General features: G+C 34.5%; 56 protein-coding genes and 1 pseudogene (2 of these 57 cut by a window edge). 50 read left to right on the top strand and 7 right to left on the bottom strand.

What is annotated here, in order from left to right; genetic code table 11:
- The 9 genes from AC4BC7_RS05790 to AC4BC7_RS05750 all read left to right on the top strand — a co-directional run.
- Positions 1–1,182: the 3' portion of a CDP-glycerol glycerophosphotransferase family protein gene (locus tag AC4BC7_RS05790; RefSeq protein ID WP_490504108.1), read on the top strand. 1,119 nt of this gene lie to the left of the window's left edge; 1,182 of the gene's 2,301 nt are visible here — the last part of the coding sequence; its start codon lies beyond the left edge, outside the window; its stop codon occupies positions 1,180–1,182.
- Between the two features lie 103 nt (positions 1,183–1,285).
- A complete protein-coding gene (gene mltG, locus AC4BC7_RS05785) occupies positions 1,286–2,527 on the top strand; it encodes an endolytic transglycosylase MltG (RefSeq protein WP_207940930.1) in 1,242 nt (413 codons plus the stop codon).
- Positions 2,528–2,670: 143 nt separating this feature from the next.
- Positions 2,671–3,144, top strand: a complete 474-nt coding sequence (greA, locus tag AC4BC7_RS05780; protein WP_207940929.1) for a transcription elongation factor GreA — start codon at positions 2,671–2,673, stop codon at positions 3,142–3,144.
- Between the two features lie 134 nt (positions 3,145–3,278).
- On the top strand, positions 3,279–4,010 hold the full coding sequence (gene liaF, locus AC4BC7_RS05775; RefSeq protein WP_207940928.1) for a cell wall-active antibiotics response protein LiaF: 732 nt from the start codon (positions 3,279–3,281) through the stop codon (positions 4,008–4,010).
- A complete protein-coding gene (locus AC4BC7_RS05770; protein ID WP_490504107.1) occupies positions 4,007–5,089 on the top strand; it encodes a sensor histidine kinase in 1,083 nt (360 codons plus the stop codon). The genes liaF and AC4BC7_RS05770 overlap by 4 nt, the downstream gene beginning before the upstream one ends.
- Positions 5,086–5,715: a response regulator transcription factor gene (locus tag AC4BC7_RS05765; RefSeq protein ID WP_490504105.1), complete on the top strand. Its 630-nt coding sequence runs from the start codon at positions 5,086–5,088 to the stop codon at positions 5,713–5,715. Before AC4BC7_RS05770 ends, AC4BC7_RS05765 begins: the two co-directional genes overlap by 4 nt.
- Positions 5,716–5,783: 68 nt before the next feature.
- Positions 5,784–6,449 (top strand): potassium channel family protein, encoded by a 666-nt coding sequence (locus AC4BC7_RS05760; RefSeq protein WP_207940925.1) that lies wholly within the window; start codon positions 5,784–5,786, stop codon positions 6,447–6,449.
- A gap of 11 nt (positions 6,450–6,460) precedes the next feature.
- Positions 6,461–6,757 carry a HesB/YadR/YfhF family protein gene (locus AC4BC7_RS05755; protein ID WP_207940924.1) on the top strand — a complete coding sequence of 99 codons (297 nt, stop codon included), beginning with the start codon at positions 6,461–6,463 and terminating at the stop codon, positions 6,755–6,757.
- 103 nt (positions 6,758–6,860) lie between these two features.
- A complete protein-coding gene (locus AC4BC7_RS05750; RefSeq protein ID WP_490504104.1) occupies positions 6,861–7,787 on the top strand; it encodes a glycosyltransferase family 2 protein in 927 nt (308 codons plus the stop codon).
- Between the two features lie 25 nt (positions 7,788–7,812).
- Here the strand turns inward: AC4BC7_RS05750 and AC4BC7_RS05745 are convergent, their stop codons facing one another.
- Both AC4BC7_RS05745 and AC4BC7_RS05740 read right to left on the bottom strand, forming a co-directional pair.
- Positions 7,813–8,766: a phosphoglycerate dehydrogenase gene (locus AC4BC7_RS05745; RefSeq protein ID WP_490504103.1), complete on the bottom strand. Its 954-nt coding sequence runs from the start codon at positions 8,764–8,766 to the stop codon at positions 7,813–7,815.
- A gap of 67 nt (positions 8,767–8,833) precedes the next feature.
- Positions 8,834–9,637: a DUF1189 domain-containing protein gene (locus tag AC4BC7_RS05740; RefSeq protein ID WP_490504102.1), complete on the bottom strand. Its 804-nt coding sequence runs from the start codon at positions 9,635–9,637 to the stop codon at positions 8,834–8,836.
- Positions 9,638–9,753: 116 nt separating this feature from the next.
- Here AC4BC7_RS05740 and AC4BC7_RS05735 point away from each other — a divergent pair, with 116 nt between their 5' ends.
- The 13 genes from AC4BC7_RS05735 (at position 9,754) to AC4BC7_RS05675 (ending at position 23,618) form a co-directional block, all read left to right on the top strand.
- A complete protein-coding gene (locus AC4BC7_RS05735) occupies positions 9,754–10,182 on the top strand; it encodes a GtrA family protein (RefSeq protein ID WP_207940920.1) in 429 nt (142 codons plus the stop codon).
- 85 nt (positions 10,183–10,267) lie between these two features.
- Positions 10,268–10,876 (top strand): superoxide dismutase, encoded by a 609-nt coding sequence (locus AC4BC7_RS05730; RefSeq protein WP_207940919.1) that lies wholly within the window; start codon positions 10,268–10,270, stop codon positions 10,874–10,876.
- A gap of 75 nt (positions 10,877–10,951) precedes the next feature.
- Complete coding sequence (locus AC4BC7_RS05725) at positions 10,952–11,440, top strand: GNAT family N-acetyltransferase (protein ID WP_490504101.1); 489 nt, start codon at positions 10,952–10,954, stop codon at positions 11,438–11,440.
- 71 nt (positions 11,441–11,511) lie between these two features.
- On the top strand, positions 11,512–11,712 hold the full coding sequence (locus AC4BC7_RS05720) for a cold-shock protein (RefSeq protein ID WP_207940917.1): 201 nt from the start codon (positions 11,512–11,514) through the stop codon (positions 11,710–11,712).
- 103 nt (positions 11,713–11,815) lie between these two features.
- Positions 11,816–12,220 (top strand): glycerol-3-phosphate cytidylyltransferase, encoded by a 405-nt coding sequence (tagD, locus tag AC4BC7_RS05715; RefSeq protein ID WP_207940916.1) that lies wholly within the window; start codon positions 11,816–11,818, stop codon positions 12,218–12,220.
- Between the two features lie 120 nt (positions 12,221–12,340).
- Positions 12,341–13,402, top strand: coding sequence for an ABC transporter ATP-binding protein (locus AC4BC7_RS05710; protein WP_490504100.1), 1,062 nt, complete (start codon positions 12,341–12,343; stop codon positions 13,400–13,402).
- Positions 13,403–13,448: 46 nt separating this feature from the next.
- Positions 13,449–14,258, top strand: coding sequence for an ABC transporter permease (locus tag AC4BC7_RS05705; protein WP_207940914.1), 810 nt, complete (start codon positions 13,449–13,451; stop codon positions 14,256–14,258).
- A 134-nt stretch (positions 14,259–14,392) separates the two neighbouring features.
- The gene (locus AC4BC7_RS05700; protein ID WP_207940913.1) at positions 14,393–15,496 is read left to right on the top strand and encodes an LCP family glycopolymer transferase; all 1,104 of its coding nucleotides are present in this window, start codon (positions 14,393–14,395) and stop codon (positions 15,494–15,496) included.
- A gap of 241 nt (positions 15,497–15,737) precedes the next feature.
- Positions 15,738–17,828: a peptidoglycan D,D-transpeptidase FtsI family protein gene (locus AC4BC7_RS05695; protein WP_490504099.1), complete on the top strand. Its 2,091-nt coding sequence runs from the start codon at positions 15,738–15,740 to the stop codon at positions 17,826–17,828.
- A 250-nt stretch (positions 17,829–18,078) separates the two neighbouring features.
- On the top strand, positions 18,079–20,100 hold the full coding sequence (locus tag AC4BC7_RS05690; RefSeq protein WP_490504098.1) for a cation:proton antiporter: 2,022 nt from the start codon (positions 18,079–18,081) through the stop codon (positions 20,098–20,100).
- Positions 20,101–20,274: 174 nt separating this feature from the next.
- The gene (locus AC4BC7_RS05685; RefSeq protein ID WP_490504097.1) at positions 20,275–22,152 is read left to right on the top strand and encodes an ABC-F family ATP-binding cassette domain-containing protein; all 1,878 of its coding nucleotides are present in this window, start codon (positions 20,275–20,277) and stop codon (positions 22,150–22,152) included.
- Positions 22,153–22,163: 11 nt separating this feature from the next.
- Positions 22,164–23,111 carry a thymidylate synthase gene (locus AC4BC7_RS05680; RefSeq protein WP_207940909.1) on the top strand — a complete coding sequence of 316 codons (948 nt, stop codon included), beginning with the start codon at positions 22,164–22,166 and terminating at the stop codon, positions 23,109–23,111.
- 18 nt (positions 23,112–23,129) lie between these two features.
- Positions 23,130–23,618, top strand: a complete 489-nt coding sequence (locus AC4BC7_RS05675; protein WP_490504096.1) for a dihydrofolate reductase — start codon at positions 23,130–23,132, stop codon at positions 23,616–23,618.
- 34 nt (positions 23,619–23,652) lie between these two features.
- Here the strand turns inward: AC4BC7_RS05675 and trhA are convergent, their stop codons facing one another.
- Entirely contained in the window at positions 23,653–24,306 is a 654-nt protein-coding gene (gene trhA, locus AC4BC7_RS05670; protein ID WP_207940907.1) for a PAQR family membrane homeostasis protein TrhA, read from the bottom strand.
- 140 nt (positions 24,307–24,446) lie between these two features.
- On the opposite strand from trhA, the gene AC4BC7_RS05665 reads away from it, so the two are divergent.
- The 8 genes from AC4BC7_RS05665 (at position 24,447) to AC4BC7_RS05630 (ending at position 31,794) form a co-directional block, all read left to right on the top strand.
- Complete coding sequence (locus tag AC4BC7_RS05665) at positions 24,447–25,289, top strand: DegV family protein (protein ID WP_207940906.1); 843 nt, start codon at positions 24,447–24,449, stop codon at positions 25,287–25,289.
- Between the two features lie 177 nt (positions 25,290–25,466).
- Positions 25,467–26,351: a GDSL-type esterase/lipase family protein gene (locus tag AC4BC7_RS05660; RefSeq protein WP_207940905.1), complete on the top strand. Its 885-nt coding sequence runs from the start codon at positions 25,467–25,469 to the stop codon at positions 26,349–26,351.
- Positions 26,352–26,993, top strand: coding sequence for a YpmS family protein (locus tag AC4BC7_RS05655; protein WP_207940904.1), 642 nt, complete (start codon positions 26,352–26,354; stop codon positions 26,991–26,993).
- Between the two features lie 5 nt (positions 26,994–26,998).
- On the top strand, positions 26,999–27,505 hold the full coding sequence (gene msrA, locus AC4BC7_RS05650; protein WP_207940903.1) for a peptide-methionine (S)-S-oxide reductase MsrA: 507 nt from the start codon (positions 26,999–27,001) through the stop codon (positions 27,503–27,505).
- A gap of 4 nt (positions 27,506–27,509) precedes the next feature.
- Positions 27,510–27,731 carry a YozE family protein gene (locus AC4BC7_RS05645; RefSeq protein ID WP_207940902.1) on the top strand — a complete coding sequence of 74 codons (222 nt, stop codon included), beginning with the start codon at positions 27,510–27,512 and terminating at the stop codon, positions 27,729–27,731.
- A gap of 106 nt (positions 27,732–27,837) precedes the next feature.
- The gene (locus AC4BC7_RS05640) at positions 27,838–29,259 is read left to right on the top strand and encodes a S41 family peptidase (protein ID WP_207940901.1); all 1,422 of its coding nucleotides are present in this window, start codon (positions 27,838–27,840) and stop codon (positions 29,257–29,259) included.
- Positions 29,256–29,810, top strand: a complete 555-nt coding sequence (gene lepB, locus AC4BC7_RS05635; RefSeq protein WP_207940900.1) for a signal peptidase I — start codon at positions 29,256–29,258, stop codon at positions 29,808–29,810. Before AC4BC7_RS05640 ends, lepB begins: the two co-directional genes overlap by 4 nt.
- A 214-nt stretch (positions 29,811–30,024) precedes the next feature.
- On the top strand, positions 30,025–31,794 hold the full coding sequence (locus tag AC4BC7_RS05630; protein ID WP_490504093.1) for an oleate hydratase: 1,770 nt from the start codon (positions 30,025–30,027) through the stop codon (positions 31,792–31,794).
- A 42-nt stretch (positions 31,795–31,836) separates the two neighbouring features.
- Here the strand turns inward: AC4BC7_RS05630 and rnhB are convergent, their stop codons facing one another.
- Entirely contained in the window at positions 31,837–32,607 is a 771-nt protein-coding gene (gene rnhB, locus AC4BC7_RS05625; RefSeq protein ID WP_490504091.1) for a ribonuclease HII, read from the bottom strand.
- The gene (gene ylqF / locus AC4BC7_RS05620; protein ID WP_207940897.1) at positions 32,597–33,460 is read right to left on the bottom strand and encodes a ribosome biogenesis GTPase YlqF; all 864 of its coding nucleotides are present in this window, start codon (positions 33,458–33,460) and stop codon (positions 32,597–32,599) included. The genes rnhB and ylqF overlap by 11 nt, the downstream gene beginning before the upstream one ends.
- Before the next feature lie 290 nt (positions 33,461–33,750).
- Between ylqF and dprA the strand changes: the two genes are divergently transcribed.
- The 10 genes from dprA (at position 33,751) to AC4BC7_RS05570 (ending at position 44,860) form a co-directional block, all read left to right on the top strand.
- Entirely contained in the window at positions 33,751–34,500 is a 750-nt protein-coding gene (gene dprA, locus AC4BC7_RS05615) for a DNA-processing protein DprA (protein ID WP_339076389.1), read from the top strand.
- A 133-nt stretch (positions 34,501–34,633) separates the two neighbouring features.
- On the top strand, positions 34,634–36,712 hold the full coding sequence (topA, locus tag AC4BC7_RS05610) for a type I DNA topoisomerase (protein WP_207940895.1): 2,079 nt from the start codon (positions 34,634–34,636) through the stop codon (positions 36,710–36,712).
- Positions 36,713–36,751: 39 nt separating this feature from the next.
- Positions 36,752–38,059 carry an FADH(2)-oxidizing methylenetetrahydrofolate--tRNA-(uracil(54)-C(5))-methyltransferase TrmFO gene (gene trmFO, locus AC4BC7_RS05605; RefSeq protein ID WP_207940894.1) on the top strand — a complete coding sequence of 436 codons (1,308 nt, stop codon included), beginning with the start codon at positions 36,752–36,754 and terminating at the stop codon, positions 38,057–38,059.
- A 133-nt stretch (positions 38,060–38,192) separates the two neighbouring features.
- Positions 38,193–38,606, top strand: a complete 414-nt coding sequence (locus AC4BC7_RS05600) for a hypothetical protein (RefSeq protein WP_207940893.1) — start codon at positions 38,193–38,195, stop codon at positions 38,604–38,606.
- A 17-nt stretch (positions 38,607–38,623) separates the two neighbouring features.
- The gene (locus AC4BC7_RS05595) at positions 38,624–40,045 is read left to right on the top strand and encodes a flotillin family protein (RefSeq protein WP_207940892.1); all 1,422 of its coding nucleotides are present in this window, start codon (positions 38,624–38,626) and stop codon (positions 40,043–40,045) included.
- 234 nt (positions 40,046–40,279) lie between these two features.
- Entirely contained in the window at positions 40,280–41,182 is a 903-nt protein-coding gene (xerC, locus tag AC4BC7_RS05590; protein ID WP_207940891.1) for a tyrosine recombinase XerC, read from the top strand.
- Positions 41,183–41,208: 26 nt separating this feature from the next.
- Positions 41,209–41,754: an ATP-dependent protease subunit HslV gene (hslV, locus tag AC4BC7_RS05585; RefSeq protein ID WP_016174782.1), complete on the top strand. Its 546-nt coding sequence runs from the start codon at positions 41,209–41,211 to the stop codon at positions 41,752–41,754.
- A 4-nt stretch (positions 41,755–41,758) separates the two neighbouring features.
- Entirely contained in the window at positions 41,759–43,156 is a 1,398-nt protein-coding gene (gene hslU, locus AC4BC7_RS05580) for an ATP-dependent protease ATPase subunit HslU (RefSeq protein WP_279381649.1), read from the top strand.
- 15 nt (positions 43,157–43,171) lie between these two features.
- On the top strand, positions 43,172–43,957 hold the full coding sequence (gene codY, locus AC4BC7_RS05575; RefSeq protein WP_207940890.1) for a GTP-sensing pleiotropic transcriptional regulator CodY: 786 nt from the start codon (positions 43,172–43,174) through the stop codon (positions 43,955–43,957).
- Positions 43,958–43,984: 27 nt separating this feature from the next.
- On the top strand, positions 43,985–44,860 hold the full coding sequence (locus tag AC4BC7_RS05570) for an aldose 1-epimerase family protein (protein ID WP_207940889.1): 876 nt from the start codon (positions 43,985–43,987) through the stop codon (positions 44,858–44,860).
- A 104-nt stretch (positions 44,861–44,964) separates the two neighbouring features.
- Here AC4BC7_RS05570 and AC4BC7_RS05565 read toward each other — a convergent pair.
- Positions 44,965–45,177 (bottom strand): annotated as a pseudogene (locus AC4BC7_RS05565) (tyrosine-type recombinase/integrase); the annotation flags it as partial.
- 341 nt (positions 45,178–45,518) lie between these two features.
- On the opposite strand from AC4BC7_RS05565, the gene AC4BC7_RS05560 reads away from it, so the two are divergent.
- The 6 genes from AC4BC7_RS05560 to AC4BC7_RS05535 all read left to right on the top strand — a co-directional run bounded on the left by AC4BC7_RS05560 (position 45,519) and on the right by AC4BC7_RS05535 (position 50,850).
- Positions 45,519–45,959, top strand: a complete 441-nt coding sequence (locus tag AC4BC7_RS05560) for a DUF2712 domain-containing protein (protein WP_207940888.1) — start codon at positions 45,519–45,521, stop codon at positions 45,957–45,959.
- Between the two features lie 66 nt (positions 45,960–46,025).
- The gene (locus AC4BC7_RS05555; protein WP_207940887.1) at positions 46,026–46,817 is read left to right on the top strand and encodes a hypothetical protein; all 792 of its coding nucleotides are present in this window, start codon (positions 46,026–46,028) and stop codon (positions 46,815–46,817) included.
- Between the two features lie 12 nt (positions 46,818–46,829).
- On the top strand, positions 46,830–48,173 hold the full coding sequence (locus tag AC4BC7_RS05550) for a hypothetical protein (protein ID WP_207940886.1): 1,344 nt from the start codon (positions 46,830–46,832) through the stop codon (positions 48,171–48,173).
- Entirely contained in the window at positions 48,174–48,812 is a 639-nt protein-coding gene (locus AC4BC7_RS05545; RefSeq protein ID WP_207940885.1) for an ABC transporter ATP-binding protein, read from the top strand.
- The gene (locus tag AC4BC7_RS05540) at positions 48,799–49,359 is read left to right on the top strand and encodes a hypothetical protein (RefSeq protein WP_207940884.1); all 561 of its coding nucleotides are present in this window, start codon (positions 48,799–48,801) and stop codon (positions 49,357–49,359) included. The genes AC4BC7_RS05545 and AC4BC7_RS05540 overlap by 14 nt, the downstream gene beginning before the upstream one ends.
- A 171-nt stretch (positions 49,360–49,530) precedes the next feature.
- A complete protein-coding gene (locus tag AC4BC7_RS05535) occupies positions 49,531–50,850 on the top strand; it encodes an IS1380-like element ISSsu5 family transposase (protein WP_002338419.1) in 1,320 nt (439 codons plus the stop codon).
- A 524-nt stretch (positions 50,851–51,374) separates the two neighbouring features.
- On the opposite strand, the gene plsY is transcribed toward AC4BC7_RS05535, so the two are convergent.
- Positions 51,375–52,007: a glycerol-3-phosphate 1-O-acyltransferase PlsY gene (plsY, locus tag AC4BC7_RS05530; RefSeq protein WP_207940883.1), complete on the bottom strand. Its 633-nt coding sequence runs from the start codon at positions 52,005–52,007 to the stop codon at positions 51,375–51,377.
- A 95-nt stretch (positions 52,008–52,102) separates the two neighbouring features.
- On the opposite strand from plsY, the gene AC4BC7_RS05525 reads away from it, so the two are divergent.
- The 4 genes from AC4BC7_RS05525 to pflB form a co-directional block, all read left to right on the top strand.
- The gene (locus AC4BC7_RS05525) at positions 52,103–52,525 is read left to right on the top strand and encodes a CoA-binding protein (protein WP_490504086.1); all 423 of its coding nucleotides are present in this window, start codon (positions 52,103–52,105) and stop codon (positions 52,523–52,525) included.
- A gap of 135 nt (positions 52,526–52,660) precedes the next feature.
- Positions 52,661–54,679, top strand: coding sequence for a DNA topoisomerase IV subunit B (gene parE / locus AC4BC7_RS05520; protein ID WP_490504084.1), 2,019 nt, complete (start codon positions 52,661–52,663; stop codon positions 54,677–54,679).
- 11 nt (positions 54,680–54,690) lie between these two features.
- Positions 54,691–57,156 (top strand): DNA topoisomerase IV subunit A, encoded by a 2,466-nt coding sequence (parC, locus tag AC4BC7_RS05515; protein WP_490504083.1) that lies wholly within the window; start codon positions 54,691–54,693, stop codon positions 57,154–57,156.
- 264 nt (positions 57,157–57,420) lie between these two features.
- On the top strand, positions 57,421–57,671 hold the start of the coding sequence (gene pflB, locus AC4BC7_RS05510) for a formate C-acetyltransferase (protein WP_207940879.1). It continues 2,029 nt past the right edge of the window; only the first 251 of its 2,280 coding nucleotides appear in the window; it begins with the start codon at positions 57,421–57,423; the stop codon falls past the right edge of the window.

Below are 57,671 nucleotides of genomic sequence, written 5' to 3'. Positions count from 1 at the left end.
TGGAATGGACGAGAAAATGTTTTGATTTATGCATATCAATTAAATGATAATGGAATAACCTCTTCATTGTTAAATACTTTAGATAGAGTAGATTTATCCTTACGTAACTATATTTTAATTTGGCAAGAGGGAATGATTCCACCTGAATTAGAATATAAAATACGAAATTTACCAAAAGAGATGTACACTTTTATTCAAACAGGAAAAGTTCAGTGCACATTGACTGAAATGCTGAATACCTCGTTATATATGCAGCAATTACCAGCGAATAAAGAAAGTGTTGCTGGTATGTATCGAAGAGATTTTGAACGTACTTTCCCTAATTTACAAGTGACACATTTTATTCATTATCCGGGATATGATCGTTCGTATGCTGTATGGGTATGGGCGCTGAGAGAATTAGGTGTTAAGACCAATATTTTTGTTCATACGGATATGGAAAAAGAATTTAAAATTAATCCAAACTTAAAGCCGAAAATTATTTTTGAAGCATATAAACAGGCCGACCATGTTGTATGTGTCTCTCGACCGATTGAGAAAAAGATTTTGTCGTTAGTTCCAACTGCTCATACAATGGTAATGGAAGTATTGATTAATCCAGAGTCTGTACAGAAAATAGCGCAAAAACCATTGGATCAAACAATTCCTGACGAATTGTTGCAGGATTTCAATAATTCAGACATCACTGTTTTTGTAAGTGTCGGTCGATTTTCAAAACAAAAAGGCTATGATCGGTTGATTTCAGCTTTTGAACAGCTCAATAATCCTCACACACGTTTAGTATTAATTTGCTCATATGGTCCTGAAAAAGAGACAATAAATGAACAAATCAATAATAGCTCTGTAAAAACACAAATATATCTTTTAGAAAATCTGGTTCAACCATATAATTTAGTGAAAAAAGCGAATGTCTTTGTTTTCAGTAGTAGATATGAGGGACTAGGAATGGTAGTTTTTGAAGCTTTAGCTGTAAAAACTCCAGTTATTATGACTAATATTCCAGAAACGTTAGATGTTTTAGGTGATAGAGAAAAAGCGATTGTCGTAGAGAATTCAACTGAAGGTTTACTAAAAGGAATGCAGAAATATCTGACAGAAGGCAGTAAGTCTGTGGCTTTTGATTTTAAGGAAAAAGAGATGAAATCAGTGAAAGTTTGGGAAAGTTTATTTAGAAACAATTAAAAAATTACACTATAATGTAAATCATTTTTCAAAATCATTCCCCTTCTTTTCAATTTCGTGTATAATGATACAAGTTAGAAACAGAAAGTGAGGAGGCGTTGTTTTGAAGCGAGAACAACACTCGAATGAATCAAAATTCCTTGGAAAAGATGATAAAAACAATAGAGCGGAAGAATCATTTTATTCTTCAAATCCGGATGGAAAGAAGGTAGATGCAGTGGAGCAAAAAGAAGATAATTCAAGAAAATCTCAACATCGAAAAGAAGACAAGATAGTTACACGAATTGTAGCTATTGTCGTACTAGCATTATTAATTGTTGGTGGGGTGTTTGGTTTTTCTACTTATCGATATGTAGCATCTAGTATCAAACCTTTAGATCCGGATAATTCGGAAAAAATTGTGGTAGATATTCCAAGTGGGTCAACTAACAAAATGATTGGTCAGATTTTAGAAGATGAAAAAGTTATTAAAAGTGGTATGGTATTTAACTACTATACAAAATTTAATAATTTAACTGGTTTCCAAGCTGGTAAATATCAAGTATCACCAGATATGACATTAGATGAAATTGGCGAATTATTACAAGGTGGTGGACTAGCAGCTGATCAAGCAGATGCGCGTTTAACTATTCCTGAAGGTTACGATGTTGATCAGATTGGGGACGTAATTGAAAAACATACAGAATTGAAGAAGAAAGATTTTCTTGCTTTAATGAAAGATGAAAAATTTTTCGATGAATTGCTTGAACAATTTCCAGATTTATTAACGGATGCTAGCAAATCTGAAGGCGTTCGTTACCGTTTAGAAGGGTATCTGTTCCCAGCGACTTACGATTACTATAAAGGAACTTCTCTTGAGACTTTAGTGACTGAAATGGTTTCAGCAACTAATAATGTATTGGCGGGATATTATGAACAAATTGAAGAAGCTGATTTGAATGTCCATGAAGTACTGACGATTGCTTCACTAGTGGAAAAAGAAGGGGTTACTGAAGAAGATCGTAAGAAGATTGCCCAAGTATTCTTCAACCGTCTAGCAACAGGCATGCCATTACAGTCAGATATTTCGATTTTATACGCGTTGGGTGTTCATAAAGAGATGGTTCTTTACGAAGATTTAGAGGTCGATTCGCCATATAACCTATATAAAAATACTGGTTATGGACCAGGACCATTTGATAACCCAAGCGAACAAGCGATTAAAGCTGTATTAGAGCCGACACCAAATAATAATTATTATTTTGTAGCAGATTTAGAAACTGGGAAAGTTTATTATGCTGAAACTTTAGAAGAACATAATAAATTAGTTGATGAATATGTGAATAAAACAAATAAAACCGATTAAAAACATTTTCTCACAGAAAGTAGTTTACAATTATTGAAAAGCGTGGTAATCTTTTGTGGATTCTATACAAAAGATTACCATTTTATTACACCTAGGTTTATTCTAGAGATGCGAAATGATGAGATGTAAAAGGAGATTTTATTATGGTAGAAAAAGTATATCCAATGACGATAGAAGGCAAAGAAAAGCTAGAGCAAGAGTTGGAAGAGTTAAAAACTGTTAAACGTGGGGAGATTATTGAGCGAATTAAAGTTGCTCGTAGTTTCGGAGATTTGTCTGAGAACTCTGAATACGAATCTGCAAAAGATGAACAAGCATTTGTAGAAGGTCGTATTACCACATTGGAGACAATGATTCGTTTTGCACAAATTATTGACAATGATGGTGTGGATCAAGATGAAGTTTCAATCGGTAAAACAGTGGTATTTAAAGAATTACCAGATGAAGATGAAGAAGAATATACCATTGTAGGTAGCGCTGAAGCAGATCCATTCTCTGGTAAAATTTCGAATGACTCACCAATTGCTCAAGCGTTAATTGGTAAAAAGATTAATGATGAAGTAACAATCTCAACTCCAGGTGGAGATATGTTAGTAAAAATTGTTGACGTAAAATAAGTAAAATCTACAATAGGAATAGACCATAAGGGTTTATTCCTATTTATTTGTTATCTTTCAGCCTCACGACGGATGAAGTTTGTGCTAAAAACGAGTATGATAAGCAGAGAAATTGGAGTAGAGGAGGGAATTCTATGAATAGTCCATGGCGATTCTTTTTTGTCGTAGAAGCCTTATTGTTTTTACTTGCTGTGTGGCAAATTATTAATAATACCCCATTATTAATTTTATTAGGGATAGGTATGCTAAATGTTTATTTAGCTATAAAACGTAAAAAACACTTACGCACAAAGAATTTTCAATTAATCGTAGGTTGTTTGATGATTCTAGTGAGTTTATTAAATAGTCCAGCACTATGGTTGATGATTGTCTTTGCTATTCTTTTTATTGGCTTAAAAGGAGTAGAAATTTCAGGTATTGATTTTTCAAAGCATTCATTTTGGCGCAAAAAACAAATTATTATGGTAGAAACTGATGAACCACAAAAGCATGACGGAAAAAAGAAAAAGCAACAATGGTTTGGTAATGAACGGATTGGCAGTCAAGTTTATGAGTGGGACGATATTAATATTAGTATTTTATCTGGAGATACAATCATTGATTTAGGCAATACAATTTTGCCAAAAAATGATAATATTGTATTAGTACGAAAAGGCTTTGGTCGAACACGTATTTTAATTCCAACAGGGATTGGTGTGCAATTAGAACACGCAGCTTTTGCTGGCTCCGTTGTGTTTGAATCAAAAGAAACTGAATTACGTAACGAAGTGCTAACAGTAGTAAGCAGTGATTATAGTACAAGTCCGCGACGTTTGAAAATCGTATCTAACACCTTAGTGGGAGATTTAGAGGTGATTCGTGTATGATAGCTAAAACCTCACGAAGCATGCTTGCACTCTACAGTGGTATTGCGACTTTTCTTATTTTAGTTTTTGTTTTATTTACCTATCTTTTTGCCACTGGTCAAAAAAACTGGTGGTTGCAATTATTTCAAGTAAAAGTTTTATTTATTCCAATGATTTTTTATTTATTAGCAATTGCAATTGTTTCAGGAATCTCGATTTTTGTTCTTTTATCATTTACACAAAAAAGACTATTAGCACCAATCGAAGAAAAAATGCGTTTGCTAGCAAATGGTAATTTAGAAAGTAAAACGCTAAATGAAAACATGCCATTATCTGCTTCAAATAAAGAATTATTCAATATGGATAATGATATTCATCAAATCAAAGAAAAGCTAAAAGAAATGTCCAGCGAACTACAAATTTTAAATGCACGCCCACAAGTTGTGGATGGACAAACCAAAGAAGAAATTTTAGAAAATGAACGTCATCGTTTAGCGAGAGAATTACATGATTCGGTTTCTCAGCAATTGTTTGCGGCAATGATGATGATGTCAGCGTTAAATGAACAAGCAATCAAAACGGACGCACCCGAAGCTCAAAGAAAGCAATTAGCAATGGTTTCAGATATTATAAATGCTTCCCAATCTGAGATGCGTGCTTTATTGTTACATCTTAGACCAGTTACTTTAGAAGGCAAGAGTTTAAAACAAGGTATTGAACAATTGTTAAGAGAATTACAAACAAAAATCAAAATTTCTTTAAAGTGGGACATTGAAGATTTAGTGATACCAAGTAGCATTGAAGATCAACTGTTCCGTGTAGTACAAGAGTTACTTTCTAATACATTACGTCATGCTAAAGCTGAAGAATTAGAGGTTTATCTTAATTTAATCGATCAAAATATTTTATTACGAGTGATTGATGATGGTGTTGGTTTTGATCCTGAGAAACAACAACAAAAAGCTGGAAGCTATGGTTTAATGAATATTCGCGAACGAATTACGGGTATTGGTGGCACATTAAAAATTATTAGTTTTAAAAATCAAGGCACAAGCATAGAAATTAAGATTCCGTTGTTGAAGGAGGTTATTAGTAAATGATACGAGTATTGTTGGTAGATGATCATGAGATGGTACGTTTAGGGGTATCTTCTTATTTATTAATCCAAGATGATATTGAAGTTGTTGGGGAAGCTGAAAATGGAATAATAGGATACGAAAAAGCTTTAGATTTACGTCCTGATGTTATATTGATGGATTTAGTAATGGAAGAAATGGATGGTATCGAAGCGACGAAAGCCATTTTGAAAGATTGGCCTGAAGCAAAAATTATTATTGTGACTAGCTTTATTGATGATGAAAAAGTCTATCCTGCAATTGAAGCAGGTGCTGCTGGCTATATGTTGAAAACATCAACAGCTCATGAGATAGCTGATGCAATTCGCGCTACACAACGTGGTGAACGTGTTTTAGAACCGGAAGTGACCACTAAAATGGTTAATCGTATGACGAATAAAACAATTCAGTTACATGAAGATTTGACAAATCGCGAACGAGAAGTATTGATGTTGATTTCTCAAGGAAAAAGCAATCAGGAAATTGCTGATGAATTATTTATTACCTTAAAAACAGTTAAAACCCATGTCTCTAATATTTTATCTAAGCTTGAAGTAGAAGATCGTACACAAGCGGCTATTTATGCCTTTAAACATAAATTAGTGAAATAATTCAGTCGTAATAAACTAACTGTTTGTTACAATTTTTAAGGAACATTCTTTAAAGGAGCGAAAAAATAATGAGACAAAATTATGCCATTATTGGCTTAGGTCGTTTCGGTGGGAGTATTTGCCGAACTTTGATAGAATCAGGTCAAGAGGTTTTAGCAATTGATAGTAATGAAGATCGAGTCAATGAATACATGAATATTGCTACTCATGCTGTTGTAGGGAATGCACAAGATGAAATGACATTACGTTCATTAGGAATTCGTAATTTCGACCATGTGATTGTTGCAATTGGGGAAGATATTCAAGCAAGTATTCTGGTTACTTTAATGGTGAAAGAAATGGGTGTACCAAATATTTTAGCGAAAGCACAAAATGAATATCATGCACGTGTATTAGAAAAAATTGGTGCAGATCGCGTCGTTCATCCGGAAAGAGATATGGGAATTCGAATTGCGCACAATTTAGTCTCTAAAAATATTTTGGATTTTATTGAACTTTCTGATGAATTTTCATTAGCCGAGATTCGGGTAACCAATGAACGATTCTTCAACAAAACATTGCTAGAATTGAATTTTCGTCAAAAATTTGGCTTAACAGTTGTTGCTATTCGCCGAGGAAATGGTAAAGTCGTCGTTTCTCCTGCTGCCAGCGAAATTGTACGTGAAAATGATAATTTACTTGTGATTGGAAATACGGATGAAGTAGATTTGCTTGATGATAAACTAAATGACTAGGAGTGCAGCAAATGAAAATAGTAATTACAGATACAGCATTATCATGGTTTAAAAAAGAAGTAGAATTACAACCAGAAACAGGCATTCGTTTCTTTGGGAAAATTTATGGAAACACTCAAGTTCATGAAGGATTCTCGGTAGGGATGTCTGTTGATCGTCCAGAAAATCCACTTTTTGAAGAAACTGTTGATGGTATATTATTTTTTGCTGAAGAAAGCGATGATTGGTTCTTTAAAGGGTTAGAAATGACCGTTGATTATGATGAAAAATTAAACGAACCAAAATATTTATTTACAGAGTTATCATAATTGCATGTGAAAAAAGCTAAATTAATCTTAGAATTTAGCTTTTTTTTTCTTTATGTCTAAAAAATGTGCTATAATTTTTGAGAATTAGGAGGTCGAAGCAGACATGTTATCAATTATAGTCCCTTGTTATAATGAGGAAGAATCTCTGCCATTATTTGTCAAAGAAGTAGAGAAAATAGCTGAAAATATCGAGCATCAATTGGAGTATATTTTTGTGAATGATGGATCAAAAGATCAAACCTTACAAGTATTACGAAAGCTCCATAAAGAGATACCTGATAAAATAAGGTATATTTCTTTTTCAAAAAATTTCGGAAAAGAAGCAGGGTTATATGCTGGATTACAAGCGGCCAAAGGTGACTTGATTACTGTTATGGATGCTGACTTACAAGATCCTCCAGAATTATTACCAAAAATGATTAAAATGCTTGAGAATTCAGATATTGATTGTGTAGGAACCCGTAGAGCTGATCGTCACGGAGAACCGCCAATCCGTAGTTTTTTTGCCAAAATGTTTTATAGATTAGTCAACAAATTTGGTGATACCGAAATGGTAGATGGCGCGCGTGATTTTCGTTTGATGACGCGTCAAATGGTAGATGCGATTTTAGAGGTGACTGAATACAACCGTTTTTCAAAAGGGATATTTAGTTGGGTCGGTTTTAAAACAGAATATATTTCTTATGAAAATCGCGAACGTGTGGCTGGCGAGACATCATGGTCTTTTTGGAGCTTATTTAAATATTCGATAGACGGAATTGTCAATTTTTCCGATGCTCCATTAACCATTGCGTCGGTTATTGGTGCGATTACGTGTTTCGGTGCAGGAATTGCTTTATTATTTATTGTTGTTCGTGCATTAATTTTTGGTGATCAAACAGATGGTTGGCCATCATTAGTATCCATTATTTTATTTGTTAGTGGCGTTCAACTTTTATGTATCGGTATTATTGGGAAATATATCGGAAAAATCTTCTTAGAAACGAAAAAACGTCCAATTTATATTGTAAAAGAAACCGAAGAAAAATAAGAAGATGGTTTTCACCATCTTCTTTTTAATATCCAGATTGAATATTTACTGTATTTTTAGAGAGGTTTCCGGTAGTATAAAATGATTTGAAATTCTCAATAAAAATACGCATAAATGCTTTTTGAAAATGTGGCGTGTAACCTGAAATATGTGGTGTGATTAGTATGTTTTCTAACGTCCATAACGGGTCATCTTCTGCCAATGGTTCTTCTTCAAATACATCCAAAGCTGCAAAATGGATGGAATGATCAACCAAGGCTTGGTAAAGAGCGGTTGTATCGACACTTGCCCCACGACCAACATTAATAAATGTCGCGGATTGTTTCATGGTTGCAAAGAAATCATCGTCATAAAGATGGTAAGTATCTTCCGTCAACGGCAAGATATTGATGATAACATCAGCTTTTTGAGTTTGTGGCGCAAGCTCTACAATCGAATAGGTTTCATGAAAATGCTCAATGGCACGTCCATTTGTATTGATACCAATTGGTCGGCAATTTAAAAATGCTAAACATTTAGCTAATTGTTGACCAATTTTTCCGGTACCAACGATTAAGATACGTAAATCGTGTAAATTATTAATCGTCAATTCTGATTGCCAAATTTGTTTTTGTTGGCTGTGGATGGCTTCAAAAATTCCACGGCTTTGCATGAATAAGATGGCTAACACATGATCAGTAATTGATTGTGCATGAAGCCCACTGGCGTTTGATAACTGGATATGATGTTGGGCAAATTCTTTTAAAGGTAACGTATCGACGCCAGCAGAAATCGCTTGTACCCATTTTAGTGAAGTTGAAGGGACTAATAATTTGTCACTCCAATCTTTAGACCAGCCAATCGTGATTTCAACATTGTTCCAATCAAAAGAATCATGAATTTCATCTTTGGTAACGAATTGATAATCAGTAGAGATTTCGCGCATTTGGCGAATAAATTCTTCTCGGAATGGACGAGTGGATAAAATATATTTACTCATAAACAAACCTCCTTTTCTTTAAGTCTAGCAAACTTTAATAAAAAAAGACATTCCCAAAATGGAAATGTCAGGTAATATTTTTTTCTGGTCGAACTGCACGTGTGAAAATAAAGAGTGTACTTAATAAAACAAAAGTACTACTATCAAAGGTATACGTTAGTGCATGAACAATAGTGGCTACTACAACAGGTAGGGTGACACATAATGTGGCAATTTTTAAGTTGTCTAAAAATGAATAGCGTACTTGACGAAAACGACAATAAATATTTCCGAATAATGTAGCAATTAAAATGGAAGCAATCAAACTTAAAAATGAAGGATAGAGAGCAACTATAAAAATAACTACAAATACCCACCAAGGTAGTTGTTGATTTGCTAGTATATTTCGTAGCATTTTCCCGTTGAGCAAATTGGCATCTGTAAGGTCTGTATATAGAAGTTCAAATTGATTACTTCCTAAGATAGACGTGGTTGCATCATTGGAAGGTAAACTAACAATCAATTCTTCAGAAAGTAAGCCAACACTTAGAAAGTTTCCGACCATATCTTTTGAAACATCTTCTGGCGTTCGTCGACCTTCAGGATCAAAAGTAAAAATAATTGAATCTGTTTGATAAATAAATCCCTTTTCAGCATTATCTGTTTTTAATTTACCATCTGCAATGCTAAAGTCAGGAATTTGTTTGGCAATTTCTTGACCATCTGTTTGAATATCTTTAAAAATTTGTAAGACTTGGAAAGTGATTGGAATCGCAGACAAGGAGCTTAATAATAAGATATATGCAATGATTTTTCCTAAGCCAATTTTTCGAGCTTCTTTTAATTGAGGAAAATTAAAAAAAGCGTGTTTTGCAAGTTGAATTAATGACATGATACAATCCCTTCATATAAGTGAATAGTTTAAAATACTAAAGTCTATTGTATCAGAAGATAAATAGAAACAAAATAATAAATAAGCAAAATTTATATAAATAAGGAGCAGAAGTTATGAATTTTTTAGTAAAATGTAAACAGCAATTAGAAGAAAGAAAATTATGGGAAGTTTTTATATATCTTTTTTTCGGAGGTTTAACAACAATTGTTAATATTGCTGTCCATTTCACTTGTTTAGATTTATTTGGTTTTCACTATATGGTAGCGACAGTTATTTCCTGGATTGTTTCTGTATTATTTGCCTTTGTAACAAATAAACGTTGGGTTTTCCATTCACAGACAGAAGGCGGTACTGAATGGCTAATTGAATTTTCAAAGTTTGTGTTTTATCGCTTACTTTCTCTAATTATGGATATGGGCTGTATGTATGTGTTAATTGAATTCATTCATGCAGGTGATATTGTAGCAAAAATCTTTACACAAATCCTTGTGGTTGTAGCTAATTATGTGTTTAGTAAGTTTTTAATTTTTAAGCGTACGTGAGAAAAAAACTAAGCATATTTTTTGAAGAAAATCGCTTTCTCTGATAGTCTTACAGTGTAAATAACTATTTAGGAGGAATCATTTTATGACTTACACATTACCAGATTTACCATATGCTTACGATGCTTTGGAACCACACATCGATGTTGAAACAATGCATTTACATCATGACAAACACCATAACACTTATGTGACAAACTTAAATGCAGCAATTGAAAAATATCCTGAATTAGGTGAAAAATCTGTTGAAGAGTTAATTTCTGATTTAACTGCAGTTCCTGAAGATATTCGTACAGCCGTACGCAATAATGGTGGCGGACATGCAAACCATACATTCTTCTGGGAAATTATGGCACCAAACGCTGGTGGCGAACCTGTAGGCGAACTAAAAGCAGCGATTGACGAAAAATTTGGTAGTTTTGATGCCTTCAAAGCAGAATTTAAAGCAGCAGCAACTAGTCGTTTTGGATCTGGCTGGGCTTGGTTAGCTTTAAATAATGGATTATTAGAAGTAACTTCTACACCAAACCAAGATTCTCCATTGATGGATGGCCGTACACCAGTTGTTGGTTTAGATGTTTGGGAACATGCTTACTACCTAAACTACAAAAATGTTCGTCCAGACTACATTGATGCTTTCTGGAACTTAGTGAACTGGGAAAAAGCCAACGAATTATACAATGCAGCAAAATAATAGGTTAAACCGTTTGAGCAGGTAGAAAATTCTATCTGCTTTTTTGATTTTACGATAAAAGTAAGGAGCGATAAGGTGTTAGAACGTCGAAAAGTTACGCCATTAGATATTGAAGAAGTTCATCCAATCATTACAGAAATTTGGCAAGAGGTCTACACGCCAATTATTGGAGAACAACAGGTTGCGTATATGTTAGAAAACTATCAAGGAATAGAAACTATCCTTCAAGAAATGGCAGGAGGCACACAATATTATATGTTATTTTCAGATGGTCACTGCGTAGGATATACAGCTTATGAAATTAAAAAAGATCATTTGTATTTAAGTAAAATTTATATTCATCAAGATTATCGTGGACAAGGGTTGATGCGTGAAGTGTTTGACTGGTATGATCAGTTAAGTCAAGAATTGCGTTTAAACCAGCGCCTACGCGTAAATCAAAATAATAAACAAGCGATTGCTGTTTATCAACACCGTGGTTTTCAATTAATAAAAGAAGATATTGCTGATATAGGACAAGGTTTTCTGATGGTAGATTATCTTTTTGAAAAAAACTATTGCTAACGTTTTCATTTTTGTTATAATATTTATAACGAAAATATTCGTTATTTTACTATTTTGGAGGCATTATTTATATGGAACACGGTACAGTTAAATGGTTTAACAATGAAAAAGGTTTTGGGTTTATTACAGCTGACAATGGCAGTGATGTATTCGTGCACTTTTCTGCAATTCAAGGAGATGGCTTTAAATCTTTAGAAGAAGGACAAGAAGTTGAATTCAGCATTGTTGAAGGAAATCGCGGTCCTCAAGCAGCAGAAGTAACAAAACTTTAAGAGTAGAAACCACAAAGGGAAGTCTTTGTGGTTTTTCTTTTGTTGCTATTTTAGTTGTTTTTTGTTATCTTCAATTATATTAAATAATAAATGAGGTCTTAATATGAAACGAGTAATTACTTATGGAACATTTGATTTGTTGCATTATGGTCATATAAACTTATTGCGTCGAGCAAAAGAGCAAGGTGATTATTTAGTTGTTGCTTTATCAACAGATGAATTTAACTGGAACAAAAAACAAAAAAAATGCTACTTTTCTTATGAGAAAAGAAAACAATTATTAGAAGCTATTCGTTATGTAGATTTAGTTATTCCAGAAAACAGCTGGGATCAAAAAGTTTCTGATGTGAGTGAATATCATATTGATACATTTGTAATGGGCGATGACTGGGCTGGTGAATTTGATTTCATTCAAGAACAAACAGATGCAGAAGTCCTTTATTTAGCACGTACACCAGAAATTTCTACAACACAAATCAAAAAAGATTTAAAATTAAATGAAAACTAAGTCGAGAAGTCTCGACTTTTTTAATGTTTCCTTTACTTTCTAAAGGATAAATGTCCCTTCATAAAAAAATGTGGTATGATAACTATGATTTTTTATTGTTTAAAGAGTTTTTGAGGATGGATGAATAAATTGAAAAATAATGAAATCAAAGTAAGAAGTACGCTTGTTACAAAAGAGTACGATCTGTATAAGAAAAAATCAGATAAAATAAAAGCACTTTTTAAATTTTATCATCGCAATGTGCCCCGTTTTTGGGCATTAAAAGGTGTGAATTTTGAAGTAAAAGCTGGTGAATCAGTCGGAATTATTGGAATTAATGGTTCTGGAAAGTCAACATTATCTAATGTAATTAGTGGAATTATTCCACCAACATCAGGAACTATGGAAGTGAATGGTGAGACATCGATTATTTCAATTGGTGCAGGACTGAAATTTCAACTAACAGGAATGGAGAATATTCGTCTGAAAGGCTTAATGTCTGGAATGACAAATAAAGAAATTGACGAAAAATTAGATGAGATTATTGCCTTTGCTGACTTAGGAGATTTCATCAATCAACCTGTTAAAAGTTATTCAAGTGGGATGCGTTCACGCTTAGGTTTTGCGATTGCTGTGCATAATAACCCAGATATTTTAGTTATTGATGAAGCTTTATCAGTTGGAGACGAGACCTTTTATCAAAAATGTGTGGATAAGATTATGGAATTTAAAGAACAAGGCAAGACGATTTTCTTTGTTAGTCATGCTTTAGGACAGGTTGAAAAGTTATGTGATAAAACAATCTGGATGCATTATGGTGATTTAAGGATGTTTGGACCAACAAATGAAGTGATGAAAGAATATCGTCAATTTATCGAATGGTTTAAGAAACAGCCAAAAGCTGAACAGAAAAAATATCAAGATGATCAAAAAGAGGCACAAAAAGCTTTCAATTTAGAAGAATTAGCTGAACGTGTGGTTAAAGGAGATTTACAATTAGAAGCCCAGCAGCTTTCTGAAAAAGTTATCAATAAAAATTTAAAACGTACACCTTTAGGAGAAAAAATGACCGTTGGGACAAAACTGTTATTGACAGGAACAATTCTAGCTACACTCTTTTGTACATTAGTGTCATTTAGTGGACGTTCATTGAGCTATTCAGTGGAACATCCAGTAGAGGTTATTACAAGTGTTTTTAAATAATAGAAATAAATTGAATGCTCAATTTAGATAGAAAAGGAAGAGTTTTGTGAAAGAAATTGTCGCTGTTATCAAAGAGCAGTTCCAGCATATGGGCATGATTTTTCGTATGTCTCGCTATGAAGACAAAGCGACTTATCAAAGTCATTACTTGGGTCTAGCATGGCAAATTTTGAATCCAGCTATTCAAGTTGGAATTTACTATTTAGTATTTGGTGTAGGAGTCAATCAAGGTCGAGAAATTTCCGGTGTTCCGTTTATTGTGTGGATGTTAATTGGGATTACCGTCTGGTTTTATGTCAATTCATCTATTTTGGGTGCATCGAATAGTATTCATCGCCAAGTCGGTATGGTTGCAAAAATGAAGTTTCCCGTGAGTGTATTGCCAACCATTAATATTGTCAGTAACTTGTCTTCTTATTTTCCAATGTTGGCAATTGTAGTTATTACGGTATTAGGTTTTGGAGGCACGCCTTCATTGTATTGGTTACAATACATCTATTACTTTTTCTGTATGTTTGTATTTTTATTTGCGTTTGGCTTGCTAAATGCTACAATTACAGTTTTAATTCGTGACTATCACATTTTCTTACAGTCAGTGTTACGTTTATTATTCTATGTTTCAGGTCCTATTTGGGATATTCAGAATAGAAACTTACCACCGACGTTAGTTAAAGTTTTACGAATTAATCCTGTTTATTACATCATTGAAGGCTTCAGAGATACATTTTTAAATCGAGCTTGGTTCTGGGAAAAAGCTACATATGGCTTTATTTTCTGGGGGATGGTATTAATTTTGTTGATTCTGGGAAGTCATTTACACATGAAATTCCGTGCAAAATTTGTAGATTATATTTAAGAGATGGTTGACCATCTCTTTTTCATTTATGTTTCAGAATTGTTAAGTTTATGTAATAAACCTATTGTAATATTGATACAAATTCTAAATTGTGGCAAAATTTAAACGGTTGCTCTATTAGAAAGAGGTGCAGAATGCGTTTATATCAAAAAATAGTTATAGGAATTTTAGGCATATTAGCTGCAGTTGTAATTGGTTTTACCATTTATGGCATGCGCGCGTTTGATGATATTAATGATGTCATTGATAATATTAGTCAAGCTGCCAATAGAAAAACAAAAAAACGAGATGTAGCAGTAAGTATTGAAGACCGAGATCCTTTTTCAATCCTTTTATTAGGTATTGATACGGGAGCACTTGGTAGGACGGATCAGGGACGCTCAGATAGTATGATGGTAGTCACAGTGAACCCTGAGAAAAAAGAGTCCACAATTGTTAGTTTAGACCGGGATATTTTGGCTGATATGTTAGATGGTGTAACCTTTGATAAATTAAACCATGCTTATGCTTATGGCGGTGTGGAATTAGCAATGGATGCGGTAGAAAAATTACTAGATATTCCAATTGACCATTATGTGACAATTAACATGCAAGGGATGCGTGATTTAATTGATGCAGTAGGTGGAATTGAAGTAAATAATAAAATTGACTTTACTTTAGAAAAAGTTCACGTTCCAGCGGGGAAAATCACATTAGACGGCAAAACCGGATTAGCTTATGCACGAATGCGTTATGATGATCCTGAAGGCGATATTGGTCGTCAACGTCGCCAACGAGAAGTTGTAACGAAAATTGTACAAAAAGTATTGAGTCTAGATGGTGTGAGTAACTATCAGAACATTTTGAAAGCTGTGGAAAAAAATTCTAAAACAGATTTAACTTGGAATGATATGTTAGACATTGCAACGAACTATTACCCAGCCTTTACTACGATTAATCAACATCAATTAGAAGGTAATGGTCAAATGGTGAATGGTGTCTATTATCAAATTTTAGGTATTACGGAATTGTTGAATGCTCAAAATATCTTAAAAGAACAATTGGAATTACCAACAAGTAAAACGTTGGAGATTGATTCACAATTCCAATATTCTTACAATGGGTATATCGGCAATCAATTTTATGACGATTCTGTAGATGGTGTGGATCATACATCGGTTGCAGACCCTGAAGATGAACCTTATTATGAGACTAGTGAAAACATAGAAATAGAAGAAACAACTGATTTTGCATATTAAGAAGAAGCGGCTCATGATGAGTCGCTTTTTTAGTTGTCCACAAATTAGATGACTGTTTGTAATGTTTCACGAATGAATGCTTATTTATAAGAAAAAAAGATATAAATCAGATTTTTTGTGAAACAAATCGTTGTTTTGCAAAAAAATGTTGGTTTTTCTATAAGTATAGAGGTTTTCGCTTTTTTTAATTTTTTTTTTTGGTAAAATAAGACAGTAGCTCGAGTATGGAAGGAATGTCAACATGCAGAAATTTAAAAAGAACTTCTCTGGAAATGCCAATCGAAAATCACATGTTCCTTTTCGATTAAATTTATTATTTTTCGTTATTTTTACATTATTTGTTATCTTAATTGCTCAATTAGGGCATTTACAAATTATAAATAGCAATCAGCTTGAAGAACAATTGAAAGCTTCATCAGTAATCACTATCCAGGGAAGCACACCGCGTGGAATGATTTACGATGCGTCTGGTGAAGCGCTAGTAGAAAATGAAGCCAATGCTGCCATTACGTTTACTCGTGGGATTGAAATGACGGCTAACGATTTATTAGATATTGCCACTCGTTTAAATGAATTAATCGATATTGAAGCAGATGATGCACTCACTGAACGAGATTTAAAAGATTTTTGGTTAGCTAATAAAGAAAATCTCAATGAAGCAAGAGAACGATTAACCACAACAGAAAAATTAGCTGGAACTTCAAAAGAATATGAATTATTAGTTGGAAAAGTATCAGATGATGAGATTCAATTTGATGGCGAACAACTAAAAGTAGCAACTATTTTTAAACGATTAAATAGTGCACAACAACTAAAAACAGTTTTTGTGAAGAATAAAGACGTAACTGACGAAGAGCTAGCATTAGTTTCTGAACGTGCAAAAGAACTACCTGGGGTATCTACAGGTACAGATTGGACAAGATCATTACGTACAGGGAATAATTCAATAAAAAGTGTGATTGGTCGCGTATCAACAGAAGGATTACAAGCCGAAAATGCAGAAGAATATCTAGCTAAAGGATATGCGTTAAATGACCGTGTCGGCACTAGTTTTTTAGAAAAACAATATGAAGAAGTTCTTCAAGGTGTTAAATCACAACAAGAAATTAAAGTTGGCAATGACGGAACAATTGAAAATCAAAAAGAGATTTCTCCAGGTGAAAAAGGAGATAACTTAGTATTAACTATTGATACAGCTTTTCAAGAAAAAGTTGATGAACTTGTTAAGAACCTTTATCAAAATCTAGTTGATACTAAGGTAGCTGAGTATTCGCCAGGAATTTATGTAGTTGCTATGAATCCTAAAACTGGAGGAATCATGGCGATGTCAGGTTATCATCATGATATTGAAACCAATGAGCTGTCTGAAAATGCTATTGGAACCTATCAAGCCGCGTTTGAACCTGGCTCTGTTATGAAAGCCGCAACAATTACAGCTGGTTGGGAAAACGATGTACTCGAAGGCAACCAAGTGTTGTATGATCAACCGATTTATCTACCAGGTAGTACAAAAGCTTCGATCTTCAACAAATTAGGTTACAATAATCGTAATTTGAATGTCGTGCAAGCACTTGAATTATCTTCAAACTCGTATATGATTCAAATTGCTTTGCGTTTGATGGGCATTGATTACAAAGGAGGAGACTTGTATATTCCTGGAGTGACAAGTCAAGAAGATACGTATCAGAAACTCCGTAAGGCTATGGGCTCTTATGGGTTAGGCGTGAAAACAGAAATTGATTTACCAAACGAAGAAACTGGTCTGCAACCAAGTGTTTCTAGCTTATCGGATGAAAATAATGATGCAGGTAAAGTTTTGGATTTAGCCTTTGGACAGTTTGATACGTATACTGCCATGCAACTTGCACAATACGTGTCTACAGTGGCCAATGGAGGACAACGGATGCAACCTCATCTAGTTTCAGGTATTTATGGCAATGATCAAAATGGTAACCTAGGTGAGTTGAAGGAAGAAATTGAACCGAATGTTTTAAATAAAATTGATATTTCTTCTGCAAATATGGAATTGTTACAAGAAGGCTTTTATCAAGTCGTTCATGGAAGTGATCCCTATACAACAGCACGCTCACTAACTGCAGCTAAGATGGATTTAGCTGCCAAAACAGGTACAGCTGAACGAGTTATTTATGTAGATGGGAAACCTGTTGATGTTGACAATTTGAATATGGTAGCATATGGTCCTTATTCTGATCCTGAAATTGCTGTGTCTGTAGTAATTCCACAGTTGAAAGGTGAGAATCGTGGCACACCAAACTTAGATTTGACTCGTCAAATTATGGATGCTTATTATGATTTATATTTAGCAGAATAGCAAAAAGATAGATGCTTTTTAGTATCTATCTTTTTTTATTGCAAAATGTAAGAAGTTATTGACAAATAGTTAGGTACCGAATTATACTTTATTTTAAAGTAAAGTTAGGTACCTAATTAAAATGCAAACCGATTCTCTCTAAGTCTGCATTGAGAATTTTTTAGGTTGAATGGTTTCTTTATGTTCGTGAAAACGTTAAGTATAAAGTATAATGGATTAGATGCAAAACTCAAGGAAAGAAGATGGTACGATGGAATTTATTGAACTACTCATTATCATTGCATTAACAATTACTTTCTCAAATATTTTAAGTAAAGTAATGCCCACAATCCCAATCTTTTTTGCCCAAATTTTTCTAGGCATTCTCTTAGGGATGTCAAAATATGGACATGAAATTACGTTTGAACCAGAGATTTTTCTGGTGATGATTATTGCGCCTCTCTTGTTTCGAGAAGGAGAAGAGGCGAATATTTCTTCGATTGCTAAGAATTTTTCCACCATTTTATTTTTAGCATTTGGTGGAGTTATTTTGACTTTATTAGCAGTCGGATTTACGCTTCACACATTTTTCCCAACGATTCCTCTGGCCGCTTGTTTAGCGTTCGGAGCAGCTTTAGGACCGACCGATGCGGTTGCAGTTGGTTCGCTCTCTAAAAAACTTAAAATGCCTGATAAAGTTATTAATATTTTAAATGGTGAAGGCTTGTTAAATGATGCGTCGGGTGTAACAGCCTTTCAATTTGCTGTAGCAGCGTTATTAACTGGGACTTTTTCTGTGTTAGATGCGTCAGTCACTTTAGTTTTATCTAGTATTGGTGGAGCTTTAGTCGGGATTGGTGTTGTGTGGGTCAAAAATAGAATACTTAATTTCATTGAACAAGCAGCAGCTAAAGATGTGATTAGCTATTTATTAATTGAATTGCTCTTACCCTTTGTTGTCTATGTTATTGCAGAAATTATGGGTGTTTCAGGAATTATTGCAGCCGTAGTTGCTGGTGTTTTACAATCGAGAAGCCATCAGCGGGTGACACTATTTGATGCCCAGTTAGCTAATGTATCTGAGAATATTTGGAGTACGATTGGTTTTACTTTAAATGCACTGGTATTTTTATTTTTAGGAATTGAATTATCAGAAGTTGTTTCACCTGTATGGACAGACCGAACGTATTCAAATGGCTGGCTATTGATGATCGTCTTACTAATTACTGCAGTCGTCTTTTTAATTCGTTTCTTGTTTGTTGGTGGGTTTTATTTAGTAAAAGAACATCGTACTACTGAAAAAACAACCTTGCGTGAAATTTTATTGCTGACTTTTGGTGGCGTAAAAGGAACGGTCAGCTTAGCAGCTATTTTTATTTTACCATTATCTGTAAATGGCGTTGCATTTGAGCAGCGTGCGTTGTTATTATTTTTGACTGCCTGTGTCATTTTTGTTAGTTTAACCATTGGGATGTTAATCTTACCACTTCTTTCCGATGGAGAATATGAACGACCAATTGATTTAAAAGAACTAGAAGTATTAAACGCAGTCATTAAATATTTACAACAAAAATTAGTAAAGAATTCTCTTTCAGAAGAAGAAGAAACCGCTATTGAAGCAATTGTTGATCAGTATCGAATGCGAATATGGGAGATAACAACTGAAGGCATGACTGAAAGTGATCAGAAAAAAGTGCAAGAATTGCAAGCATGGACGTTGACGATTGAGCAACAAGGCTTAGATGAAATGTACCAAAAAGGTGAAATTAGTCAAACGAGTTATGCTATTTATAACCGACTGCTAGATCGTTATGAATTCAAAAATGAAAAAAAATTCTTGTCATTTATTAGCTTATGGTTATTAATCGGTCGTCGTTTATTACGTATGTTATTACATCCAAAACGTTTCTGGCGTTTAAAACGTAACCGAGATTTTCCGAAAAATCCTAAAATTAATGTCAATGAATTGAAATATATTTATGATAAGAATACTTTACGTATTAATCAACTATTAGAATCAAAAGAAGAAAAAGTCAGCAAAACGGTTTTATCATTTCTTGTTGGTCGTCGTGAAATGTTATTGAAACGTATGTATCATCGGAATGTGGTATCAATGGTTTCGATTGAAAAAAGCTCGATTTATGAACGCGAACTATTAAATGGTTATACGTACGAACGTCGAACAATCGACGAATTTGAACGGGAAGAGAAAATCTCTTCTTTATTAGCCAATAGTTACCGTCAAAAAGTTAACTTGTTAGAATCATTCGCTATTAGTAAAAATTTACATTAAGCTTAACGAGTTTAGGTTATAAGTACACACTATAAAAATATTCGAACGATAAAGGGAAAGCGCCCGCTAGTCAGCAGAAACACACTCTATATCGTTCGAATATTTTATAGTTAACAGACTTATATCACGAGCTCGTTTTGTGTTACAATAGCGAAAGGAAATGGAGGGGATTCTGTGAAGGAATTAAAAGTAAGTGAGTTGACTAAAACTTACGGAGAAAAAACGCTTTTTGATCAGATTTCCTTTTTAATTCATGAGAGAGATCGTATTGGATTAATCGGAGTAAATGGAACCGGAAAAACCAGTTTATTAGGAATTTTATCAGGAAAAGATAGTGGTGATGGTGATCGCCAACAAGTATTTTATCCGAGTGACTATCGTATAGGTTATTTGTCACAAAATACTGTTTTTGACAACAATCAAACTGTTTTAGAAGCAGTTTTTCAAGGGGAAAGTGAACAATTAAAAACAGTGAAACGATATGAAAAAGCCTTATTAAATCTTGAAATAAATGGTTCGGATGCCAATGCTCAAAAAGAATATACATTAGCTGAAGAAGCGATGAATGAAAAAGATGCCTGGTTAACAGATACCAATGCAAAAATTATTTTACAGAAATTAGGCATTCATCAATTAGATAAATTGGTCAGTGAATTATCTGGTGGACAGCAAAAACGTGTAGGTCTAGCTCAGGTTTTAATTGATGAACCAGATTTATTATTATTAGATGAACCAACCAACCATCTTGATTATGAAGCCATTCAATGGTTAGAAGGTTATTTGAATCAGTATCGTGGGGCGCTATTAATGGTGACGCATGATCGTTATTTCTTAGATCGCGTGACTAATCGTATCTTTGAATTATCTTTTGGTAAACTTTATGAATATCAAGGAAACTACGAAGCTTATGTATTCGCGCGTGCAGAACGTGAACGAGTAGAAAGTGAACAAGAACAAAAACGTCACCAGCTGTACAAACAAGAATTATCTTGGATGCGTGCTGGAGTTAAAGCACGAACGACTAAGCAGCAAGCCCGAATCAACCGCTTTGAAGATTTAAAAGAGAATCTTCATCAAGTGAAAACAAATGGGGAAGTTGAAATTGATATTGCAACGAAACGCTTAGGAAAAAAAGTGTTAGAAATCAAAGATGGCGTGTATCATATTGAAAATCAAGCCATCCTGAATCATTTTGATTTATTGATTCAAGCTAGAGAACGCTTAGGAATTACTGGAGAAAATGGTGCCGGAAAATCAACATTGTTAAATATTTTGGCAAGACGTTTACCTTTAGAGCAAGGTGAATTAATTGTAGGTGAGACTGTTCGTTTAGCCTATTATACACAGCAAAACGAAGCAATGGATAATGAGCAACGGATGATTGCGTATTTACAAGAAGCAGCAGAAGAAGTGAAACGTAGTGATGGCACACAAATTAGTGTGGCTGAAATGTTAGAGCGCTTTTTGTTTCCACGTTTTATGCATGGGACAAAAATTGGCAAACTATCTGGTGGTGAAAAACGCCGCTTATACCTATTGAAGCTATTGATTGGTCAACCAAACGTCTTACTGTTAGATGAGCCAACGAATGATTTGGACATCGATACCTTAACTATTCTTGAAGATTATTTACAATCTTTTCCAGGGGCTGTTATTACGGTGTCGCATGATCGTTACTTCTTAGATAAAGTAGCAGAAAAACTGCTGATTTTTAAAGGTCAGGGGCAAATTGAGGCCTATTTTGGTTCGATTAATGACTATTTAACAGAAGAACCCAAAGAAGTAGTTGTTAAAGTCAAGTCGATTGAAAAACAACCAGAGAAAAAAATTAAAAAGAAATTAAGTTATATGGAGAAGAAAGAATGGGAAACCATTGAAGATGATATTGCTAAATTAGAAGAACAAATGGATCTTTATACAGAAGAAATGAATCACCAAGGTGACAACTTTACGAAGCTACAAGAGTTACAACATGCGCTGACAGAAACGGAAAAATTGTTAGATGAAAAAATGGAACGTTGGGCGTATTTAAGTGAACTAGCTGACGAGTAGGAGGAAGATAAATGGAACAAGCATACCTTGACTTAGGTAAAAAAATTCTTGAAGAAGGCAATCAAAAAGGTGATCGGACAGGAACAGGAACAAAAAGTATTTTTGGTCATCAAATGCGTTTTGATTTGCAACAGGGATTTCCTTTATTAACGACTAAACGTGTTCCTTTTGGATTAATTAAAAGTGAGCTATTATGGTTTTTAAAAGGTGATACGAATATTCGCTATTTATTACAACATAATAATCATATTTGGGATGAGTGGGCGTTTGAACGTTATGTTAAAAGTTCTGACTATCAAGGACCCGATATGACAGATTTTGGTCGTCGTTGTCTAATAGATGAAGAATTTAATGAAGTGTATCAAAAAGAATTGGCAGCTTTTTGCCAAAAAATTGTAGACGATGAAGCATTTGCGAAACAACATGGTGATTTAGGAAAAGTATATGGTTATCAATGGCGCCATTGGGAAACGGTCAACGGTGGTTTTATTGATCAAATTCAAGATTTAATCAGTATGATTAAAACAAATCCTAATTCGAGACGTTTAATTGTTTCAGCGTGGAATCCAGAAGATGTTCCAACAATGGCACTGCCTCCATGTCATACGATGTTTCAGTTCTATGTGAATGATGGTAAATTAAGTTGTCAGCTATATCAACGGAGTGCCGATGTCTTTTTAGGAGTTCCTTTTAATATTGCTAGTTACGCTTTGTTGACGCATTTAATTGCTCACGAAACCGGCCTTGCAGTTGGCGAATTTATCCATACTTTAGGTGATGCTCACCTTTATAATAATCACTTTGATCAAATGAGTGAACAATTAACACGTGATGTACGACCTGCGCCTAAATTGATTTTAAATGAAGACAAACAATCAATTTTTGATTTTGAAATGACAGATATCACACTTGAAGGATACAATCCACATCCAACAATTAAAGCACCAATTGCAGTGTAGGAGAAAGAAGGGAAATAAATGTTAGTAGCACTTTGGGCACAAGATAAAAATGGTCTCATTGGAAAGGATAATCAACTTCCATGGAGTTTGCCAGCAGACTTAAAATTTTTTAAAGAAACCACCATTGGTAATACGATTGTAATGGGAAGAAAAACATTTGAAGGAATGGGAAAACGTGCGTTGCCCTCTCGTCAAACAATTGTTCTAACGAGAGATAAGAATTATCAAAGCGAAGGCGTTTTAGTTATGCATACCGTAGAAGAAATTCTTGACTATGCTAAACAAGCAGGTCATCCAGTCTATATTATCGGTGGAGCATTAATTTTCAAAGATTATTTACCTTATTGTGACCAATTACTTCGAACGATGATTGATGAAGAATTTGATGGTGACATTTATATGCCTGAAATTGATTGGTCTCAGTGGGAATTAGTCCAATCAACAGAGGGTGTAGTAGACGAAAAAAATAAATATGCACATCGATATGAAACATTTGAGCGCAAATAAAAAGAAGCAGTTCGAGCATCGAACTGCTTCTTTTTTAAGTGAAAAATAAAACAGAAAAATACATCAGACCTGCGCCTAACATGACAAATAAATGCCAAACAACATGCATAAACCGCACATGTTTTAAGCTATAAAACAAGGCGCCTACTGTATAAGAAACACCGCCACTGGCTAATAGAATAGTTCCCCAAAGTCCAAGCGACTGTGTCAATGGTTGAAAAGCGAATAAACATAACCATCCCATAATGATGTAAATAACAGTTGAGATTTTCGAAACGGTTTCTTGCTTGTGAAGGGTAATGGATTTGTACACGATACCACTGATGGCTAACAGCCAAATCGCTACAAATAAGGTCCAACCTAACCATCCTTGGATGCTTAATAAACAAAATGGCGTGTAGCTACCAGCAATTAATAAAAAAATCGATGCATGGTCAAAGACTTGAAAGACTTTTTTTGCTTTGGTAAAAATTAAGCTGTGAAACAGGGTAGAAAATAAAAATAACAAAATCATCGTGGAACCGTATAACGCATAAGAAACGACATGAATTGGCGAGCCTAAATGTGCGCCTTTGACTAACAAAATGACCAGGCCAGCGATACTAAGTCCAAAGCCTACACCATGTGTGACGGCATTTAGTACTTCATTGACGATGAGATATTTACGAGTAAATTTAGATGTTTCCATAAATGGTTGCCTCTTTTCATTTGGAAATTAGTTAAGTTAGATGAAAAATTAATTTTTGTTTGTTATACTAAAGGGAAGAAATGGTTCATTAGTATTCTAACACGAAACAGGACCAGTGTTAAAGAGAGAGTGAAAGAAGAATGGGAAATCTTAAGATAGTTACTGATTCATCTTGTACAATGAAAAAAAGTGTGAGAGATCAGTTGAATATTCATGTAGTGCCATTATCAGTGATGATTGATGGTGTGGTGTATCGTGATGACGATCAGCTACCTGGAGAAAAATTCATGGAAATGATGTCAACTTCCAAAGAGTTACCAAAGACCAGTCAACCGCCAATCGGTGAATTTGCTGAATTATATGATGAATTAGGAAAAGATGGTAGTGAAATTTTATCTATTCATATGACCAAAGCATTAAGTGGAACGGTTGAGGCTGCTAGACAAGCAAGTAACCTTTCAAAAAGTAACGTAACAGTTGTAGAAACTGATATGACAGACCAAGGACTATCTTTTGCAGTGATTCGAGCAGCAGAATTAGCACAAGAAGGAAAAAGCTTAAATGAAGTTTTACCAGTTGTTCAAAATATTTTAAGCAATACAAAACTATTTATTGGCTTATCGACATTGGAAAATCTAGTAAAAGGTGGTCGAATCAGTCGTGCAAAAGGAATGCTGTCTAGTTTTCTAAATATGCGTGTTATTATGGAATTAAAAAATTCTGAATTAATTCCAGTCGTTAAAGGCCGTGGTGTCAAGACATTTAACAAATGGTTTGAAGAACTAAAAAATGAGTTAAAAAATAATCCAGCAGTCAAGCAAATAGGAATTTCCTATGCAGGTGGGTTAGAGCAATCTGAAAAATTCAAACGTGAATTGCAAGAAATCTTCCCTAAAATGGATATTTGTTTGTTGCATACCACACCAATTATTGCTACGCATACAGGTGAAGGCGCATTTGCGATTATGTATTATACAGAATAGTCGAAGAAGTTCATTTGAATGTACGCTTCTAGGTTAGATCGAACAATCTAACTTAGAGGCGTATTTCATTTTAGGTGTTTTTTGTTTAAAAATAGTTTATTAAAAGAACGCTTAGTATGTTTTTTTATTATTTTCTGATAAAATAGCAGAGAAATCAGAAGATGGAGGGACGCAAACGTGAAGATTCAAAAAATAATAGGACCAATTATTGTGGTTTTTTTACTGGCATTTTTGACTTTTTTGGTCCTTCAACAAGCTTTTCCTAAAGTTCAACCACGGTTAAATGGGACAAGCCAAGTTGCTACAGAAAAATACAAAGAAACGATTCGTTATACTGCTTTAGGGGATTCCTTAACAGAAGGCGTGGGTGATGATACGAAACGTGGCGGTTTTGTACCGATTGTCGCCAATGATTTACAAGAAGAATTTCAGTTAACCAGTGTCGAAGTTGAGAATTATGGTGTCGCAGGTGAACGTAGTGACCAAATTTATAAACGTTTAAAAAAGGAAACTGAGATTCAGAACAATATGGCAGAATCCGACATTATCACGTTAACTGTTGGTGGAAATGATTTAATGAAAGTCATTCAAAATAACATCTTTGGTTTGTCAATGAAGACTTTTGAGAAACCTTTAAAGAAATATCAAACGCAATTAACTGAGCTATTAACAGAGTTACGAAATTTAAATCCTCATGCACCTATTTATGTGGTCGGGGTGTATAATCCGTTTTATGTCAATTTTCCAGAGATTACAGATATGCAGACGATTGTAGATAATTGGAATGAAGGGACGAAAGAAATTGTTGAAGAAAATGAAAATGTCTATTTTATTCCAATTAATGAGTTGATTGCTTCTGGATTAGGCGAGCCTGCAATCACAGTTCAAACAGAAGATAGCTCTAGAGAAACAGGCAATGATTTGAATATTGTTAAAAATAATGTGTTGTATGATAAAGATAAATTCCATCCGAATAATATTGGTTATCAATTGATGGCTAAAGCAGTTAAAGATGAACTAATCAGCACTAAAAATGAATGGTTACTAAAGGAGAGTGAGTAGATGACCCCCGAAGAAAAACCAAGCACCAAAAAAACTTTTTCGTGGAAAGAATGGAATAAATGGAAAGTTGCTTTTTTTGTATTAATTGGTATTGTAATAGGTAGCAGTATTTTTTTATTCACACGAATTACTGAAAAAAGAGATTTTACAAAACATGATATTCCTGAATTGGTTGAACGTGAAGGCAGTCCAGTTTTAAATATTCGTAGTAATAAAGAACAAATTAATTCACTGATTGATTTTTATTTAGATGAATATCAACAAGATACAGATGTCAAATATGAATTTCGTTTGGAAAATGAAGCATTATTGACGGGTGAATTTAAAATTTTAGGTTTTCCAGTAACATTTTATCTTTATTTTGATCCGTATGTGATGGATAATGGGAATGTGCAATTGAAAGCAAAAAGTTTATCAATTGGGACACTTGGCGTACCGATTACCGAAGTCATGAAAATGATTCAAAGAAACTACGATATGCCCAAATGGATTGAGATCAATCCTAAAGAAGAGACAGTTATGTTGCGATTAGATCAATTCCGTATGCAAAACGGTCTGTTCTTAAAAGCAGATAAAATAAATTTGGTTGATGATGAGATTCAAGTGAGCTTATATTTACCTGAATCCAAAGAAAAGGAGTGACAAAGATGGAAAGAGCTATTTTTGCAGGAGGTTGTTTTTGGTGTATGATACAACCTTTTGATGAACTACCAGGAATTCATTCAGTACTGTCAGGTTATACAGGTGGTCATGTGGAGAATCCAACGTATGAGCAAGTGTGTAGTCATACAACTGGACACACAGAAGCAGTGGAAATTATTTTTGACCCAGAATTGATTTCGTTTAAAGATTTAGTAGAAATCTACTGGCAACAAACAGATCCAACCGATGCATTTGGTCAATTTGAAGACCGTGGAGACAATTACCGTCCAGTGATTTTCTACTTTAATGACGAACAAAAGAAAATCGCCGAAGAAAGTAAGCAAGCCTTACAGGATTCTGGCCGTTTTGATAAACCGATTGTGACAAGTATTGAATCAGCGCAACCGTTTTATCCAGCAGAATTGTATCATCAAGACTATTATAAGAAAAATCCAACGAACTTTGAGCGTAGTCATGCCCGAAGAGAAGCATTTTTAAAAGAGAACTGGTGAGTATATGAGAAGAAGCTTTTATCAGTATTTGATGACGTTGAAAGGACCGAGTCATACAGATGAAGAACAAATTTTTGCAACCGATGCAAGTCATGATATTCAATTTCCTAAGCATACAGACAATTATGATGAAATTTCTAATTACTTAGAAATGAATGTTAATTATTTAGAAAACATGGATATTTTTGATCGAATTTGGGAAAAATATTTAGAAAATAATGCATAAGTAAAGAAGGCGGAAAAGTCATAATAGACTTTTGTACCGTCTTCTTTTTTCTTGTGGTATGATGCAAAGTATAGAAATACTCATGGTATAAAAATGGAGGAAACACATGCAAAATAAACAAATACCTTTTCATAGATATATTATATCACTCATTTGTGTAGCGGTTATTTCTGGTGGCGGCGTATATATTGCCAACAATTCAGGAGTCACATTAGCTTCAGAGGAAGAAGATGAACTACAAAAAGTTCATACCTTGTATCGTACATTACAAGAAGATTATTATCAAAAAGTTGATAAAGATACGCTGATTGAAGGAGCCCTTAAAGGCATGACTGAAGCATTAAATGATCCGTATACAACTTATTTGGGCAAAGAAGAAGCAGAGCAATTGTCAAATTCGTTAGCTGATAGTTTTGAAGGCATCGGTGCAACACTGACTTTAGTTGATAATTTACCTGAAGTTGCACAAGCCCCAGTCAAAGACAGTCCTGCTGAAAAAGCTGGCTTAAAAGTTCATGATAAAATTTTAAAAGTGGATGGAAAAGAAACCATTGGGCAAACCTTAAATGAAGTGGTACAGTCGATTCGTGGCGAAAAAGGTACACAAGTAACGTTAACCATTCAGCGGGCAGACAAAACATTTGATGTTGAAATTACTCGTGGAAAAATTCCAATTGCTTCTTTAATCGCAGAAATGGATGAAAACCAACCGACGATTGGTAAGATTCAAATTGCTAGTTTTAATGAAAGTACTGCACGTGAGTTACAAGAGGCAATTGAAAAGTTGCGCAAAGAAGGGGCACAATCATTTATCATTGATTTAAGACAAAATCCTGGTGGTTATTTAAGTCAAGTTGAAGCTATGGCAAGTATGTTTTTAGAAGATGGTCAAACGATTGTTCAATTTGAAACGGATGACCAAATTGTCGGTTCCAGTAAAGCATCTAGTGACTTAGACGGTGGGTTTAAGGTGACGGAACCTGTTGCAGTATTAGTCGATGGTGGCAGTGCTTCAGCCTCAGAAATTTTTGCAGCAGCGTTAAAAGAATCCGCTAATGTACCTGTAATTGGCACCAAAACTTTTGGAAAAGGGACCGTTCAAGCAGTGAATGGTTTTGGAGACCAGAGTGAGCTGAAAATGACGGTTCAAAAGTGGTTAACGCCATCTGGTGAATGGATTAATGAAAAAGGATTAAAACCGACGATTGAAGTTGATTTTCCAGAGTATGCCTACCTACCACCATTACCGAAAAATGAAACGTTAAAAAAAGGAATGACCTCCGAAGACGTAGAAAATTTAAATACATTCTTACATGTATTGGCATATCAAACAGAAGGCAATACCTTTAATGATGCAACAGAACAAGCGGTCAAAGATTTCCAATCATCCAATAAGTTAAAAGAAACCGGAGAAGTAGATGCCGAAACAGCAGTGGTTATTGAATTGAAAATAACAGACCAACTGCGCAAGTCCGATCAAATGTACGAGAAAGCAGTTGAAGTATTGACGAAAGAGTCGAAACAATGAAAACAGTAAACAAAGACCGCTTTTTTGAAATAGTTTGGATGATTTTGAAATATACTTTTGTTGCCGGAGCACTGGCTATAATGATTCGGGGATTTCTATTGATTCCAGTTCCTGTTGAAGGAAATTCTATGGAGACAACTTTACAGCAAGGAGATATGGTTGTTGTTGAAAAGATTTCTGAGATCAAACGTTTTGATATTATTGTTTTTCAACTATCAGATGGAACAACGTATATTAAACGGGTAATTGGTCTACCTGGAGAATCTGTTAGTTATGCAGACGATAAACTGTATATTAATGGTAAACAAGTTAATGAACCTTTCTTAGAGAAAAACTTGGCAGAAAATGATGAGCCGATTCCTTTCACCTATGACTTTAAATTTGAAGAATTGATGGGTGTAGAAAAATTAGGAAAAGACAGCTATTTTGTTATTGGAGACAATCGACGTTTATCTAAAGATAGTCGCTCATTTGGTGCAATTTCTGAAGAAAACATTTTAGGTAAGGCTCGTTTTGTCTATTATCCATTTACACATATTAAGTTTATTTAGAAGCTATGAATTAGGCTTGTTTAAACATGCACTATCTAAATAATTGAGCGCAATGTCTCAATTATTTAGATAGTTTTTTTATGTAAATCACCGTCATTTTTTTGACAAAAAACGTAATTTGTCGTACAAGTTTGAAGGGTTTTTGATTGTTAAATTTAAGGAAAAATTTCATAATAAATTTGTATTTAACAATTTAATGAAAGAAGATGTTTCTATGTATCGAAGTAATGGAAATTATGAAGCGTTTGCTCGTCCAAAAAAACCAGAAAATGTCGATCGTAAACAAGCTTATTTAGTTGGATCCGGTTTAGCGTCCTTGGCAGCAGCTGCTTTTTTAGTACGCGATGGCCAAATGAAAGGAGAAAATATTCACATTCTCGAGGAACTACCCCTTGCTGGGGGAAGCTTGGATGGTATTTTAGATCCAACAAAAGGATTTATTATTCGTGGTGGACGCGAGATGGAAAATCACTTTGAATGTCTGTGGGATTTATTCCGTTCAGTGCCCTCTCTTGAAGTGGAAGATGCTTCGGTGTTAGATGAATTTTATTGGTTAAATAAAGAAGATCCGAATTCTTCTAATTGTCGTGTGATTGAAAACCGTGGCGAACGTATTCCAACAGACGGTAAATTTACATTATCTGATCAAGCTTCAGAAGAGATTGTTCGTTTGTTTCTTATGACAGAAGATAGTTTACAAGATAAAAAAATTACAGATGTCTTTTCAGAAGAATTTTTTGAATCCAACTTTTGGACGTATTGGTCAACCATGTTTGCTTTTGAAAAATGGCATTCAGCAATGGAAATGCGTCGTTATATTATGCGTTTCATCCATCATATTGATGGGTTACCAGATTTATCTGCTTTGAAATTTACAAAATATAACCAATATGAATCATTAGTCTTACCATTGGTTCGCTATTTAGAAGCGCATCATGTGCATTTCCAATATGATACTATGGTAAAAAATATTATCGTGGAACGTGAAAAGGAATTAATAGCAAAAGAATTGATTCTTGAAGTGAATGGTGAAGAACAACGTGTGTCTTTAACGACAGATGATTTAGTCTTTGTAACGAATGGTAGCATTACTGAAAGTACGACATATGGGGATAATGATCACCCAGCCCCTATTACTCATGAGCCCGGTGGCAGCTGGCAGTTATGGCAAAATTTAGCGAAACAAGACCCAGCATTAGGTAGTCCTAGTAAGTTCTGTGAAAATTTACCTGAAGAAAGTTGGTTTGTTTCTGCAACTTTAACGACGCTTGATGATAAAATAGCGCCATATATCGAAAAAATTAGCAAACGTGATCCTTATGCTGGCAAAGTTGTCACTGGCGGAATCGTTACAGTTAAGGATTCTGGATGGCTAATGAGTTATACCCTAAATCGACAACCACATTTTAAAAATCAACCTAAAGATCAATTAGTCGTGTGGATTTATGGCTTACTTTCGGATAAAAAAGGTGATTTTATTAAGAAAAAAATTACGGAATGTTCAGGAAATGAAATCGCACAAGAATGGTTATATCATTTAGGTGTACCAGTGGAAATAATTCCTGACTTAGCTCGTCATTCAGCAAATACAATTCCTTGCTATATGCCTTACATTACGTCTTATTTTATGCCTCGTGCTAACGGAGACCGTCCGCTAGTAGTTCCAGAAGGCTCTAAAAATTTAGCTTTTATTGGAAACTTTAGCGAGACCGAACGAGATACAGTTTTTACCACAGAATATTCCGTCCGTACCGCAATGGAAGCCGTGTATAGCCTATTAAAAGTTGATCGAGGTGTACCAGAAGTCTTTGCGTCAGCCTATGATATTCGCACCTTATTATCTTCAACGAATCGTTTAATGGATGGTAAAAAAATTACGGATATGCCCGTTCCTTGGTTAATTAAAGTGTTAGAAAAACGCGGGTTGAAAAAAGTCGAAGGAACGTTTATTGAAGAATTATTAAAAGACAGTCATTTAATTTAATAGAGAAAAAACACCTTTCTCAAGTTCGAGAAGGGTGCTTTTTTATGAAAGATATTGCTTGACAGGAGCAAACGTTTTGCGATGAATTGGTGTGATTCCATGTGTTGCGAGCCCATCAAGGTGAATTTTTGTTCCGTAACCAGCATTTTTATCAAAGCCATAATGTGGATATAATTTGTGATAATCCTTCATTAAATTATCCCGATAAACTTTTGCAATGATACTTGCTGCAGCAATTGAAATAGAACGCGCATCCCCTTTAATAATTTTTTCTTGAGGAAAAGGTAACTCTAAAGTCATCGCATCAATTAATAAATGCTCAGGTTGCAGTGTTAATTGGGCGACTGCTTGCATCATCGCTTGTTTACTTGCTTGATAAATATTCAAGGTATCAATTTCTTCAGGTGAAAGGATTCCGATTCCGATAGCAATTGCTTGCTCCTTAATTTCTTTTGCAAGTAATTCCCGTTTTTTTTCAGACAGTTGCTTGGAATCGTTTAAACCTAAAATTTCACAGTGCTGTGGTAAAATCACTGCTGCGGCAACCACTGGACCTGCTAAAGGGCCACGACCCACTTCATCGATACCCGCTATTAGCATATGCCCTTGGTCATAACAAGCATGTTCAAATAACTGCATTTCAGTATACTTTGTTTTGAGTTGTGCCTCTTTTTCTAAGCGTTTTTCAAGCTGTGTCAATAATTTTTGAACGCCTAATCGTGAATCTTGACGCAAGCTTACCACATAGGGATCGTCTAAAGATGAAAGAGATTGTAGTTGTTCTTTAATCGTCGCAATAGATTCAATCTTCATCAAGTCCCACTCCAAATTCTTCACAACGATCTAATGTATATCTTCCTAATTTTCCTTGACGAATGTCATGAATGACCCGTTCACTTCCCCGTTCGTAATTATCGCGAAAGCCTAATTTTTCAGTAATTGTCATCAACAGTTCAGGACCTAATTGTGAGAGTTCTTCTTCTGATAAATGATAACGTTGAACCAATTGCTTTGGATAGTAACGCGCAAAGAAATCCAGTCCATAAATGGCAATATCATCTAAATGCAAAAGTTGGTCTTTGATAGCACCTGTTAATGCAAGTTTTTTGCCGATTTCTTGATCTTCAAATTTTGGCCATAAGATTCCAGGAGTATCTAATAATTCTAATTCACTTCCATAACGAATCCATTGTTGTCCTTTAGTTACGCCAGGTTTGTTTCCTGTTTGAGCAATTTTTTTGCCAGCTAATCGGTTTAAGAGTGTTGATTTTCCAACGTTTGGAATGCCTATAACCATTGCACGAATAGCACGTGGTTTTAGACCACGATTGCGATCGCGTTCTAATTTTGCTTTGAGGGCTTCTTTAGCTTTTGCAACAATCGCTTTGACTCCTTTATTTTCTTGGGCATTAATTGCTAAAACGGAAAAACCTTTCTCAATAAAATATTTTTCCCACTGTTTTGTTTGATTAGGATCAGCAAGGTCAGCTTTGTTAATTAAAACAAGGCGTGGTTTTTGTTGAAGAATTTGGTCAAGCATAGGGTTACGAGATGCTAAAGGTAGTCGTCCGTCAACTAATTCAAAAACAATATCCACGTATTTTAATTTTTCGCTTACTTCTCGTTTCGCTTTTGCCATATGACCAGGAAACCATTGAATTGCCATATCTATCACTCCTTTTCTACGAATATGGATAAAATTTGTCATTTATTTTACACAACGTCAATCATAAACGTTTTTACAAAGGGACTCAAGTTTTTTGTGTGTAAAAAAGTTGGGAATATTTTTGCGTATTTTTAGATGAGAAGAAAAGGAGGCGGAAAAGTTTGAACTTTTGGCAGCTCAGTAAACTTGAGAGATTAATTTTTAAATTAACTTATTGTAGAGGAATCGGACTAATCGGTAAATGGAAAGTTGTGAGGTGTGCAGAGGAATTGCAACAGGAAATTTTTTCAATGGATGAAATTATACGCATTGCAGGTATTCAGCGATTCAAAGAACAATTCAAAAAAAGTTGGCAGGCTATTTCAGAATCTTGGTTAGTAGAACAGGCCGCCAAACAACAATTTGTCACCTGGTTGGCTGAAGATTATCCGATAGAATTGAAGCAATTGTATCAGCAACCGTTAATTTTATTTTATGTGGGGAACGTATCATTGTTACAGTATCCTAAATTAGCAATTGTCGGTGCACGGCAAGCGACATCTTATGCCATACAGGTGTTGAATAGTTTTGTTCCTAAAATTGTTGAAAAAAACATTGTCGTTGTCAGTGGTTTAGCAAAGGGTGTCGATCGTTGTAGCCATGAAGCAGCCATTCTTTCAGGAGGAAATACCATTGGAATTGTTGGTTGTGGTTTAGATTTGTGTTACCCAAGAGAAGTTAGTAGCTTATTTGTAGAAATGCGAAAGAATCATTTGATTTTAAGTGAATACCCTCATGGCGTTGGCGTACAAAAACATCATTTCCCCATGCGCAATCGAATTATCGCGGCTTTAACACAAGGAACCTGCGTCATTGAAGCGAAAGAACGAAGTGGTTCCTTGATTACCGCACAGTTGGCGTTGGAGTACGGAAAAGAAGTTTTTGCTATTCCTGGAGAAATTGTCAGTGGACAGTCAAATGGTTGTCATCATTTGATTCAAGACGGAGCAAAATGTGTCTATACTGTGCAGGATATTTTTGACGAACTTCCGAAATATTAAGTTATTTTTTGAAAGTGTGCGTATGTCTCTCCTTGACAAAAGATTTTCTTATAGATATGATAGGCTACGATTTATTGTTAATTGATAGCACTTTATATAGTAGGAAATTTTCTTAGGAAGGAGCCATTTGTGCATGGCCTATAAATATTTGGTGATTGTGGAATCACCAGCGAAAGCAAAAACGATTGAGAAGTATCTTGGTCGAAATTACAAAGTTGTTGCCAGTGTGGGACATATTCGTGATTTACCAAAAAGTAAAATGGGAATCGATGTTGAAAATAATTATGAACCACATTATATTTCCATTCGTGGAAAAGGCGATGTCATTAAAAGTCTCCGCTCAGCAGCAAAAAAAGCACAAAAAGTGTATCTTGCAAGTGACCCGGATAGAGAAGGGGAAGCCATTGCTTGGCATTTAGCCCATTTATTGAATTTAGACTTAAATGAAAAAAATCGTGTGGTTTTTAATGAAATTACCAAAGATGCAGTAAAAGCAGCGTTTAAAGAACCGCGCACAATTGATGTAGACTTAGTGGATGCGCAACAAGCACGTCGGGTATTAGACCGTTTAGTCGGTTATTCCATTAGTCCTATTTTGTGGCGTAAAGTTAAAAAAGGTTTGAGTGCAGGACGTGTTCAGTCAGTCGCTTTAAAAATTATTATTGACCGTGAAAAAGAAATTCGTGATTTTAAACCAGAAGAATACTGGAGTATTGACGGGAATTTCAAAAAGGGACGCAAGAAATTCAAAGCTAACTTCTGGGGAATTGATGGTAAGAAAAAGAAATTGCCAAATGCGGAAAGCGTGAAAGAAGTTACTAGCCGTATTACAGGCAAAGATTATGAAGTAAAAAACGTTGAGAAAAAAGAACGTAAACGCAACCCAGCAGCGCCGTTTACTACGAGTAGTTTGCAACAAGAGGCAGCGCGCAAACTAAACTTTAGAACACGTAAAACAATGATGGTTGCCCAACAACTATATGAAGGAATTTCATTAGGACGTCAAGGGACAGTCGGTTTAATCACTTATATGCGTACCGATTCAAAACGTATCTCAGATTCTGCAAAAGCTGAAGTGACGGACTTTATCGAATCAACTTATGGAAAAGAATTCGCAGCGCATGATGTCAAAAAATTGAAAAATGCGCAAGGTGCTCAAGATGCCCATGAAGCAATTCGTCCAACTAGTGCATTGCGTACACCAGATGAGATGGCGAAATATCTAGACAAAGATCAATTAAAATTATATTCTTTAATTTGGTCACGTTTTGTAGCAAGTCAAATGACGCCAGCGATTTTAGATACAATGAAAGTGACATTGGATCATAATGGTGTGCAATTTATTGCGAATGGTTCAAAAGTAAAATTTAAAGGGTTTATGCAAGTATATGTTGAAGGTCGCGATGATGGGAAAGAGGACAAAGAAAACATTTTGCCAGAGCTAGAAATTGGCGAGATTGTTCAATCTGTAGATATCGAACCAAAACAACACTTTACACAACCACCTGCACGATTTAGTGAAGCTACCTTAATTCGTACATTGGAAGAAAACGGTGTTGGTCGACCATCTACTTACGCTCCAACCCTAGAAACGATTCAACGTCGGTATTATGTGAAATTGGCACAAAAACGTTTTGAACCAACTGAATTAGGTGAAATCGTCAATACGCTTATTGAAGATTTCTTCCCGCAAATTGTCGATGTTCATTTTACAGCTGAGATGGAAGACAATTTAGATAAAGTAGAAGAAGGTAAAGAAGATTGGATTAAAGTTGTTGACCGATTCTATCGACCATTTGAGAAAGAATTAGTAACAGCAGAAGAGAAAATCGAAAAAATCCAAATAAAGGATGAACCTGCAGGCTTTGATTGTGAATTATGTGGACATCCAATGGTTATTAAATTGGGACGATACGGGAAGTTTTATGCGTGTAGTAATTTTCCTGATTGTCGCAATACAAAACCGATTGTTAAAGAAATTGGTGTGGAGTGTCCCATCTGTCATAAAGGACAAGTTGTGGAAAGAAAATCTAAGAAAAATCGTATCTTCTATGGGTGTGATCGTTATCCTGAATGTGAATTTACTTCTTGGGACAAACCAATTGGCCGAAATTGTCCAAAATGTGATCATTATTTAGTAGAGAAAAAAGTCAAAGGTGGCAAACAAATTGTTTGTCCAAACGGTGACTATGAAGAAGATGTACAAAAATAGAAAAAAGATGGATTCTTTTCATCTTAAAGGAGTTTTATAATGAAAACCGTAAATATTATTGGTGCTGGTTTAGCTGGAAGCGAGGCAGCTTGGCAAGTAGCCCAAGCTGGAGTACCTGTTCGTTTGTTTGAAATGCGCCCTAAAAAATCAACAGAAGCACATCATACAGGAAACTTTGCTGAACTAGTTTGTTCAAATTCACTCCGCGGAAATAGCTTAGCAAATGCTGTTGGTGTTTTAAAAGAAGAAATGCGCCGTTTAGATTCTGTTGTGATTACTTCAGCGGATCAAACTTCTGTGCCGGCTGGTGGAGCTTTAGCGGTTGACCGAGATTCTTTTTCAGAATTAATTACAAAACGTGTGAAAGACCATCCATTAGTTACAGTGGTTGAAGAAGAAATTACTGATATTCCAGAGGGGATTACCATAATTGCGACAGGTCCATTAACCTCAGCACCTTTAGCACAAGCTATTAAAGATTTTAATGGTTCAGAAGGTTTTTATTTCTACGATGCAGCAGCTCCAATTATCGATAAAGCAACGATTGATATGGATAAAGTATATTTGAAATCTCGTTATGACAAAGGTGAAGCAGCATATTTAAACTGTCCAATGACAGAAGAAGAGTTTAACGCTTTTTATGATGAGCTAGTAGCTGCCGAAGTTGCACCATTAAAAGAATTTGAAAAAGAAAAATTCTTTGAAGGTTGCATGCCAATTGAAGTTATGGCAAAACGTGGCCGTAAAACAATGTTATTTGGTCCATTAAAACCTGTTGGATTAGAAGATCCAAAAACAGGCAAACGTCCATATGCAGTCATTCAATTACGTCAAGATAATGCCGTTGCTTCGTTATACAACATTGTTGGTTTCCAAACTCATTTAAAATGGGGCGAACAAAAACGTGTTTTCCGCATGATTCCTGGTTTAGAAAATGCAGATATCGTTCGTTATGGGGTAATGCATCGCAATAGCTTTATGAATTCACCAGAGTTATTACAACAAACGTATCAATCACGTTTACGTGATGATCTATTTTTTGCTGGTCAAATGACAGGTGTTGAAGGATATGTTGAGAGCGCCGCAAGTGGTTTAGTAGCAGGAATCAATGCTGCACGTATGGCGAAAGAGGAAGAATTAATTACTTTCCCACAAGAAACAGCAATCGGTAGTATGTCGTATTACATTACACATGCTTCTGGCAAACATTTCCAACCGATGAATGCAAATTTTGGTTTATTCCCTGAATTACCAGAACGCATTAAAGATAAAAAATCACGTTATGAAGCAATTGCAAATCGTGCATTAGAAAGCTTAGAAGCAAAAAAATCAGAAATTAATCATTAAAAAAACACCGAACCAATGTAAAAATGGTTCGGTGTTTTTATCAGTCTTAAGGACTATCTTTAGGAATATTCTTGAACCTTTTCAAGGAATACGCTATCATTAAATTATGAAATAACGGAAGGTGGGAAATCGAATGTTTGGTTTTATTGAACAACTAAATCATTTTAGAGCTAGTCAACCGGTAGCTATACGAGCATTATTATGGTTGCTATTTTTTCTTCTCGTTATTTTTGCATTATATTTATTATTTGCACTCATTTTTTTTCCATTAATGTTTTTATATAATCAATTAACTGATAAAAATAAAAGCAATGTGTTAGGAGAAAATGATTATTTAATTGGCGAATTGACTACGCGACTTCGAGGAAATTCAATCGGTGAAGTAATTGAAATTGGGAGTGAATCTGCCATCTCGGTTTACCCAGCTAAATTTTATCGTGAGGAAGATCGAAACAGCGACGTCGTTTTACCAAGTGGTACAAAAGTGTTAATTATTGATTTTGATGAAAAGGGGATTGCCCTAGTCGTTAAAAGTAATCAATTTTAAAGAGGAGAGTGTTGTATATGTTAGAAATCTTGAGTAGTCCTATATTGTGGGGAATCATTGCTGTAATTGCAATTTTAGCTTTTCTGATGGTTCGTTACCGTATTGGAAAGCCTGATGAAGCACTAATTGTGACGGGTTCTTTTTTAGGTAAAGAAGGAATTAAAATTTTAAAGAATAGCGGAACATTTGTTATTCCGATTGTTCAAAAGGCCCATAAGTTAAGCTTATTAACACATAAATTAGAAATTGGTACGCCAGAAGTTTATACAGAACAAGGTGTTCCGATTTTAGCGAGTGCAACTGTATTAGTTAAAGTAGGAAACAGTGTTGAATCTATTAAAACAGCGGCAGAACAATATTTAGGTAAATCAACAAAAGAATTAGAAGATGAAGCACAAGAAGTACTAGAAGGTCATTTACGTGCAATTTTAGGAACGATGACTGTTGAAGCGATTTATAAAAACCGTGATGATTTTGCGGAACAAGTTCAAGAAGTGGCATCCACTGACTTACGAAAAATGGGATTAGAAATTGTCTCATTTACAATTAAAGATGTGACCGATCCAAATGGCTATTTAGATGCGTTAGGTCGTCCGCAAATCGCTGAAGTGAAGAAAAATGCTGAAGTAGCTGAATCGAATGCATTGCGTGAAACACGTATTAAACAAGCAGAAAATGAACAGTTAGCACAGCATGAAGAAATTCGTCGTAAAACAGAAATTGCTGAAGCAACCAAAGAAATGCAGTTAAAACAAGCGCAATACAAACAAGAACAAGATGTTGCTGTTGCGAAAGCTGAACAAGTTGCGACTGGTGAAAAAATGAAAGTTCGTTTAATCGAACAAGAGAAAAATATTGAAATTCAAGAAAAACAAGCAGAATTAAGTGAGAAAGAATTGAACGCGACTGTTCGTAAGAAAGCAGAAGCGGATAAATATGTTATTGAACAAAACGCTTTGGCTGAAAAAGCCAGAGAAATTGCGAAAGCGGAAGCTGATGCTGAAAAAGTACGCTTAGCGGCTGAAGCAGAAGCACAACGAGTAGAAAAACTTGGGGCAGCCGAAGCGGATAAAATTGCGAAGGTTGGTCAAGCCGAAGCTGAAAGCAAAGAGAAAATGGCCTTGGCATTACAAAAACTCAACGAAGCTGGTATTTTAATGGAATTCATTAAAGTCCTACCTGCGATTGCGAAAGAAGTTAATGCACCAATTAGTAATATCGACAAGGTTGTTAGTTTTGGCGGTGGTGATGGATTACATGAAATGGGTGAAGCTGGTCTAGCTCGAACGTTTGATACAATTAAAGAAACAACGGGATTAGATTTAGTAGGCTTAATTAATGAGACCATGGCTACAAAACAAGGGAATAAAGAAATTGTTCAAGCAATCGAATCAAAACATGACGATGTACAACCTGTAATTGTAGCTGAAGAAAAATAAAAATATAATTGGAAGACTGTTAAATAATTTACTTATTTAGCAGTCTTTGTGCATTCTATAAAATAACAAAATGGAAAGAAAACTGAAAGTTGTTTTAGAAATTTTTTAGAAAATTATATGCAAATTTTCTTAATTGTGAAGATACTTTGAAATATTGATTAAATTCTGACAATTCGTTTGTTTTTTCTTTTGGTCTATGCTAAAGTTAAGAGAATCAAGAATGGGGGAAAAGCAATGGTATCAAGAGATTGGCCCGCTGAATTTTTCCGCTATCTCATGGTAGAACGAGGTTATTCAGAAAAAACTCAAGAGGCTTATCAGGAAGATATGGAAGTCTTTTTTGATTTTTTAAAAGATAAAAATAAAAACTATTTAGCGATTGATCATCGCGATGTTCGAATGTATCTGGGAAAATTAAATGATAAACTATATAGTCGCAATACCATTAGTCGGAAAATTGCGAGTTTACGTTCCTTCTATCAGTATTTACTGAAACAAGAAGTTATCTCTGAAAATCCATTTTCATATATTCATTTGAAAAAAAAGGGTGTTAAATTACCTCGGTTTTTCTATGAAGATGAAATGACTGCCCTTTTTGAAAGCGTTCAAGGAACTGAACCTTTGCAACAGCGAAATCGCGTGCTGCTAGAAGTGTTATATGGTTCAGGTTTACGTGTAAGTGAATGTGCCAATTTAGAAGTTAATCAAATCGATTGGGAAAATGGCGTGTTGTTAATTCACGGAAAAGGAAACAAGGAACGATATGTTCCGTTTGGGGCGTATGCACAAGAAGCCTTGCAGATATATTTTGAACAAGGGCGCCGATTATTAATGGAAAAATATCACAAAGACCATGCATTTGTTTTTGTAAACCGTTTAGGTGATCCAATTACTTCAACGGGAATTGAATATGCACTTAATCAAGTCATTCGTAAAAGTAGTTTGGATAGTAAAATTCATCCGCATATGTTGCGACACACATTTGCGACACATTTACTAAACAATGGTGCTGATATGCGTACAGTTCAAGAACTGCTTGGTCATGCCAATTTATCAACTACTCAAATTTATGCTCATGTGACGAAAGAAAGTTTACAAAAAAATTATCGACAGTTTCATCCAAGAGCAAATCAATAAACAGTTATTTAGGAGGATATGTATTAATGGAATCACAATTTCATTCAACCACTATTTGTGCCGTTGAAAAGGATGGCAAATTTGCAATGGCCGGAGATGGTCAAGTAACGATGGGCGAGCAAATCGTCATGAAAGGAACTGCCCGCAAAGTACGTCGAATCTATAATGGTGAAGTAGTTGTCGGTTTTGCCGGTAGCGTAGCGGATGCGTTTACTTTAGAAGAAAAATTTGAAGGAAAATTAAATGAATACAACGGTAACTTGCAACGAGCTGCTGTGGAACTAGCGCAAGAATGGCGTACGAAACAATCAATGCAAAAATTAGAAGCGATGTTGATTGTTATGAATAAAAATGAAATGTTATTAGTTTCTGGAACTGGAGAAGTAATTGCACCAGATGATGGTATTTTAGCGATTGGATCAGGTGGGAACTATGCGTTATCAGCTGCGCGCGCAATGAAAAAATACGCTAGTAATGAATTAACAGCGAAAGAAATCGCTGAAAATGCCTTAAATATAGCCGCAGATATCTGCGTCTTTACTAACCATAATATTATTGTAGAGGAATGTTAGTTTTATGATGAATCAAAATATTTCACCAAAAGAAATTGTCGCTGAATTGGATCAATATATTGTTGGACAACACGCTGCTAAAAAATCTGTAGCTGTTGCTTTGCGTAACCGTTATCGTCGTTTACAATTAGACGAAAAAATGCAGCAAGAAGTTACCCCTAAAAACATTTTAATGATTGGTCCAACGGGAGTCGGAAAAACAGAAATTGCTCGACGTTTAGCCAAAGTAGTGCAAGCACCTTTTGTGAAGGTAGAAGCAACTAAGTTTACTGAAGTTGGGTATGTCGGTCGTGATGTGGAGTCTATGGTTCGAGATTTAGTTGAACATGCGATTCAAATTGTTCAAAAAGAACAATATAATCGCGTACGTATTCAAGCAGAAAAAAAAGCCAATCGTCGTTTAGCTAAAGTATTAGTGCCAGGAATCAAAAAAGAGAAGAAACAATCAGCAAATCCATATGAACAGATGATGAATATGTTTAACACAATGCAACAACCAGAAGAACCTAAAGAAGAATTAACCGATGAAATTCGTGTCAACCGTCAGTCAATTTTTGAACAGCTAGAACGTGGTGCTCTAGACGCGCGTGAAGTAACGATTGAAATTGACGAACCAAAAACGCAAGCCCCTATGATGAATAATGGGTTAGAACAAATGGGAATTGATTTAAACGAAACTTTAGGTGCTTTGAAACCACGCAAGAAAGTCGAACGGACAGTTACTGTGAAAGAAGCACGTGAACTATTAATTCAAGAAGAATCTTCTAAATTAGTTAATGATGCAGACATTCATAGTGAGGCGTTACGTTTAGCTGAATCAAGTGGAATTATTTTTATTGATGAAATTGATAAAGTAACTTCCAAATCACAACAATCTGGTGAAGTCTCTCGTGAAGGTGTTCAACGTGACATTTTACCAATCGTGGAAGGCTCGCAAGTCAATACTAAATATGGCTCATTACAAACTGATCATATTTTATTCATTGCATCAGGCGCGTTCCATTTATCAAAACCAAGTGATTTAATTCCTGAACTACAAGGACGTTTCCCAATTCGTGTGGAACTAGACGATTTAACAGCTGAAGATTTCGTGAAAATCTTAAAAGAGCCAAATAATGCGTTAGTCAAACAATATATTGCATTATTAGGTACGGAAAATGTGCAAGTAACCTTTACAATTGAAGCAATTGAACGCATTGCGGCGATTGCTTTCCAAGTGAATCGCGATACAGACAACATTGGTGCTCGTCGTCTACACACTATTTTAGAAAAACTTTTAGAAGACCTTCTTTTTGAAGCCTCTGATATGCAAATGGCTGAAATTACAATTACAGAAGCGTATGTTGATGAAAAATTAGCAGATATTGCCAAGGATGAAGATTTAAGTCGTTATATTTTATAAAAAAGGGAGAAAAAGATGACCACACTTTTAGAAAGAACAAGACAAATTAACGAATTATTACAACAAAAAAATACTTTTAATATGGATTCTGATTTGCCTTATGATAAAATGGCGATTATTTTAGGGGATATTTTAGATAGTAATGCGTATATTATCAGTAGTAACGGAAGCTTATTAGGCTTCAATGAAAAACATGATGTGAACAATGCGCGTGTAAAAAATATGTTTGTTGAGAAACAATTTCCAAAAAATTATACCGATATGGTTGATAACTTAAATGCTACAGAAGCTAATATTACAATTGATAGTGATATGACCGCATTTCCTGTTGAATCTCGTGAGTTATATCCTCATGGTTTAACAACTGTTGTGCCAATCTTTGGTGCGGGTGAACGTTTAGGTACAATTATTCTTTCAAGAATTACGGATTCTTTTGATGATGAAGATTTAGTTTTGGCAGAATATAGTGCAACAGTTGTAGGAATGCAAATTTTATACCAAACATCACGTAATATTGAAGAAGATATTCGTAGTGCAACAGCTGTTCAAATGGCAGTAAATACCTTGTCATATAGCGAGTTAAAAGCTGTACAAGCAATTTTTAATGCATTAGAAGGTGATGAAGGCCGTTTGACAGCTTCCAATATTGCAGATGAAATTGGTATTACGCGTTCAGTGATTGTGAATGCTTTGCGTAAATTAGAATCAGCAGGCATCATTGAATCGCGTTCATTAGGGATGAAAGGGACTTATTTAAAAGTATTGAATCATCGCTTTAAAGATGAACTAGATAAAGCGTAAACTTTTAAACTCTAAGGGGGAAATAAAATGGATATTACAATTGAAACACCTCACTTAAAAGCAGTTATCTCAACACATGGAGCAGAGTTAAAGAGCTTAAAAAGTAAAGAAACAGAGATTGAATACATTTGGCAAGCTGATCCCAAACATTGGGCTCGTCATGCACCAGTTTTATTTCCATTTGTTGGTTCTTTAAAAGACAATCAATATACGTATCAAGGGAAAACCTATGAACTACCGCAACATGGATTTGCTCGCGATATGGAATTTAGCGTGTTGGAACAAAAAGAAGATGCAGTAAGTTTTATCTTAGAAGACACACCAGAAACAAAAAAAGTCTATCCTTTTGATTTTAAATTAGTTTTGTCTTATGAATTAGGAGGAGACGGTATTGTGGTTAAATACCGTGTAGAAAATCCTACAGGTGAAGAAATGTATTTTTCAATTGGAGGACATCCAGCTTTTAATGTGCCATTAGAGGAAGGGTTGTCGTTTGAGGATTATTTTTTAGAGCCATCACCAATGAAATCTCGTGTTATTGTTCCTTTGCGTGGCCGCTATGTAAATTTAGATCAGCGGACGCTTGGACAAACAAATACGAATATTGCTTTAACGCATGATTTATTCAAAAATGATGCATTGATTTTTGAAACAATTGGTTTAAATTCATTTTCGATTCGTAGTGAAAATTCACCACATAGTGTAACATTAACTTATAATAACATGCCGTATGTTGGTATTTGGTCTACTTATCCAGTAGAATCACCTTTTGTATGTATTGAACCATGGGAAGGCATTGCAGATACCCATGATGCAAGTGGTGAACTAACAGAAAAATTGGGCATTCGTAAATTAGATGCTCATGAAGTATTTGAGACAAAGTATTCGATTACAGTGAAATAAAAAATAAGTTTAAATGGAAGCTTAGAAACCTTGTTAAATCAAGATTTCTAGGCTTTTTTTTGTTAGATAAATATAAATGAATAAACTTTTGAATAAACTTCACACTAAAAAGCCATATAGTTAGCAAATTTAGATGCAGTGTCTTTCACTTTTTCTGGTGACACATGAGCATAGATATTCATCGTTGTTTGAATGTCTTTATGTCCTAATCGCTCTTGTACCTCTTTCATGGATGCACCAGATTCAAACAACAGGCTACAATGTGTGTGACGAAATCCATGAGCGGTTATAACAGGAATGTTATTATGTCGTTGATAAAATTTTTTAACTAGTAACTTCTAGTATCATACATGGTAATTTGTAATAGAAATTGCAACTTGAGATGATAAAAGAGGGGATAAAAAAATTACCTCTTTATGAGATAACCTAGTCTAAAACGATTAGATCATAAAGCATGAAAAGTGTAGCAAAGGCTAAATCAACTGTCTTTTTATTTAGATACTCTACAGAAAAAATATACTTCGTTATTGTATGACGTATACAATTATAATAAACATGACGTTCAGGCATGAATTCACGACGTTTACGACCAAAACATTTTTTACATATCAGTTATGGTAAGATAATTTGGGGCAGGTCATAAGAAAGGAAGTTTTTTATGAAAAGTAAAATTTTGTCACGAGGAGCATTTATCTTTATTGTAACCACTCTTTTTACATCATTCATTGGATTTGCAGATACTCAGGATAAGCCTTATTCATTCCAATTTTGGGGACCTGCTAGTAATCACTATACTGGTGCTAGAACAAAGGAGACAAGCTCCTCAATGTATATTAGTGTTACTAAAACAAGTGATGGATCTATAACTACATTTAATGCTAAGCCTCAAGCTAATGGAAAGAATAGATGGGTAAACGTCGGAAATGGTGGAACCGTTGCAGTTGGAAGAAAGTATGAAGTGTATAATTCGGCATATGAGACATTCAATAAAGTTCCAACTCGATTTAGAGGTATTGCTAGTACTTTGGGAAAAGTAACTATTTCTGGGAATTGGTCCCCAGATTATACTCGAGAAAGTGGCGTATATGTTTTACCTTAAATAATCAGTTTATTATAATTTAATACAATGACCTGCCTATAATATAAATGAATGGAGATATAAAATTTGTTAAAGAAAAGATTACATCAAGTTCTGTCAGAAAAAATTATTTATTTGTCTTTATTAATTCTATGGACAATTTCTATTTCTCAAGTAGTATACAATTTGATGAATGAAAAATTGGCTAATCCAGAAGAAGTTCCAAGAAGTTTATCTTATGCCTGGATTTTATCGGGAGATTCTAGTGGTTCTTTTTTGTTTATCATGTTGGTTCTACTATTTCCACTTTCAAGTCTACCGTTCTCGTTACACTTATTAAAAGAAAAAAATAACTTTTTCTCCTATTTTTATTTAATTAGATCCTCCAAAAAAACGTATTTAAATTCAATGTTACTCACTAATTCTATTATCAGTATATTTGTAACACTTTCAACTTTATTTTTGAATATATATTTGAACAGCTTGTTCTTTCCATTAATTAAACCAAACGAGTTTACAGATTATATGAGAGCATATCCATTAATTCCAGGACAAACATTTAGCCAAGAGTTATTCAAAAACCATCCTTTAATCAACATGCTGATGTACATTGGTATTGCACTTATATATGTATTACTAATAAATAATTTGATTTTATTATTGGGATATTTTGTAAATAAGCAGATGTATTTATTCTCTTTAGCAGTAATTTTTCCGTTCATATTACTTGTAATACCAATAAAACATAAATTGTCACCGCTTGTTACTCTTTCGGTACACGCTTATAACGTATCATTAATCAGCACAAGCATTCTTTTTTTATGTTTGTTTGGCATCATTTTATCACTGTATTACTATATATTAAGACATACGGAGTGAGGACTAACAAAAATGTATTTTAATATTTTTATGCACTATAAGAAAATTTATATTCCTTATTTTTTATATTTCTTACTGGCTGCTAATTATTCAGCTGAGTTTATTTTGAAAATAGGTCAATCCGGATACACACTTATTATTGATGAATACTATATAAGTATATTGATACTTCCATTTTATTTTTTATTTTTTAGAATTGTCACCAATAGTTATTATTCAAAAATAGCTCAAATAAGAATGAACCCATCTAGAAAGATTATTTTGGCAAGTTATTATTCTTTATTTGCTAGTATTTTCTATTCATTTTTATACATATTGGCGGCGATATGTATTCTTGCTATAAAAAAACAAACTTATTTTTCTTTTGAATTTACTTATATAGGCACAATAATTAATCAACAAATTATTATGTTTATAATATGCTTTCTTTTCCTTATTTTATTAAAAAATCAAATATCATTGATATTATGTCTATCTATGAGTATTATTCCTATCATTGATTATTTCTTTTTTTCGTCAAAACTTATTTATTTTTTTAATATAGCAGGATTGAATGCTTTTTCACCTTTGTATTTTTTTAGAAATATAGCAGTGTGTATACTAATTTTTCTAAACACATTTTCTTTTATAAATAGGAAAATAGTTGAACGTGAAATTTTAATTCGTTGGAAAACTGTAAAGAAAATGGTATTAATGTTTATTTTAATATTACTATATACTTTTTTTAAATATATAAATTATCAGGATTATTCTTATTTATCGGTGTATAGCATGGAATTTTTACTTGGTGTTGAGCCAGCTATGGTAAAAGATTTGTTGTATGAAGATATTTTTTCTTTTCCCTTTATGTGGTATTTTATTATAGTTTTATATTTTCTATTTTTAGGGTCCACGAGATATGAAGATTGGACTTCTACAGGAGTTTATTTGAGAATACGGACAACAAAGCACACATTTTCAATCTTAAAGAACCTTTCTCTGTTATGTATAAGTTTCTTTTTTGTGACCGTATACTTTTTTATCCCTTTGATTTTAGATACACAATTTAATCCGAATGCCAACTCAGAGATAGACTATTTTCTTGCTAAGATACTTTTAACGTCATGGATGGTATTGTATTCTTCGGGGATATTTTACGAATATATGACCATGAAAATTTCTCCAAAAATCAGTTTAGTTATAGTAATGATTCTAATTTTTGTGAACATCTTAGTTGGAAAAGGAATCTATTTGAACGCATTAATGGTTAACCAATGGGAGTTAGTTTTTATATCAAGAAATCTAGCCATTACTTGGTCAATTATTGTTTTCTTGATTTCGTGTAGTCATTTTTTTATGAGAGGAAGTAGTAAGTAAATGAGCAAATTAGAAATAAAAAATGTAACAAAAACAATAAAAAAAAGAAGGATTTTAAATAATATATCTTTTGTAGCTCAATCTGGTCAAATTATAGGAATAACTGGACCTAATGGCTCTGGAAAAACGATGCTATTAAAGGTAATTACAGGTTTAACTTCTTATGATGCGGGAGAAGTTAAACTTGGAGAAAAAATTGTTGGACATGATATTGAGCACTTAGAAGATACAGGTATTATTATTGAGAATCCTCAGTTTATAAATGATTTGACGGCTTTTCAGAATTTGAAATTTCTTGCATCTATTAACAATAAAATAACTGATAATGAAATTAGATCAACTTTAAGTAAAATTGGTCTTTTAAATGTGGAAAAGGAGAAATATAAAAATTTCTCATTAGGTATGAAACAACGGTTAGCATTTGCTCAAGCTATAATGGAAGATCAATCAATACTTATACTTGATGAGCCAACTAATGCATTAGATGAAGATGGTATAAAAACGATCGAACAGATATTGATTTCTGAACGTCAAAAGAACAAGATTATTATTATTGCTAGTCATGATTCTGAATTTTTAGCTAGAATAACGGATATTAGGCTTAGAATTAGCGAGGGGCATTTAAATGAAATGGATTAAGAAAAACTGTATAATATTCTTGATACTCTTTTTGATTATTATTTCCTTACTAAGGATTAAAGCTGTTAATAAAAATAATCAAATGTATGAAACCTCAGAAATACCTGTTGAGGTAGGAGAAAGTATTAATATTGAAGATATAGAGTACACTTTAAAAGAAATTGTTAGTATTGAAGAAATATATAAGGAAGATATGGAACGAAACTATATAGTAACAACGTTAGCTATTCAAGTCAAAAATATTGGAGATAAAGAAATTGATTTGTTAGAAAAAAAGTACATTTCTTTTTTTGCTAAGTATCAAAATTTTTCGAGTTATATGATGGCGGAAACGTCAAAAAATGATATTTTGTTGGCTCCGAATAAAGAGGGAACAATTCTTGTAGAAGTGGAATTCGCAAAAGGGAAATTTTACAATTACTATAATCATTATGATAAGCAAGAAGAGTTCTATCTTTATATAAAACCTAACTTCAAAAAGCAAGAAGCGAAACAAAATAATATTTATAAATTTAAAATCATTCCGAAAAAAATGTATGAGTTTTAAACTATATATTGTTTCCTGAATAATTCATACTTTTTAATTGAAACCGTCTGAAACTGCCTAACGGCAGTCTGATAATTACTTTTTTAGTTTCACCCCTTAAGTGATGAAAAAAGAACCCCATTCTGCTATGGTAAAGGTGACGAAACCAACCATAAGAAAGGAGTTCTTCTCATGACTAGCTTACACAAAAATCAAGTTAAATTCAATTCAAATATCACTATTTCACATACCGGTGGTCGTCTATCAAGTGATTCGGGGTTAGTCCTGGTTAAAGAATTAATGAATACCTTCGGCTTTTCGCACTTAGCTAAACAATGGCTCCATATTACAGATCATCGGGCTTATTTTACCCATGATAACTTAGCGATATTGGAACAGCTTATTATGCAATTAATTGCTGGTTACTCGGCAGACTCATCAGCTAATCTATTAAGACGGGATCCTGTCTTTCAAGCTGTACTCGGTAAAAAACAGTTGGCATCACAATCCTCAATCTCACGGTTTCTGGATCGTTTCACCGAGGAGAACATCGATCAACTCCAAGCATTAAATCAGTCATTGATTGATAAAGCACGTTTAATTCGCAATGACACCGAGTTAATCATTGATGTCGATTCCACACATTCGGATACCTTTGGACGCCAAGAACAAACAGATTATAATGCCCATTATCAAACCTACGGCTATCACCCATTAGTTGCCTTTGATGGACTGACCGGAGATTTCTTAAAAGCTGAACTGCGTTCAGGCAATCAGTACACATCTAAAGGGGTAAAAGCCTTTATCAACCCGCTTTTACACCACTACAAGAGCACGTTACCTCATACCGAGATATTGGTTCGGGGTGACAGCGGCTTCGCCACACCAGAGGTGTATGAGTCTTGTGAAGCAACTGAAAGCCAGTACGTTATCCGATTAAAGAGCAATCGGAGGTTAAGTCAGTTAGCTGAACATTCTGTTCTTTACGGGGACAATCAAGAATGGGAAGAGCGAGAAGTGCAGTATTTTTCACTACCTTATCAAGCACAATCCTGGTCGAAACCTCGTCGTGTCTGTATACGCTCCGTCCGTGAAGGAGGAGAATTGCTATTTCATCATGCGTTTATTGTGACTAATCTATCCGACAATGTCTCGCCTGAAGTCATATTTTCTCTTTACGGCAAGCGAGGAACAATGGAAAATTTCATCAAAGAAGCGAAAGGTGGCTTTTACTTCGATAAAACAGATAGCCCGCGTTTCTTAGAAAATCATGTCAGAATGATGATCAGTGTCCTTGCATACAACCTCGTTAATTTTTTAAAAAGCATTGGTTTTGATAAAGTGAACCAGGGCATGACGATTCATTCCATCCGGCTGATATTGCTTAAAGTAGCCGGTAAACTTGTTCAGACTGGGAGACAGGTCTATCTCAAACTGTCAAGTTATCATGTGTATCAAACTGAATTTTATAAGGTTTTTGAACGCCTGCGGCGATCCAAACAATGGATTTAGACTAGTTATCACACAAATTTTTTAACCGATTCTTTTTCAAGGGATTCGTCTGCCCTTAAATAGACAAATAATTTTTATTATGATCTTCTTCCGTAGGCATCCTGTTCGAAAACACATTATTTTGGAAGAAAGTATCTGCCTAATTTAAAAATTGGCAATTTGTTCAAAAAAACAGGTTAAATTTAGAGCTATGAATTATTCAGGTGTTTATAGATTAATAATTAAATGATTTTATAAAGACGGAATAGTATATTTTTATACGGGTGAGTATAGAAAATCGATTGAGAAAAATATAATTAATCGTGCAGGAAATTTATCTCTATGTATTAAGAGAGCCACCCATATAGTGAGCCTAGATTAATCGAAATTTGAATAAACTTGAGTTACTTAATAGGTGCAATCAAGTTGATAAAGTGGTACTGTTAAGGTATATATTTGCTAAAAGGTTTAAGTAGTTTCTACCTATTGTGTATACCAGTTTATAACAGTGAAATAAAAAATAAGCTGGGATGGATACACCCAGCTTATTTTTTCGGTTTATTTAGACCAAAGGAAACCTTATTTTCTGTTCCTTTTTTTATCCGTTGAATGTTGTCTTTGTGACGATAAAAAATAAAAGCAGTCACACAGATGGCGATAATAGTTAATAGCCAATCTTGCTTTTCTAAAATAATTGGCGCAATATAAGGGATGAAAAAGGTTGATAAAGTAATAAGCACGGCAGCAATCATACTTGCTAGACTAACCATGCTAGTGAAAAACAAGCAGATGATGAAAATAACTGTCGAATATAAAAAGAAAAGTGGTTGATAACCTAACAGCATTCCCGCACTAGTAGCCACCGCCTTGCCACCTTTAAAGCCAGCAAAGATTGGAAATGTATGACCTAAAATAGCACAAACACCAAACCATAAAGGGTTAATTGTAGTGATATGAAAAATAACAGGTAAGCTAGTAGCCAGTGTTCCTTTTAAAATATCCATTACTAAGACAATGATTCCAGCTTTTTTTCCTAAGACACGAAAGGTATTGGTTGTGCCTAAATTTCCACTACCAAATTGACGGATATCTTTTTTGAAAAAGAGTTTTCCAATCCATACGCCAGAGGGAATAGAACCCAATAAATAAGCAATGACCAATAAAATTATAATTTTCATAATGACCAACTTTCTTAAAAGAACTAGAGCAATTTTAGCATGAATTACGTATTGCAACAATAAAAAAGAACGAAATATTCAAAGGAGGATGCAACATGAGTTTTGAAAACCCAAGTGAACAAGTAATTCAACAATATTTAAAAGAGGCAAAAAACATTGCAGTGATTGGATTGAGTAATAAAGAAGATCGAACTAGCTACAAAATTGCTGAAATTTTACAAGAGCATGGGTATCGTATTTTTCCTGTAAATCCTGTATTAGCAGGTCAAACAATTCTTGGTGAACCTGTATATGCACGTTTGCAAGATATCTCTGAAGAAATCGATATTGTGGATATTTTTAGACGAAGTGAATTTTTACCAGATGTTGCGAAAGATTTTTTAGAAACAAATGCCAAAGTCTACTGGGCACAATTGGGGATTGAAAATGAAGAAGCAGCAAATATGTTGCAAACAGCAGGTCGAACAGCTATTGTAATGAATCGTTGCATTAAAATTGAATTAGCAAAGATGGCGTAAATGCAAGTATGAAAAAAAGTTCTAAGAGAAAGTTTCTTCTTAGAATTTTTTTCTTGTTTTTCACGAATTTTTTGCTTAGTGGAACAAATATGATGTATAATGATTCGAGTAAATTTTGAAAAAGGAGCGCTAGCTTTGGTAAAAAAACAAACCAATGAATACAATGACGCCTCAATCCAAGTTTTAGAAGGATTAGAAGCGGTAAGAAAAAGACCCGGGATGTATATCGGTTCGACAGATGGCCGAGGCTTACATCATTTAGTATATGAAATTTTTGATAATGCTGTCGATGAAGCTCTTTCAGGTTATGGAAAAGAAATTAGTGTAACCATTCATGAAGATAATAGCATTAGTGTTCAAGATAGTGGACGTGGAATGCCCGTGGGAATGCATGCTTCTGGAATCCCGACAGTTGAGGTTATCTTCACTGTCTTACATGCTGGCGGTAAATTTGGACAAGGTGGTTATAAAACATCAGGTGGTTTACATGGTGTGGGTGCCAGTGTGGTAAACGCCTTATCTACTTGGCTAACTGTCACGATTGTTCGTGATGGTGTAGAGTATCAAGAGAAATTTAAAGACGGTGGAAAACCTGACGGAACGCTTAAAAAAATCGGTAAGACCCGAAAACCAAATGGAACCAAGGTTCACTTTTTACCGGATGCCACTATTTTTTCAGTAACGAAATTTTCTTATACAACGTTAGCAGAACGCTTGCGTGAATCGGCATTTTTATTACGTGGTGTAAGCATTACGCTAACGGATCTTCGCGGAGAAGAAAAAGTAGAAGAAACTTTTCTTTATGAAGAAGGGATTAAAGAATTTGTTGATTATTTAAATGAAGAGAAAGATACATTGACGCCAGTTGCGTATTTCTCAGGTGAACGAGAAGGCATCGAAGTAGAAGTTGCTTTCCAATATAATGATGGTTATTCAGAAAATGTCCTATCTTTTGTTAACAATGTACGTACAAAAGATGGCGGGACGCATGAAGTTGGGTTAAAAACTTCTATGACGAAAGCCTTTAATGAATATGCGCGTAAGGTGAATCTATTAAAAGAAAAAGATAAAAATTTAGAAGGTAGCGATTTCCGTGAAGGGCTATCTGCCATTTTATCTGTGCGTATTCCAGAAAACTTGTTGCAATTTGAAGGACAAACCAAAGAAAAATTAGGAACACCAGCAGCGCGTGGCGCAGTAGATTCTGTTTTAGGTGAGCAATTAGGCTTTTATTTACAAGAAAATAGTGAAATGAGTCAAATGCTTGTTCGTAAGGCTATTAAAGCACGAGAAGCACGAGAAGCCGCTCGTAAAGCTCGTGAAGAAAGCCGTACAGGGAAGAAACGTAAGAAAGGTGAATCTCTGCTTTCAGGAAAATTGACACCTGCGCAATCTCGTAATCCTCAGAAAAATGAATTGTATCTTGTCGAAGGAGATTCAGCTGGTGGTTCTGCTAAACAAGGGCGAGACCGCAAATTTCAAGCGATCTTACCTTTGCGTGGAAAAGTAATTAATACTGAAAAAGCTAAAATGCAAGATATTTTAAAAAATGAAGAAATTAATACAATGATTTATACAATCGGTTCAGGTGTCGGTCCGGAGTTTGCAATAGAAGATTGTAACTATGACAAAGTAATTATCATGACTGATGCGGATACTGATGGGGCACATATTCAAGTCTTATTATTGACGTTCTTTTATCGCTATATGAAACCATTAATTGAAGCTGGGAAAGTTTATATCGCTTTACCGCCATTGTATAAAGTGTCTAAAGGTACAGGGAAAAAAGAGATTATTGAATATGCTTGGACCGATGAAGAACTGGACCAAATGATAAAAAAAGTTGGTCGTGGTTACATGATTCAACGTTATAAAGGTCTTGGTGAAATGAATGCTGAACAATTATGGGAAACAACTATGGATCCAGAAACAAGAACGTTAATTCGGGTTCGAATTGATGATGCTGCTAAAGCTGAGCGTCGTGTGACAACGTTAATGGGTGATAAGGTTGAACCGAGACGCAAATGGATTGAATCTCATGTTCAATTTTCATTAGAAGAAGAAGGTAGTATTCTGGAGAAAAAAGAAGATGAACCTGAAATTGAAGTACAATCTATACAAGACGTTCAAGAGTTAAGTTTATTTGATGATTAGGAGGTGATCTCTTGGAACACACAAACAATATTCAAGAATTAACATTGGAAGAAGTCATGGGAGATCGCTTTGGAAGATATTCTAAATATATCATTCAAGAACGAGCATTACCTGATATTCGAGACGGTTTAAAGCCGGTGCAACGTAGGATTTTATTCGCGATGAATAAAGATGGGAATACCCATGAAAAAGGGTTTCGAAAATCTGCTAAATCTGTCGGGAACATTATGGGGAACTACCATCCTCACGGCGATAGCAGTATTTACGAAGCAATGGTTCGGATGAGTCAAGATTGGAAACTACGTGAAATCTTGATTGAAATGCACGGAAACAACGGAAGTATGGATGGAGATCCTCCTGCTGCGATGCGTTACACTGAAGCACGTTTATCACAATTAAGTGGTGAATTATTAAAAGATATTGAAAAAGAAACGGTCGATTTTGTCTGGAACTTTGATGATACCGAAAAGGAACCAACTGTTTTACCAGCAAAATATCCCAATTTACTAGTAAATGGTTCTACCGGTATTTCTGCTGGTTATGCAACAGAAATTCCAACGCATAATTTAGATGAAGTAATTAATGGAACGATTTATTTGATTGATCATCCTCAAGCTTCTTTAGATAAATTGATGGAATTTATTCCAGGTCCAGATTTTCCAACAGGTGGTATTTTACAAGGGAAAGAAGAAATCAAAAAAGCTTATGAAACAGGCAAAGGAAAAGTGATTTTACGTTCGAAAACACGTATTGAAACGATTCGTGGCGGCAAGCAACAAATCATTATTAATGAAATCCCTTATGAAGTAAATAAAGCAACTCTTGTTAAGAAAATGGATGAAATTCGTTTGAATAAAAAAATCGAAGGAATAGCTGAAGTTCGTGATGAAAGCGATCGAACTGGGTTACAAATTGTTGTGGAATTGAAAAAAGATGTGAATGCTCAAGGAATTTTGAATTATTTGTTCAAAAATACGGAGTTACAAATCAACTACAACTTTAATATGGTTGCTATTGATGAAATGCGTCCACAGCAAGTAGGATTAAAACGAATTCTAGAAAGCTATATCAAGCATCGTCGTGGTGTCGTCTTAAAACGCAGTTGCTATGACCTTGCAAAAGCAGAAACTAGACAACATATAGTGGATGGTTTAATTAAAGCCTTGTCAATTTTAGATGCAGTTATTGCAACTATTCGTGGAAGTAAAGATAAAAAAGATGCCAAAAATAACTTGATTATTGAACATCAATTTACAGAAGTACAAGCAGAAGCAATTGTTACGTTACAACTATATCGTTTAACGAATACCGATATCACACAATTAAAAGCAGAAGCAGAAGAACTTGCCGCAATCATTGCTCACCTGCAAAAAATTATTAATAATGAAACTGAATTATTAAAAGTAGTTAAAAAAGAATTGCGTGAAGTTAAAAAACAATATGGTCAGGCGCGATTGACAAGAATTGAAGACGAAATTCAAGAAATCAAAATTGAAACAGAAGTCTTAGTACCTCAAGAAGATGTCGTGATATCTGTTACGCATGAAGGGTATATTAAACGCAGTAGTCTCCGATCTTATGCAGCTTCAAAACCAGAAGAGCTTGGGATGAAAGATGGCGACTATGTTTTATATACCGGACCAGCAAATACACTGGATCATCTATTATTGATTACTAATAAGGGGAATGTGATTTATCGACCGATCCATGAATTACCTGACATGCGCTGGAAAGAAATTGGCGAACACATCTCGCAAACAATTTTGAACTTCTCAGTAGATGAGTCCATTTTAGGTGTATTTACGTATAATGAATTAAATCCATTGAAGAATTTTGTTTTAATTAGTCGAGAAGGATTAATTAAACAAACACGTATGACGGAATTTGAATCGTGGCGAACATATAAGAGTCGTCCGACAACAATTATTAAGTTCAAATCAAAAACAGATGAATTAACAAATGTCTTCTTGGTTAATCAAGAGGAAAATTTAGATGTCTTTTTAGCAAGTGAAAAGTCTTTTGGTCTACGTTATCCATTAACAGAAGTACCTGTTGTGGGACCAAAAGCAGCAGGTGTTAAATCAATGAATCTCAAAGAAGGAGATTCGGTTGTAAATGGTACATTGGTCTATTCTGAAGGGGATACACCAATTGTTATCGTTACACAGCGAGGGGCTGTCAAACGGATGTTAGCCCAAGAATTAACGCAATTAGGTCGTGCGAAACGTGGTTTAATGGTTTTAAGAGAGCTAAAAGCGCATCCGCATCGGATTGTTTATATGGGGAATGGCGAGAATAGACAGCTTCGTCTGCAAAATCAAAAAGGGGAAGAACAACTGATTTCTACAGACAGTTATGCTATAAATGATCGTACTTCAAATGGTTCTTTTGTCATGGATGAAAAACAAGGTGGCGAGGTAACATCAGTTATCGAAATAACAGACCCATCAATTACAAATGACGAAACTGTTGTATAATGAACACTGAAAAGAGACTCTGTATCAATACAGAGTCCCTTTTTTATGGTTTATTGTTCAATTTTTATCAAGTTTAAAAAATGACGTTTGATAAAATAATCACAAAATATAAATGTTGTTAAATCAATGTTTTTGTTAATTTTAATTAAATTTTATATATTTTTGTTAATAAAAATATATGTAAATGCTTGCAAAGTTTCGTTAAAGTGTTATACTGTTCACGTAGAGCTGTTACAATGAACAGGAATTGAGGAGGAACATAAAATGGCATCAGTAACAAACAAAACAGAACGATTAAATACTGCTTGGGAAGGATTTAAAGGCGGACAATGGAAAAAAGAAATTAATACTCGTGATTTTATTCAAGCAAACTACACAGAATACCGCGGAGATGATAGCTTTTTAGAAGGAATTGCCCCTAGCACAGATAAATTATGGACAAAATTACAAGAATTGTTTGAAGTGCAACATCAGCAAAATGGGGTTTATGATATGGATAATAATATCCCATCTAC

It is taken from the genome of Enterococcus sp. AMC1623 (genome assembly GCF_058216495.1).
The sequence above is the reverse complement of the archived record's forward strand: the minus strand, read 5'-3'. Positions and strand labels throughout refer to the sequence as shown.

What these genes read in the sequence shown, in the direction of transcription:
- greA (WP_207940929.1), top strand. Translation starts at nt 2,671, where the DNA reads ATGGTAGAAAAAGTATATCCAATGACGATAGAAGGCAAAGAAAAGCTA.
- liaF (WP_207940928.1), top strand. Translation starts at nt 3,279, where the DNA reads ATGAATAGTCCATGGCGATTCTTTTTTGTCGTAGAAGCCTTATTGTTT.
- AC4BC7_RS05770 (WP_490504107.1), top strand. Translation starts at nt 4,007, where the DNA reads ATGATAGCTAAAACCTCACGAAGCATGCTTGCACTCTACAGTGGTATT.
- AC4BC7_RS05765 (WP_490504105.1), top strand. Translation starts at nt 5,086, where the DNA reads ATGATACGAGTATTGTTGGTAGATGATCATGAGATGGTACGTTTAGGG.
- AC4BC7_RS05760 (WP_207940925.1), top strand. Translation starts at nt 5,784, where the DNA reads ATGAGACAAAATTATGCCATTATTGGCTTAGGTCGTTTCGGTGGGAGT.
- AC4BC7_RS05755 (WP_207940924.1), top strand. Translation starts at nt 6,461, where the DNA reads ATGAAAATAGTAATTACAGATACAGCATTATCATGGTTTAAAAAAGAA.
- AC4BC7_RS05750 (WP_490504104.1), top strand. Translation starts at nt 6,861, where the DNA reads ATGTTATCAATTATAGTCCCTTGTTATAATGAGGAAGAATCTCTGCCA.
- AC4BC7_RS05745 (WP_490504103.1), bottom strand. Translation starts at nt 8,766, where the DNA reads ATGAGTAAATATATTTTATCCACTCGTCCATTCCGAGAAGAATTTATT.
- AC4BC7_RS05740 (WP_490504102.1), bottom strand. Translation starts at nt 9,637, where the DNA reads ATGTCATTAATTCAACTTGCAAAACACGCTTTTTTTAATTTTCCTCAA.
- AC4BC7_RS05735 (WP_207940920.1), top strand. Translation starts at nt 9,754, where the DNA reads ATGAATTTTTTAGTAAAATGTAAACAGCAATTAGAAGAAAGAAAATTA.
- AC4BC7_RS05730 (WP_207940919.1), top strand. Translation starts at nt 10,268, where the DNA reads ATGACTTACACATTACCAGATTTACCATATGCTTACGATGCTTTGGAA.
- AC4BC7_RS05720 (WP_207940917.1), top strand. Translation starts at nt 11,512, where the DNA reads ATGGAACACGGTACAGTTAAATGGTTTAACAATGAAAAAGGTTTTGGG.
- tagD (WP_207940916.1), top strand. Translation starts at nt 11,816, where the DNA reads ATGAAACGAGTAATTACTTATGGAACATTTGATTTGTTGCATTATGGT.
- AC4BC7_RS05710 (WP_490504100.1), top strand. Translation starts at nt 12,341, where the DNA reads ATGAATAAATTGAAAAATAATGAAATCAAAGTAAGAAGTACGCTTGTT.
- AC4BC7_RS05700 (WP_207940913.1), top strand. Translation starts at nt 14,393, where the DNA reads ATGCGTTTATATCAAAAAATAGTTATAGGAATTTTAGGCATATTAGCT.
- AC4BC7_RS05695 (WP_490504099.1), top strand. Translation starts at nt 15,738, where the DNA reads ATGCAGAAATTTAAAAAGAACTTCTCTGGAAATGCCAATCGAAAATCA.
- AC4BC7_RS05690 (WP_490504098.1), top strand. Translation starts at nt 18,079, where the DNA reads ATGGAATTTATTGAACTACTCATTATCATTGCATTAACAATTACTTTC.
- AC4BC7_RS05680 (WP_207940909.1), top strand. Translation starts at nt 22,164, where the DNA reads ATGGAACAAGCATACCTTGACTTAGGTAAAAAAATTCTTGAAGAAGGC.
- AC4BC7_RS05675 (WP_490504096.1), top strand. Translation starts at nt 23,130, where the DNA reads ATGTTAGTAGCACTTTGGGCACAAGATAAAAATGGTCTCATTGGAAAG.
- trhA (WP_207940907.1), bottom strand. Translation starts at nt 24,306, where the DNA reads ATGGAAACATCTAAATTTACTCGTAAATATCTCATCGTCAATGAAGTA.
- AC4BC7_RS05665 (WP_207940906.1), top strand. Translation starts at nt 24,447, where the DNA reads ATGGGAAATCTTAAGATAGTTACTGATTCATCTTGTACAATGAAAAAA.
- AC4BC7_RS05655 (WP_207940904.1), top strand. Translation starts at nt 26,352, where the DNA reads ATGACCCCCGAAGAAAAACCAAGCACCAAAAAAACTTTTTCGTGGAAA.
- msrA (WP_207940903.1), top strand. Translation starts at nt 26,999, where the DNA reads ATGGAAAGAGCTATTTTTGCAGGAGGTTGTTTTTGGTGTATGATACAA.
- AC4BC7_RS05645 (WP_207940902.1), top strand. Translation starts at nt 27,510, where the DNA reads ATGAGAAGAAGCTTTTATCAGTATTTGATGACGTTGAAAGGACCGAGT.
- AC4BC7_RS05640 (WP_207940901.1), top strand. Translation starts at nt 27,838, where the DNA reads ATGCAAAATAAACAAATACCTTTTCATAGATATATTATATCACTCATT.
- lepB (WP_207940900.1), top strand. Translation starts at nt 29,256, where the DNA reads ATGAAAACAGTAAACAAAGACCGCTTTTTTGAAATAGTTTGGATGATT.
- AC4BC7_RS05630 (WP_490504093.1), top strand. Translation starts at nt 30,025, where the DNA reads ATGTATCGAAGTAATGGAAATTATGAAGCGTTTGCTCGTCCAAAAAAA.
- rnhB (WP_490504091.1), bottom strand. Translation starts at nt 32,607, where the DNA reads ATGAAGATTGAATCTATTGCGACGATTAAAGAACAACTACAATCTCTT.
- ylqF (WP_207940897.1), bottom strand. Translation starts at nt 33,460, where the DNA reads ATGGCAATTCAATGGTTTCCTGGTCATATGGCAAAAGCGAAACGAGAA.
- dprA (WP_339076389.1), top strand. Translation starts at nt 33,751, where the DNA reads ATGGATGAAATTATACGCATTGCAGGTATTCAGCGATTCAAAGAACAA.
- topA (WP_207940895.1), top strand. Translation starts at nt 34,634, where the DNA reads ATGGCCTATAAATATTTGGTGATTGTGGAATCACCAGCGAAAGCAAAA.
- trmFO (WP_207940894.1), top strand. Translation starts at nt 36,752, where the DNA reads ATGAAAACCGTAAATATTATTGGTGCTGGTTTAGCTGGAAGCGAGGCA.
- AC4BC7_RS05600 (WP_207940893.1), top strand. Translation starts at nt 38,193, where the DNA reads ATGTTTGGTTTTATTGAACAACTAAATCATTTTAGAGCTAGTCAACCG.
- AC4BC7_RS05595 (WP_207940892.1), top strand. Translation starts at nt 38,624, where the DNA reads ATGTTAGAAATCTTGAGTAGTCCTATATTGTGGGGAATCATTGCTGTA.
- xerC (WP_207940891.1), top strand. Translation starts at nt 40,280, where the DNA reads ATGGTATCAAGAGATTGGCCCGCTGAATTTTTCCGCTATCTCATGGTA.
- hslV (WP_016174782.1), top strand. Translation starts at nt 41,209, where the DNA reads ATGGAATCACAATTTCATTCAACCACTATTTGTGCCGTTGAAAAGGAT.
- hslU (WP_279381649.1), top strand. Translation starts at nt 41,759, where the DNA reads ATGATGAATCAAAATATTTCACCAAAAGAAATTGTCGCTGAATTGGAT.
- codY (WP_207940890.1), top strand. Translation starts at nt 43,172, where the DNA reads ATGACCACACTTTTAGAAAGAACAAGACAAATTAACGAATTATTACAA.
- AC4BC7_RS05570 (WP_207940889.1), top strand. Translation starts at nt 43,985, where the DNA reads ATGGATATTACAATTGAAACACCTCACTTAAAAGCAGTTATCTCAACA.
- AC4BC7_RS05560 (WP_207940888.1), top strand. Translation starts at nt 45,519, where the DNA reads ATGAAAAGTAAAATTTTGTCACGAGGAGCATTTATCTTTATTGTAACC.
- AC4BC7_RS05550 (WP_207940886.1), top strand. Translation starts at nt 46,830, where the DNA reads ATGTATTTTAATATTTTTATGCACTATAAGAAAATTTATATTCCTTAT.
- AC4BC7_RS05545 (WP_207940885.1), top strand. Translation starts at nt 48,174, where the DNA reads ATGAGCAAATTAGAAATAAAAAATGTAACAAAAACAATAAAAAAAAGA.
- AC4BC7_RS05540 (WP_207940884.1), top strand. Translation starts at nt 48,799, where the DNA reads ATGAAATGGATTAAGAAAAACTGTATAATATTCTTGATACTCTTTTTG.
- AC4BC7_RS05535 (WP_002338419.1), top strand. Translation starts at nt 49,531, where the DNA reads ATGACTAGCTTACACAAAAATCAAGTTAAATTCAATTCAAATATCACT.
- plsY (WP_207940883.1), bottom strand. Translation starts at nt 52,007, where the DNA reads ATGAAAATTATAATTTTATTGGTCATTGCTTATTTATTGGGTTCTATT.
- AC4BC7_RS05525 (WP_490504086.1), top strand. Translation starts at nt 52,103, where the DNA reads ATGAGTTTTGAAAACCCAAGTGAACAAGTAATTCAACAATATTTAAAA.